This is a genomic window from Nostoc sp. MG11 (assembly GCF_014904695.1).
Lineage (GTDB): Bacteria > Cyanobacteriota > Cyanobacteriia > Cyanobacteriales > Nostocaceae > Komarekiella.
The window spans coordinates 1-44,462 of the sequence record NZ_JACXXN010000041.1; the positions used below are offsets into that span (position 1 = coordinate 1).

45 protein-coding genes and 2 pseudogenes are annotated in these 44,462 nt (G+C 41.0%); 32 read left to right on the plus strand and 15 right to left on the minus strand.

Features of this window, described 5'->3' with window-relative positions:
* From HCR01_RS30305 to HCR01_RS30325, 5 genes are all read left to right on the plus strand, one after another.
* Window positions 1–290, plus strand: a 290-nt coding sequence (locus HCR01_RS30305; RefSeq protein WP_226889730.1) for a hypothetical protein, incomplete at its 5' end; no start/stop codon positions are given.
* Between the two features lie 13 nt (window positions 291–303).
* Window positions 304–654, plus strand: a complete 351-nt coding sequence (locus HCR01_RS30310; protein ID WP_193199724.1) for a hypothetical protein — start codon at window positions 304–306, stop codon at window positions 652–654.
* Window positions 655–664: 10 nt separating this feature from the next.
* Window positions 665–898 carry a hypothetical protein gene (locus HCR01_RS30315; protein ID WP_193199725.1) on the plus strand — a complete coding sequence of 78 codons (234 nt, stop codon included), beginning with the start codon at window positions 665–667 and terminating at the stop codon, window positions 896–898.
* A complete protein-coding gene (locus tag HCR01_RS30320) occupies window positions 891–1,085 on the plus strand; it encodes a hypothetical protein (RefSeq protein ID WP_193199726.1) in 195 nt (64 codons plus the stop codon). Before HCR01_RS30315 ends, HCR01_RS30320 begins: the two co-directional genes overlap by 8 nt.
* 67 nt (window positions 1,086–1,152) lie before the next feature.
* Window positions 1,153–1,434, plus strand: a complete 282-nt coding sequence (locus HCR01_RS30325; protein ID WP_193199727.1) for a hypothetical protein — start codon at window positions 1,153–1,155, stop codon at window positions 1,432–1,434.
* An 11-nt stretch (window positions 1,435–1,445) separates the two neighbouring features.
* On the opposite strand, the gene HCR01_RS30330 is transcribed toward HCR01_RS30325, so the two are convergent.
* Window positions 1,446–1,820, minus strand: a complete 375-nt coding sequence (locus tag HCR01_RS30330) for a hypothetical protein (RefSeq protein ID WP_193199728.1) — start codon at window positions 1,818–1,820, stop codon at window positions 1,446–1,448.
* Window positions 1,817–2,149, minus strand: coding sequence for a DUF5674 family protein (locus HCR01_RS30335; protein WP_193199729.1), 333 nt, complete (start codon window positions 2,147–2,149; stop codon window positions 1,817–1,819). The genes HCR01_RS30330 and HCR01_RS30335 overlap by 4 nt, the downstream gene beginning before the upstream one ends.
* 272 nt (window positions 2,150–2,421) lie before the next feature.
* Here HCR01_RS30335 and HCR01_RS30340 point away from each other — a divergent pair, with 272 nt between their 5' ends.
* Window positions 2,422–2,736 carry a hypothetical protein gene (locus HCR01_RS30340; RefSeq protein WP_193199730.1) on the plus strand — a complete coding sequence of 105 codons (315 nt, stop codon included), beginning with the start codon at window positions 2,422–2,424 and terminating at the stop codon, window positions 2,734–2,736.
* A 385-nt stretch (window positions 2,737–3,121) separates the two neighbouring features.
* Here the strand turns inward: HCR01_RS30340 and HCR01_RS30345 are convergent, their stop codons facing one another.
* Together HCR01_RS30345 and HCR01_RS30350 are read right to left on the minus strand one after the other, a co-directional pair.
* Window positions 3,122–3,571 carry a hypothetical protein gene (locus tag HCR01_RS30345; protein WP_193199731.1) on the minus strand — a complete coding sequence of 150 codons (450 nt, stop codon included), beginning with the start codon at window positions 3,569–3,571 and terminating at the stop codon, window positions 3,122–3,124.
* 13 nt (window positions 3,572–3,584) lie between these two features.
* On the minus strand, window positions 3,585–3,794 hold the full coding sequence (locus HCR01_RS30350; RefSeq protein ID WP_413773986.1) for a hypothetical protein: 210 nt from the start codon (window positions 3,792–3,794) through the stop codon (window positions 3,585–3,587).
* Between the two features lie 127 nt (window positions 3,795–3,921).
* Between HCR01_RS30350 and HCR01_RS30355 the strand changes: the two genes are divergently transcribed.
* The 10 genes from HCR01_RS30355 (at window position 3,922) to HCR01_RS30400 (ending at window position 11,449) form a co-directional block, all read left to right on the plus strand.
* Window positions 3,922–4,434 carry a hypothetical protein gene (locus HCR01_RS30355; RefSeq protein WP_193199732.1) on the plus strand — a complete coding sequence of 171 codons (513 nt, stop codon included), beginning with the start codon at window positions 3,922–3,924 and terminating at the stop codon, window positions 4,432–4,434.
* A gap of 65 nt (window positions 4,435–4,499) precedes the next feature.
* Window positions 4,500–4,844, plus strand: coding sequence for a hypothetical protein (locus HCR01_RS30360; protein WP_193199733.1), 345 nt, complete (start codon window positions 4,500–4,502; stop codon window positions 4,842–4,844).
* On the plus strand, window positions 4,844–5,278 hold the full coding sequence (locus HCR01_RS30365; RefSeq protein ID WP_193199734.1) for a hypothetical protein: 435 nt from the start codon (window positions 4,844–4,846) through the stop codon (window positions 5,276–5,278). Before HCR01_RS30360 ends, HCR01_RS30365 begins: the two co-directional genes overlap by 1 nt.
* Before the next feature lie 66 nt (window positions 5,279–5,344).
* Window positions 5,345–5,578 (plus strand): hypothetical protein, encoded by a 234-nt coding sequence (locus HCR01_RS30370; RefSeq protein WP_226889731.1) that lies wholly within the window; start codon window positions 5,345–5,347, stop codon window positions 5,576–5,578.
* A 7-nt stretch (window positions 5,579–5,585) separates the two neighbouring features.
* On the plus strand, window positions 5,586–7,094 hold the full coding sequence (locus HCR01_RS30375) for a hypothetical protein (RefSeq protein ID WP_193199736.1): 1,509 nt from the start codon (window positions 5,586–5,588) through the stop codon (window positions 7,092–7,094).
* Window positions 7,095–7,416: 322 nt separating this feature from the next.
* Window positions 7,417–7,704 (plus strand): hypothetical protein, encoded by a 288-nt coding sequence (locus HCR01_RS30380; protein ID WP_193199737.1) that lies wholly within the window; start codon window positions 7,417–7,419, stop codon window positions 7,702–7,704.
* 15 nt (window positions 7,705–7,719) lie between these two features.
* The gene (locus tag HCR01_RS30385; RefSeq protein WP_193199738.1) at window positions 7,720–8,010 is read left to right on the plus strand and encodes a hypothetical protein; all 291 of its coding nucleotides are present in this window, start codon (window positions 7,720–7,722) and stop codon (window positions 8,008–8,010) included.
* Between the two features lie 31 nt (window positions 8,011–8,041).
* Complete coding sequence (locus HCR01_RS30390; protein ID WP_193199739.1) at window positions 8,042–8,884, plus strand: Bro-N domain-containing protein; 843 nt, start codon at window positions 8,042–8,044, stop codon at window positions 8,882–8,884.
* Window positions 8,885–9,336: 452 nt separating this feature from the next.
* Window positions 9,337–10,005, plus strand: coding sequence for a hypothetical protein (locus tag HCR01_RS30395; RefSeq protein WP_193199766.1), 669 nt, complete (start codon window positions 9,337–9,339; stop codon window positions 10,003–10,005).
* Window positions 10,006–10,435: 430 nt separating this feature from the next.
* Window positions 10,436–11,449: a response regulator gene (locus tag HCR01_RS30400; RefSeq protein WP_193199740.1), complete on the plus strand. Its 1,014-nt coding sequence runs from the start codon at window positions 10,436–10,438 to the stop codon at window positions 11,447–11,449.
* Window positions 11,450–11,595: 146 nt separating this feature from the next.
* On the opposite strand, the gene HCR01_RS30405 is transcribed toward HCR01_RS30400, so the two are convergent.
* Window positions 11,596–12,495 carry a hypothetical protein gene (locus HCR01_RS30405; RefSeq protein WP_193199741.1) on the minus strand — a complete coding sequence of 300 codons (900 nt, stop codon included), beginning with the start codon at window positions 12,493–12,495 and terminating at the stop codon, window positions 11,596–11,598.
* 1,394 nt (window positions 12,496–13,889) lie between these two features.
* Between HCR01_RS30405 and HCR01_RS30410 the strand changes: the two genes are divergently transcribed.
* Together HCR01_RS30410 and HCR01_RS30415 are read left to right on the plus strand one after the other, a co-directional pair.
* Window positions 13,890–14,111 carry a hypothetical protein gene (locus HCR01_RS30410; protein WP_193199742.1) on the plus strand — a complete coding sequence of 74 codons (222 nt, stop codon included), beginning with the start codon at window positions 13,890–13,892 and terminating at the stop codon, window positions 14,109–14,111.
* A gap of 530 nt (window positions 14,112–14,641) precedes the next feature.
* Window positions 14,642–14,794, plus strand: coding sequence for a hypothetical protein (locus tag HCR01_RS30415; RefSeq protein WP_193199743.1), 153 nt, complete (start codon window positions 14,642–14,644; stop codon window positions 14,792–14,794).
* 23 nt (window positions 14,795–14,817) lie between these two features.
* Here the strand turns inward: HCR01_RS30415 and HCR01_RS30420 are convergent.
* Window positions 14,818–15,417 (minus strand): annotated as a pseudogene (locus tag HCR01_RS30420) (ShlB/FhaC/HecB family hemolysin secretion/activation protein); the annotation flags it as partial.
* 635 nt (window positions 15,418–16,052) lie between these two features.
* Here HCR01_RS30420 and HCR01_RS30425 point away from each other — a divergent pair.
* Genes HCR01_RS30425 through HCR01_RS30435 form a run of 3 tightly spaced genes read left to right on the plus strand, consistent with a single transcriptional unit; the run spans window position 16,053 to window position 22,499 of the window.
* Window positions 16,053–17,336 carry a glycosyltransferase gene (locus HCR01_RS30425; RefSeq protein WP_193199744.1) on the plus strand — a complete coding sequence of 428 codons (1,284 nt, stop codon included), beginning with the start codon at window positions 16,053–16,055 and terminating at the stop codon, window positions 17,334–17,336.
* A gap of 32 nt (window positions 17,337–17,368) precedes the next feature.
* Complete coding sequence (locus tag HCR01_RS30430; RefSeq protein ID WP_193199745.1) at window positions 17,369–19,993, plus strand: filamentous hemagglutinin N-terminal domain-containing protein; 2,625 nt, start codon at window positions 17,369–17,371, stop codon at window positions 19,991–19,993.
* Window positions 19,983–22,499, plus strand: a complete 2,517-nt coding sequence (locus HCR01_RS30435) for a CHAT domain-containing protein (protein ID WP_226889732.1) — start codon at window positions 19,983–19,985, stop codon at window positions 22,497–22,499. The genes HCR01_RS30430 and HCR01_RS30435 overlap by 11 nt, the downstream gene beginning before the upstream one ends.
* A gap of 23 nt (window positions 22,500–22,522) precedes the next feature.
* Here the strand turns inward: HCR01_RS30435 and HCR01_RS30440 are convergent, their stop codons facing one another.
* Both HCR01_RS30440 and HCR01_RS30445 read right to left on the minus strand, forming a co-directional pair.
* On the minus strand, window positions 22,523–23,377 hold the full coding sequence (locus HCR01_RS30440; RefSeq protein WP_226889733.1) for a hypothetical protein: 855 nt from the start codon (window positions 23,375–23,377) through the stop codon (window positions 22,523–22,525).
* A gap of 230 nt (window positions 23,378–23,607) precedes the next feature.
* On the minus strand, window positions 23,608–25,470 hold the full coding sequence (locus HCR01_RS30445) for a protein kinase domain-containing protein (RefSeq protein ID WP_193199747.1): 1,863 nt from the start codon (window positions 25,468–25,470) through the stop codon (window positions 23,608–23,610).
* Between the two features lie 500 nt (window positions 25,471–25,970).
* On the opposite strand from HCR01_RS30445, the gene HCR01_RS30450 reads away from it, so the two are divergent.
* The 6 genes from HCR01_RS30450 (at window position 25,971) to HCR01_RS30475 (ending at window position 34,894) form a co-directional block, all read left to right on the plus strand.
* Window positions 25,971–27,482 carry an NB-ARC domain-containing protein gene (locus HCR01_RS30450; protein ID WP_193199748.1) on the plus strand — a complete coding sequence of 504 codons (1,512 nt, stop codon included), beginning with the start codon at window positions 25,971–25,973 and terminating at the stop codon, window positions 27,480–27,482.
* 11 nt (window positions 27,483–27,493) lie between these two features.
* Entirely contained in the window at window positions 27,494–27,805 is a 312-nt protein-coding gene (locus HCR01_RS30455; RefSeq protein ID WP_193199749.1) for a fertility inhibition FinO-like protein, read from the plus strand.
* A 519-nt stretch (window positions 27,806–28,324) separates the two neighbouring features.
* Entirely contained in the window at window positions 28,325–28,855 is a 531-nt protein-coding gene (locus HCR01_RS30460; RefSeq protein WP_226889734.1) for a hypothetical protein, read from the plus strand.
* Window positions 28,852–32,460: a DUF3854 domain-containing protein gene (locus tag HCR01_RS30465; RefSeq protein ID WP_193199751.1), complete on the plus strand. Its 3,609-nt coding sequence runs from the start codon at window positions 28,852–28,854 to the stop codon at window positions 32,458–32,460. Before HCR01_RS30460 ends, HCR01_RS30465 begins: the two co-directional genes overlap by 4 nt.
* 2 nt (window positions 32,461–32,462) lie before the next feature.
* Complete coding sequence (locus HCR01_RS30470; RefSeq protein ID WP_193199752.1) at window positions 32,463–33,899, plus strand: hypothetical protein; 1,437 nt, start codon at window positions 32,463–32,465, stop codon at window positions 33,897–33,899.
* A 140-nt stretch (window positions 33,900–34,039) separates the two neighbouring features.
* Complete coding sequence (locus HCR01_RS30475) at window positions 34,040–34,894, plus strand: tyrosine-type recombinase/integrase (RefSeq protein WP_193199753.1); 855 nt, start codon at window positions 34,040–34,042, stop codon at window positions 34,892–34,894.
* Window positions 34,895–34,923: 29 nt separating this feature from the next.
* Here the strand turns inward: HCR01_RS30475 and HCR01_RS30480 are convergent, their stop codons facing one another.
* Window positions 34,924–35,556 carry a tyrosine-type recombinase/integrase gene (locus HCR01_RS30480; RefSeq protein WP_193199754.1) on the minus strand — a complete coding sequence of 211 codons (633 nt, stop codon included), beginning with the start codon at window positions 35,554–35,556 and terminating at the stop codon, window positions 34,924–34,926.
* A gap of 101 nt (window positions 35,557–35,657) precedes the next feature.
* Between HCR01_RS30480 and HCR01_RS30485 the strand changes: the two genes are divergently transcribed.
* A complete protein-coding gene (locus HCR01_RS30485) occupies window positions 35,658–35,972 on the plus strand; it encodes a hypothetical protein (protein WP_193199755.1) in 315 nt (104 codons plus the stop codon).
* A gap of 229 nt (window positions 35,973–36,201) precedes the next feature.
* On the opposite strand, the gene HCR01_RS30490 is transcribed toward HCR01_RS30485, so the two are convergent.
* Complete coding sequence (locus HCR01_RS30490) at window positions 36,202–36,582, minus strand: hypothetical protein (RefSeq protein ID WP_193199756.1); 381 nt, start codon at window positions 36,580–36,582, stop codon at window positions 36,202–36,204.
* Window positions 36,583–36,620: 38 nt separating this feature from the next.
* Window positions 36,621–37,046 carry a hypothetical protein gene (locus tag HCR01_RS30495; RefSeq protein WP_193199757.1) on the minus strand — a complete coding sequence of 142 codons (426 nt, stop codon included), beginning with the start codon at window positions 37,044–37,046 and terminating at the stop codon, window positions 36,621–36,623.
* Window positions 37,047–37,180: 134 nt separating this feature from the next.
* On the opposite strand from HCR01_RS30495, the gene HCR01_RS30500 reads away from it, so the two are divergent.
* Window positions 37,181–37,411 carry a hypothetical protein gene (locus tag HCR01_RS30500; RefSeq protein WP_193199758.1) on the plus strand — a complete coding sequence of 77 codons (231 nt, stop codon included), beginning with the start codon at window positions 37,181–37,183 and terminating at the stop codon, window positions 37,409–37,411.
* Between the two features lie 89 nt (window positions 37,412–37,500).
* Here the strand turns inward: HCR01_RS30500 and HCR01_RS30505 are convergent, their stop codons facing one another.
* The 4 genes and pseudogenes from HCR01_RS30505 to HCR01_RS30515 all read right to left on the minus strand — a co-directional run bounded on the left by HCR01_RS30505 (window position 37,501) and on the right by HCR01_RS30515 (window position 39,798).
* On the minus strand, window positions 37,501–37,752 hold the full coding sequence (locus HCR01_RS30505) for a hypothetical protein (protein ID WP_193199759.1): 252 nt from the start codon (window positions 37,750–37,752) through the stop codon (window positions 37,501–37,503).
* 130 nt (window positions 37,753–37,882) lie between these two features.
* A pseudogene (locus HCR01_RS40920) lies at window positions 37,883–38,033 on the minus strand (HNH endonuclease); the annotation flags it as partial.
* A gap of 46 nt (window positions 38,034–38,079) precedes the next feature.
* Window positions 38,080–39,030: an RpoD/SigA family RNA polymerase sigma factor gene (locus tag HCR01_RS30510; RefSeq protein ID WP_193199760.1), complete on the minus strand. Its 951-nt coding sequence runs from the start codon at window positions 39,028–39,030 to the stop codon at window positions 38,080–38,082.
* 555 nt (window positions 39,031–39,585) lie between these two features.
* Complete coding sequence (locus HCR01_RS30515) at window positions 39,586–39,798, minus strand: hypothetical protein (protein WP_193199761.1); 213 nt, start codon at window positions 39,796–39,798, stop codon at window positions 39,586–39,588.
* Between the two features lie 612 nt (window positions 39,799–40,410).
* Between HCR01_RS30515 and HCR01_RS30520 the strand changes: the two genes are divergently transcribed.
* The 3 genes from HCR01_RS30520 to HCR01_RS30525 all read left to right on the plus strand — a co-directional run bounded on the left by HCR01_RS30520 (window position 40,411) and on the right by HCR01_RS30525 (window position 44,229).
* Window positions 40,411–40,857, plus strand: coding sequence for a hypothetical protein (locus HCR01_RS30520; protein WP_226889735.1), 447 nt, complete (start codon window positions 40,411–40,413; stop codon window positions 40,855–40,857).
* A gap of 310 nt (window positions 40,858–41,167) precedes the next feature.
* On the plus strand, window positions 41,168–41,500 hold the full coding sequence (locus tag HCR01_RS39180; RefSeq protein ID WP_226889736.1) for a hypothetical protein: 333 nt from the start codon (window positions 41,168–41,170) through the stop codon (window positions 41,498–41,500).
* Complete coding sequence (locus HCR01_RS30525) at window positions 41,494–44,229, plus strand: helicase HerA domain-containing protein (RefSeq protein ID WP_226889737.1); 2,736 nt, start codon at window positions 41,494–41,496, stop codon at window positions 44,227–44,229. Before HCR01_RS39180 ends, HCR01_RS30525 begins: the two co-directional genes overlap by 7 nt.
* The last annotated feature ends 233 nt before the right edge of the window (window positions 44,230–44,462 follow it).

The window sequence follows — 44,462 nt, forward strand, 5'->3', positions numbered from 1 at the left end:
TTCGTCGCCGGAGCAGAAGAGTTTTCAAGATGAAGAAGTTCATTGACCGCACCATAGAAACGGCAGCGATTGCCTCTTTACTGTTTACCGGATTTGCGGGAGTAGGGGCGATCGCTTGCTGGGGATTAGAAATTATCGAGTTAAATACTAATCCCAGAGTAATTTTCTCTAGCTGGCACTATCAGAAAAACGCTTGTTTGGGAGGTATGTTGGTTAGTTTTTCCACCTTCTTAGGCAGTTCTTTACTGGGGGCAAGCCTTAGTATTAGCAGGGATAATTTTCATAAATAATTAGGAGAAACCCGTGCCAAACAAATATCTCAACATTTGTGCTATCGGGCTGGGAATAACAACAGCATTCATTGGAGGCACACTTATATTCAAAGGGACTAGTGAGGCAAGTGTCAAAAGTTTTTTGGCTGGTTCGTGCTTGATTCTGGGAGGGACAGGGATAGCTTCAGCCAGTTTGTATCAAGTCAAAGTCGAGTCAGACATCGAAAAGATTTTATCAGAAAGACGCAAAGCAATGCCAAAAGCTTGTAGGGGTTGCCGGAACTTTCATGGGATTAAATACCAAGGAGTGATGCTGGTTTGCGCGATACATCCTCATGGTGTAGAGAGTGATACCTGCCTAGATTTCGAGAAATTTAGTTAACAAAATAGTTATGGAAATCATACTAACTACATCTGAAATACGGGCAATTCTCCAGGGTTGTCAGCAGACTTTGCGGCTTGTTCAAAGTACTACAGATTATCGACTGATTCAGTCTTCTCCTTACTTTTCAACATCAAACGATGTCTACATCGGTGATGCTGTGAATGTTTTAGGGGAGCTGGTGGAGGCGATTGACGAAGTAGAACAGATCACTCAATACAAGGAAGGAATTATAAATGACTGAACCAAAAACGCTTATCAAAGGAAAGCTGTACGAGTTTCGTGGGGTGCAACTCCGATACAGCCATCAGTCCCAATGTGCTGTGCAAGCCCGATATGTATTCACCAACTCCAAGAGACAGCATCGGGAGTTGGGAGCGCAAATTATCAGACGGGAATTACACAGTATCGAAGAGTTTGCAGAGAATTAACGAACCGGAAGGAAGCAAATACCTTGCCAATCGAGGTATTAACCTAAACATACAAAGGAGTTACAACATGCGGTTATCTGTAGACAACGATTTTCAGCACAGAGAGTCGTCCTTGACCAAAGCATTGCGGCAGATTCAGCAGTTGAAATCCAAGGTTGCTGAGTTAGAGCAGCAACATCAAGATTATGTGCGATCGCAGCAGAATCTTATAGAGGCGATCGCTGAAATTTGTATGTCTTCGATGCAGGAGGTTGAGGCCCTCCGCATTCTGATATACAAGGGTGAGGCGGAATGTCGGCGGTATTTGCGCTCGTTGTTAGTGCAAAGAAGATTGGCGAATAAAAAGTAAAACTGTGAAAATTAAGCGCTCAGTGATTCTGGCTGTGTATCGGCTATTTCCAAAACCCGGCGTAACCAATCTTGAGTCTGTCCCTGTGCAACCCGCTTTTGTTCGGTATCAGACCAAATTTTGTCCCAATGAAATAGCCAATGAGTTAAAACCCGACCTAAATCAACCAACTCGGAGGCTCGATCAATGTCGTCAGCTTTCACCATGTCGGGAACAGTCCACTCAAGAAAGTACCGACTTTCTTTTACCAGAGGCATCATCAAATCCTGGGATGATGTCTCAGTCCACAAAGACTGAATTTGCTCTAGGTGTGCAGCTAAATGATGCAGGCGAGTAGAAACATCATCTTGCGTAAAATTTTGTTGTTCTGGTGTCACTTCGATCATACATTTCCCAGGAACTCGACAATAATTTGGGCTACTCTTTCTCTAATAATAGGGTCTAAAATCTCCATTGACTTATTTTGCCGAGGTCGGAGATTGACGATTGATTCAAAAATCATCCTTCCAGTTAAAGGCATGAAGCTAGCACACCAGATATTTTCTTGCCGACTACCATCATTCAGCAAGGCTTGTTCGCAATCATAGTGCAAATCACCACCACCAGCCAACACCCAACGCTCAATATCGACTGCGGTTTTAATGTAGAACTTGTGCTGTTGGAACATAAGTTCAATTTGTTTAGGGGTAGCGCGATCACGTAATAACAGAATCATTCAAATCACAAACTCTATCAAAGGAAAGTATTCCAATTAGGAAAGGGCATCAATTAATCATTGCAAGCACTACTGGGATATTAGCAGCAGTTGCAGTGGGATATTTCGGAGTGCAAAAGTTTAGCAGGGATACGACGCCGTTGGTGGAGGAATGGTAGGACTGGGCGCAGTCGCTCAATTAACTCAAATCCAATCCAAGTCCCGTAAGAAACCACAAGTTTCTCACGAAAATAGATAAACAATTGATTGCAATCAACTTTGTAGAGCTACAAATGGAAAATTTGAAAATCACTAGTGTTATTCCTAGCTACTGGACAGTGCCGAAATATTCGTTGGGGCAACGCATAAAACAAGGAATGATCGTCGGCATTCAATATTGCTTGCCTGATAATCTACTGGCTGAATCCAGTGATGGCTCATGGCAGTACATAGTACAAGTTAGTACCAATAATAAAGATAAACAAGTAGAGGATTTGCAAGAGCATGAAGTGCAACCACTTGCCCCACAAGAATTACGTAGGCTTCTGACGGCAGAAATTGAAGCTCACCAACGAAAGATGGTAGTGCTGACACAACAGTTGCCCTGAAATAAATAAGGCAGAAGTTGGGGATTTTTCTAATTCGTCTTTAACCCTTCCGCTTTTAGCTGTGACACCTCAATAGCCTGTCAGGACTAAGTTACAGTGTTTTTGAACTAGCTGTTTTTAACCTTCAAAACGAAAAGCGGAAGGGAAAGCGGAAGGGTTGGGCTTTTTAGACACCTGAAAGCTTTATCAAATAAGGTTTTGTATTTTTAAAGACTGTGACACCAGAAACGACTAGGTTTCAAGAAAAGCGGAAGGGTGTCACAACGAAATAATAATGGTTTGAGACACTTGAGTGATGACACGGAACGATTGTTTTGTGACATCACGATTAGAAGGCAAAAAAAGAGGGGCAATTGCCCCTCATTGTTCGTTTTTTTTGTAGCGTTCAAGCTGTAGCCCATCGAATCCATTGCTCAACTTCTGGGCGAGTTAAACGTTTTTCCACTTGAAAAGTAACTTGCTGTTTTTGTGCCCATCGGTAGAGAGTTCGTAAAGCTACTTGCTTGCCAGTAACTCTCAAGATGATCTCTGGTAAATCTCTTCCTTTAGCGTTGGTGAAACGAGCATCATAAATAGCTTCAGCAAGATGTAATTCTGCTAGTGGGTTTTCTTTGAGTTTGAACTTAATTTGAAGCAGAGTAATTTTTTGACAAGGCTGAAGTTTTTTCATGTAAGCCAAAGTCAAAAGCCATAGTGCTTTTTGAGTGTCAATTTCACGAGAATACGGCAGAACTTGGCATAGTCGAAGCCATTTACGCCAAGTACGATCTGTGATTGAACGGCAATAGACCTTTTCGCAAGACAGCTTTAACCAATCCAAGGGGTATTTATCCATAATTCATCTGTCCCTACTCTTTAGCAGCAGCCCTCCTATATAAAGATGCAAAAGCTGGAGACTCTTGCTCTCGCTCAAGTATTTGGCGCAACAAAGTGGCCATAGGAATTTCTTTCCAATCAGAAACTTCTTTGTATTGGTCATAAGCTTTTCTACAAAGAGTGATAGTGATTTGGTAACGGTCAGTCATGTCTGTGACTTGTTCTATATGTGGATTCATCACATTATCATCCCAAAATCATTGCATTTGTGAAAGAAGTTTATCTAATTATAGGTTAAATTCATCGCAATTTAATTGCAATTGTGATTAGATTGCGTTAGCTTTGAATGTATCACCTCCAGGAGATTATATGGACAAAATTGAACAACTTTTACAGTCTTACAACATTGAAGTCAGCGAAGAAGAGGTTGCTAAACTCTGCGTTGAAGTTGGTGTAGACATTAACCAATTGAGTGACTCTGATGCACAAGTAATAGCACAGCACATTCTTGAGCAGCGTTCATCCTCTGGGAAGTTAGCCACCAATGGCAAGTCCAAGAGTACGGGAGGCGGCAAACTGGGCAAGAATTCCCCCCGCCGTAAAACCACACCACCATTGCAAGAAGCGATCACTAAGGCATCCCAGGTTTCTAACCAAGAAATCCAATCTTTGGAGAATGTTCTAAACGTAGGTATTGATGCTTACACAACTGACAAAGCCGATCAACTATTAGCATCAATCCGCAATGCACCCAAGGAAGTGGTGAGTAAATTTGTTGAGAAGGCGATGGAGGAGGAAGCGGATGTAGATTCCTTTCGTGCAGTCGGTGAACAACTCGTTACGGGTATTTTCGGCATTAGCCCAACAAATGCAGCCGAGTAAGTTGATTCAAGCGGCGGCTGGATTAAACCTGCTGTTGCTGACATTATTGATGGGAGCAGTAATTTATGCAGGCATCAGCCAGACAGCAGTTAATAGAAAGCCTCAACAGACAGTTGAAGACCGAACCGATCAATATTCAACTGAAGTCAGATGGAGAACTGAATCTAAGAGGGGTATCCCTGCAAAACCTGAGTAATGAAGAGTGGTTGATTCTGCAACAACTGATTGATGAATCAAGAGTGCGCTCGCGGGACACGAAAAAGCTTGAGGAGATGATGCAACGGGGCATGGAAGCTCAAGGATTGATTGCTGCTTGCTTAGTGTTCATGCTTCTAATTTTAGGATTTTTCAGTCTGACAAGGTTTGTAAATTACCAAATTCAACAGTTTCAAACAATGGAGGTTAGGTAATGTTAGGGAAATGGTTGCCTAGTTTGTTTGGCAGTAGTAATCAGTTATCAACCGAACTGAAAGTTGGGGATGCCACCCAGATAGAGGGAGATGTCCCTTCAACTATTCGCTCTCGATATAGTTTACCAGCATACACTACAGCCCAACAGGTATTGAACGAGGCAGAAGTAGCTGGTACTCTCAAAGCCCAACAATGGTTGCATACAAAGATGTCCCGCCACAGACTCAAGCAGTTGCAGTCTTTGGCAACAATGTACGATAACCAATTGAAGTATAGCCAAGAAGCAATGAAGGTAGAAGAACAATTGCAGCGTACCAAAGCGATGCACGGTGAGGCAGTTATCCGTCATGCCTTCGGCTCGACTGAACAGCATCGACAACTTAATGGCTACGAGCAGGCATTTAACGAAGTAGGCGATAGCTTTAAGTTTTAGGGGTCAAGTGAAATGAAGTTCAAGCTCTCATATGTTGGGTACATCGTCTGTGGGGTAGGGCTGTCAATGTTATTAGGATTTTTAGGAGCCGCCAGTCCTATTAGTCAGTATATAGTTTGGATTATCGGCATGGTCTGCATTGTGTGCTTGGCAGATGGATTTCTCAATTTTGCGGACTTCACAAGAAAAGGACATGCTTTTAACCGTAAGACATTAATCAGTGCAATGATGCCAGGATTAATGTTTGCGTTGATGTTTTTAACTTTAGTTGCCGCTGGTGTTTCATTGGGGATGAGGTAGCAGATAAATGGTATTTCAACTGGAGCGATTGGTTACAAGTCGCGTTGTGAGTGTCGAGAGAGCCACATTGTTCTCCTTGGGGGCCAGTGCAGTGATGTGTCTGTCGGCTCCTTTTTTCTTGAATACTGACCGAGCGATGACTGGGATGTTGCTTGGTGCTGGTACTATTAGTGCGGGGTTGTTTGGAGTCTCAGCTCAAATTGCTGAGGGTAAGCAAAAAATCCACGCCTCTCTTGAAGAGGCCGACCTGAAGGCACTCAAGCAAGAGTTACAAGGTAAAGCTCTGTCTCATCATGTCAAAAGTGCGATCGCCTCGAAAAGAGACATTGCGGCTTTTATCAACGGGCTGCCAGAACATGAAAGACCCAGATGGATTCAGGAATATGGAATGCAAGGCTTAGTGGCATTACCTGAACCACCAGCACGACAAGTGCCCCCACGTCCTGGCATCCCTAACCCAGAAATTGCTGACATTGATGAAGAATTAGTGCAGTCTATAATCAATCCTGGGGCATTGCAAGTCTTGCAGACAATTGCAGCTAATTATCCTTCATACATCAGACTAGATGCTGAATGGTTAAACCAAGTGTGTGATGCTGCGGCGAACCACGACATGACTAAACGCAGCAATCACCATTTCTATATTAGTGGGGGTACACAGTCGGGTAAGTCCACTCTTGCAGGGGTTATTGTTAACAAGATTGCGAGCAAGTCTCAAACTCCAGCAATTGTCCTCGGTAGTGATCCCAAAGATGAAGTGACACGCTGGTTGTGTAAGTTTACCAAGAAGTTTGATGGCATGGCAAAATTAGTCGATTGGAGAACTTTTGCTACAAATCAAATTGAGCAGCAAAAAGCCAGAGTCGCCAAAGTGGGTGGTGATTGTCAGGGTGTGCCCGAATTATTTCTTTTACAAGATGAAGTCGATAGTGTTTATGGCGGTGGTAAAGGACTACCGGGAATGGTTGATGCTGACACAGCCAAAGACTTACAAGGGTTTTGGAACTATGTCATCAAATTCACCGCTGGACTCAAAGGCCACGGAATTTTTATGGGGCAATCTCCATTGTCTAGTGAAACTGGATTTAGCCGTCCATCGCTGAAAAATGTATGTTTTATGGCCACAGGACAAACATCGTCTTACATCCTGGAGCATCCCCAAGACTTTGTAAATGTCAAAAAAGAGATTCTTGAAGTTCTACGACAAACATGTGAACTATTAGAGAAAGCGGGTGTTCGTTACGCTTTGGTGATTCCGACTCGTGGTAATCCCTTTGTTGCTCTGATTCCAGAATTTGATATCCAGGGTATGGAACAAAAGCAAGACAAACAATCAAGCGATTCTACAAGTGCATCTACTGATTGGTATGAAGAGATCAAAAAATGGGCAAACGAGTTGGGAAGACGACCAAAATATCAAGAACTCAAGCAGAAGTATCAGGAACTAACAGGACAGGTATTAAACGAAAAGGGTATTACTCTACTGCTAGAAAACTTGGGCTATCCAGAGGATTAAACTGGGATGCTCGCTATGGTGATCTCAAGATGTATCGAAAACAGGTAGCTCTAGCTCATCGAGAACACAAGCAAGCTCAGAATAGATGTTGTTGCTGTTTAACAATAAGAGCAACACAAATGCACCATACAGAATACGGGACAACAGAGCAAATAGGAATTAATTGGTTTCCCCTTTGTAAAAACTGTCATCATGAAATTGCACATTCAACAGCCAATTGGATTAAGAGTAGAGTTAATCCAGTTTGGAGCAATCGAAATACGCAAGAGTTTACGAAACGCTTACAACTTGGATATCAACTATTGTATGCAGGGATTGACTTTTGATTAAACTATTAATTAAGTTTTTACCTGATTTTATTCTCGATTTTGTTAATGCAGAGACTTTAGCAGAGATGGACAAGCGAAAATTGATTGTTTGGGCTGAGAAAATTCCTGTTATTTCTCCAGAATCTGAAAACTCTGCATTCAATCTGTCTTCTCGCTTTACTGAAGTCACGCCAGAAAATATGCCAGAGGTTTTTAAAGCGAGCGCTCAGATTTACACTAATCACGGTAATTGTTTGGCTTTCACTTATTTGATGAATTGGCCGCAGAATATTTTGGATTAATCGGAGTTGAAGAAAATGTATAACGAATACGACGAATTAAGTTTTGGCCAGCAACTACAACTGACAGAATCACAGATTAGACGCCGACATCAGCAACGAATGTTTATACAAACAAATGCCGAATTATTACAGCAAGAGTTAGATCTGGAAACTCAGTTGATGGAGGAAAATCCTGAACTGTCTCAAGCAATTTATGACTTCAACTCGTTAGAGATTCAGTCACAGCATCAGGGATTAAAGAGCGCTCTTGAGGGAGAGTGCGCGCCCAAAAAGAGTAATGTATGGAGTAGATTTTTCCGGGTTTGAGTGGTTCAGGTGAAAAATAAGAGGTAAATCTATGTCTAACTTATCAGTGTTTGTGTTTGAATCTCAACAAGTTCGATTCGTCGGCACACCAGACAAACCAGAATGGGTTGCTGCGGATGTCTGTACGATTCTGGAAATTCAAAATGTCTCACAAGCTTTAGCTTCTTTTGATGCGGATGAGAGGGGTCTATGTAATGTATATACCCCTGGTGATGACAATTCTCAAGGGCAAGAAATGCTTACTGTTAGCGAAGCTGGGCTTTACAGACTGATTTTCAAATCTCGCAAACCAGTTGCAAAGCGGTTCCAACGGTGGGTCTTTCACCAAGTCCTGCCATCGCTGCGCCGTACTGGCAAGTACGAAATGCCCAACTCTGACCAACAGCAGAACACCAAACCCACCCTTGATGAACTGGTGAATTTTGGGCAAAAAGTACTTGCGCTTACTAGGCTTAGTGCAGAACTACAGACAATCACTATCCTTCGAGGTGTACAGGCGTTGTGTCCCGAAATTTCTCCGATGACTAAAGAATTAGTAGGGGCAATTCAGGAAATCTCAGCGACTCCCGACCGACACTTGCCTCCAACTGAGCTTGGCAAAATTTACGCTGAACGTAACGGACTACCTAAGCCTGTGAGGCCAGAAGTGGTCAATCGCGTTCTGGAGTCGGCTGGTTTACAACGCAAGGAAGTTCTAATTAAAACTGATACTACAGGCAAACAGAAGCGGAAAAACATTTGGCATTTGACGAACGAAGGTAAGCAGTGGGGTACTGTAGTTTTCGATAAAGCGCGTACTCACGATAAAACTGTAGAGCATGTTCGCTGGTTGACCGATGTTTTAGAAGTGATTGACTTGAGCGTGGTAATTTAAAATGAGCTTACTGTTTTGGAGGTTAAATGTTTGATTGGGTTTAACCTCTTTTTCCAATCAATTAAGGAAAGTCCGCGTTTGCGGACTACCCGTAGCTAAAACCGTATCACCTTAGTCAGTGACAATCATGTAAATACAAAATGCATTTACATGACATATTTATGTTTATAAACTTACTTCTTAAATACAAGCTTTTTCGGCAATCTATTAGACATAACTGCTGGAATTATATCTGGAAAAAGAACTGCATAAAAAAGTCCGCAAGAGCAGACTGTGTTTGGTAGAGTATTCCGTTGGATCTACTGCCTAAATCTTCCATCTAAGTTTTTGCACATATTTATTTTTAATGATTCTATTTGAAAAAGCAAGCTTTTCGGCTTAGATAATTAGACGTAATTCCGGGAATTATATCTGCTAAAAGACGAAAACTCAAATTCCAATCAGGAGAAACAATGGATACCTTGAAAGATTTCCTTTTCTTAAAGGCGAACGTTGCCGCAGAATTCAACCCCTTTGATGAGAGAGAGTACTTAGTCATTCAAACCTACCCGCGCGATCAAAGCTTGAGAGTTAGCAAACGAAGTTTTGATTATGAATCGGCTAAGAGCTACGAAATTATTGTAAATATGGCTCATGACTGCTCATCTTTCGGATTAAGAATCTTTCACAACTCCAAACTGTGGACAGTAGATTTCGAGGGTAATCCTGAAAGTATTTCTCTTGAGCAGGATTGGAAGATTGCTGAAAAATACTTTCAGCCCTGTTGCACTAATGATGTTGAATGTGAAGTGAATATCTGCCAATGCAGCTATCCCTACTTCTCTACACTAAGGGTTGATATTAGCGATACTGGCGAATACAGCAGTCATTTGCGACTTGAAACTTGTTTAGTTGATGATAATTCGAGGGAGATAGACCACTGCCCGAATTGCAATTGTGCGTTGATTGTGGAAGAGGATGAAGACGAGGATGAGGATGATTTAGACGAGACTGAATCAACACCATTAGCTTGCATTGGTTGCGACAATTATCATGGGCAATACTATGGTGGGAATATGTTAGTCTGCGGGATTCACGCGCGAGGATGGGATGGCGAGAACTGCCCGGATTATCAACAATAGTATGTTTGTTCCCACAAGTGTGGACAGTTGGACTACACGCGGTGGTGTAACTTCGTTATCTGCACAAATCTCTTTAACAACGCCACTTTTTATGGTTAATATCAGGTTGATAAACATCAATTTTCATTGGAACCGTAATTAAAAAGCTCATCGTTATTTCATGACAACTTCTTAGATGTGTTTGTCCTGCTGCTCAGACAAAACACGCCCTATATTTCTGCAACCGTAAAATTACTGGAAATCTTGCTTAATCAATCTAGTAACTGTATTGTTAAGAGGGGCTGATTACCAAGAATTTTTGGGCATAAATCCTATTAGTGATCTATGCCTAATTATTGCTTTTCAAATCACAAGTTATTTGTCGATATTAACGCCCTAGTGTGCTGCTCTGTCCTGGAGTCAAGGATTTAACTCCGAATCAGCAAGCATCATGACAGCCCCTATTCAAGAAAATCAATTATTAGCTCTGATCGTTGATGATGAACCATTTTTCCGCACAGTGCTGCGACTTTTCTTAGAGCAGGATGGATATCGAGTCGCGGAGGCTGAAAATGGCATAGAGGCAATAAATGTTTTTGAGCAACTCCACCCTGACATCATACTCCTTGATATCTCAATGCCAGATATGGATGGCGTCGAGTGTTGCCACAAGTTACATTCATCAGATCAGGGTCAGCACACTCCCATTTTGATGCTTACATCTGTTGAAGATGAACGCTCGATTAACCATGCATTTGCAGTCGGTGCAACTGACTATGTTACCAAACCCGTTCTATTGCCCATTCTGCGCCAACGTCTAAAACGCTTGATTGAACAATCTCAGTTACAACAAAAACTCCTTGCTGCAAATCAGCAGTTGCAACTTTTGGTTAATCTTGATGAGTTAACTCAACTAGCCAATCGTCGGCGATTTGAGGAATACCTCTCCCTTGAGTGGCAGCGCCAAACACGCTCACAACAGCCTTTATCCTTGATTCTGTGCGATGTTGATTTCTTTAAGTCTTACAACGATACTTATGGTCATCTCGCAGGCGATGGCACTCTAGTCAAAATTGCTAGAGCTATCAAAGATGCTCTCAAGCGGACTGCGGATTTAGTTGCCCGTTATGGCGGGGAAGAATTTGCTGTTGTTTTACCTGATACAGACGCACTTGGGGCTATTCATATTGCTAAAACAATCTGCTGTGCTGTCCGCACATTGGCAATTCCTCATCGCAATTCACTACTTTGTTCTCATATAACTCTGAGTGCTGGGTCAACTACAGTAGTTCCTCAGCCTAATTCTGACTTCCAACAAATAATTGCCACGGCAGATAGAGCATTGTATCAAGCAAAAGCAGCAGGACGCGATCGCTTTATCCATAGCAGCTTGGATTCGTCTTTTGCTAACCCAACTTGCTATTTATTCGGGAGCAGTGCCCCTAAGCGTTGTGGATTTTGCTAATTGTTAGCCCTTTTGAGAGATTTTTCCAGAAAAATTATTCCAGCGTCGGGCGTGCTAGTAGAAATCTCTCTTCTCTAATGAATTCTATTAAAGAAGTCTTGACTTGCGTCTATGTCCAAGTTTTTAATCTTGCTTGGACTTTTAAGCTATGAATATCGAATTTGTAGTATTAACCGATTTGAGGTGACAGGGGGTTTCACTTTGTGAAAGCAAGAAGGGTCTTGAACGAAGCCAAATCCTTTTTTCCCAGTAATAACTATTTGATTTTCTTTGCCGTAATAATTAAATATGGCATTGTCAGGTTGGCAATTAGAAGTCAACAACATCTGTAATGGCTTTTGCTGGTGAGAGTACCTAATCATTACGTGGGGACCAGAATCTATATCTACGTCTGTAATGTAGAAATACGCTGTCATAAAGTTATAACCAGCAATATCATAATGAAAATTAGTTGGTGGGTAACTTTTCTTGATTTCTGCTTCTGGCAGGGATGAAGCAAAACTCCAGGTTAAATGCTGCGTTATCAGCGTTGGCCAATAGGTAAGATATTTCCGAACTATTTTTAACAGCAAGGGGTCGTGGACAATTTGCGCGATAACTTGACAATCTTTAACATTATTTACCAGCCCCCGCATTACATGCCGCCCACCTTGTAAACAACCATTTTTAACAGCTTTTGCCAGAAATTCCTCGTGAAAACCAGGTTCTATACAAGGTGTTCGACTAGCAAAGTCAGAGATTTCTTTTACCATATTAGCTGACAATTGCAGACCAAATCCGACTCCGCAATCTTGCATGGCAATTACGGTTTTTTTTACACTAATACCTGTAAATATCGATTTATCTTGGATTTCTAAACGATTTCTGTAAACAGTGCGATTCAAACTTTGTATTTTGTTTTGGGCAAGACTGTATACTTTGCGAACACCATAAAATCTACTTAAGCGTTCTAAATACTGTCCTCCTACTCTCTTATAAAAGTCATTTTTTAGACTACGCTTTCGCCGTTTATTTTGCAGTAATAATCTTTTCCAAAAATTGGTCACGGGGGTCTTCCACGAAAAGAAATCAGCAGCCTTATTACGATATGCACGTTGTCCCCTCAATTAATAAACTTGATTGAAGGCTGCCTGATTTTTTAGGGAACAATGCGTCATACTTTGTCTTTCCAAAAAAAAACTTAATCTTTGTAGGTACTAAACAGTATAATTATTTGCTACGGTTTGTCCAAAAAAGCGAAATCTACGACAAGTACTTGTAAATGCTATGCGACAACTTCAGACAAGTTTTTATTTGAAACAATATATGCCTCAGATGTCTCAGGGAGCAGAGGTAATTTCACATTTATAAATGAAACACTACCTGGAATATTACCGTACCAAAGAATTCACAAGTATTGCCTTATCAAGGCTTTGGCATACCGAGAAGGTCGGGCAATAGTAACCTCTATGTTAGGGAAATCACACAATAAAAACGATGTTAGAATTTTTTTGGACTGTAACTTTCCAGGTCGTGATCAACTTTGCTATACAGCAAAAAGTTTGGTAACAACATCGTAGTTGCTTCATTCGCTTTTGGAAATATGCTTTAAGGTAGATAATAAATCATTCCGTGGTTGGATGCCATAAGTCACATAAAAACACTTCTTATCGAGTCAACCCAATTCACAATTGCGAATTGGTTTGACGAACCTTGCTGGGTATTAACGGCTTTTGATATTTTATTGAAGTTAGAAATCAATTAGTTTTAAAGTTAATAAGTACAAGGAATAAGAATTTCTTGAGAAAAAAGTCCGTTCATGGCAACGGACTTAGCAATTTTGGGAGTAATATCGTTTTCTCGCTGAGAAATATATAAATACATTTAATGCATTTATCTCCCATCTTCATTTTTAATAACTACTTTTTTAAATACAATCGCTTTTAATTAATTCCATTGACCAAACTTCTGGAATTAAGTCTTTTACTCTCAAATTTGACTTCGCAAGAAATTAGAGTAGAGTTCAGGTAGGAGTTAAGTTCTGAAATTATAATAGTTAAGTAACTGGCATTTGCTGATAAAAGCAATCATCTCCTCGTTTACAACTCACCTTACTCAAAATCTCCATTTCCTGCTTTCATAATTATTCATGCTCTCTTGAAATTATTAAATAACCCTTGTTAGCAAAGGGTCTTTATTTTTCATTCACCTTCAGAGGTAATTTACTCTCAATCTTATGGCTTATTCAACTCTCAGCCTTAAGACTGACCTTGTTAGTTAAATTCTTTTTGTCAACTGAAGTTAGGATTAAACTAAAAATCTCAAATAGACATAACTTATTTCTTTGTGGCTATTTCAACCAACTTTTAATCTTGATTTTTCTAATTCTCTTCAATAAAAATTGCATTAACAGCTAAGGAAAACTTAACTGCTTGCAAAACTATTCTTTCAGGAGTTAGTCATGGCTAATATCACTCTTTCTGAATTAAAACTTACTGGTTCTCAATTGTTTCAAGATTCCGAAAGCTTTCTTAATGACCTGAGCGATACTGCTTCAATCTCTGGTGGTTATGATAACTTCAGCGATTTTACTGGATTTGACAAGCTAATTGAAGGCTATGTCAACGTATATGCCATCGGTCATGTTACTTATTTAGCTAAATCATTTAGCTCTAACTACTAATCTTTTTGTAGTTTAGAAACAAAGTATCTAGCTCTCTTGAGATGAAAGGGAAAAAGCAATTTCATATTCACGTATGAAGTCTTTAAATTACTAAATTCTCAGGAGAAGCTACTTGAGTTCTCAAAAGTTTCTCTTTGTGAAAATAAAGCCACAAGAGTCAGCAACAAATCTTGTTTCATATCTCTTGCGCCAGTAATATACCTTTGCTACTATTTGCCTTGTCATATGCTTTGGATATGCAGCCAGGACAGAATCCTGGCTCTTCACTTCTGTTATATATTAAAAAATAGTAAACAATATCTATCTTTTAGTAGAAAGCTCGTTTTTACTGCTTTAGCAAGAGCATAAATGGCTTTTCTCAAAGCTTTATGTGCCAAAAAATACAAAAGTTATTGAGCAGAGCTTTCATCCTATTTAGGCTAGACTGATAATTTCACCTAATAGTCTAATTGTTATTAGCATCTTATCCATAATCATCGTTGATAATAGAATATATACTTAGCAAAAACTTGAGCACTATTTAGATATAAATGGTTAATCAACAATCTCAAGATACCTCCTGGATTCCTTGCCTTAGCTGCTGGGGTGATGGACGCTTAATTGTTTCTGATAACGAACGTGGTGGATATAAGTGGCAACCTTGCGCTCAGTGCAACTCTAAGGGAAAAATCCTTAAACAATGAATAACTGCGGACAATAGTAAACATCAAAAAGCATTATAGATTACAGAAAAATATACGCCATTCTCCTGCCAAGTTCTTCTGTCCGAATCCACATCTACCAACGGAATTCCCCAGTCAACACGAGCCGTAAAACGTTCGCCTCCTCGCCACTGCAACCCCAAACCAACAGAAGCCAGGGTATTCGAGTCAGGGTTCTCTGTACCAGAATTCCACCCAATCCCGAAATCTGCAAAGGGAATCACTTGCAACGTACCACCAGCCCGGAGAATGGGTACTTGTATTTCAGCTGAAGCAAACACGCCATTATCAGCCAGCAGGAAATCCTGGCGATAACCCCGTACGCTCTCCTGCCCACCAACGCTAAATTGCTCGAAAGGCACGAGTGTAGTAGTCGCCAGTTGCGTGTTCAGACGGAGTAACGCTATGGTTTCAGGAGCCAGCAGGCGTACCCACTGCGCTTGTCCTTGCCACGAGAAAAATCGGCTGTCAGGAGCATTTTCGCTAATCGTGGCATCGAATGCACCAATGCCGAGACTGAACTGCGATCGCGTAACTTTCTGGTAAGAGTGCGATCGCACTGCAAATACTTCACGGTTACTGCAATTAATCCATTCTTGAAAAAATTACAACGCGGATACTTAGTGCTAAATATTTTGATAATTAAAATCGAAATTGATAAAATCTTTATATCATCAAACATTACTTTTTCAGACTATATTAAAACTTTTTATTAGTATTAATTATTTATCATTTGCATAGAGAGAAAACAGGTTATGAGGTACGACCTTTGTACCCATTCCAGCACGGCTAATTAGAAAAGTGAACTTACTTCGGTTCGATGATTGTTTGACGATATTTAATATGAATGGTTATCTTAAGCTGAAGTCTGAATCACGCAAATCAAAGCATATCAAGCTATTTAGACTACTTGCTTAAACTTTTCATACGGGCAACATAGTTTCAAAATCATTTTATTGGTAGAGGCTAAAAATGCTTTTTATCAAGCAGACAAGCATTACAGCAATGGGGATTTTTACTTTCAAGAGTATTGATATGCTGCTTATTGCTGTATACTTATTGAAATTTGTTTAAAAGCACCCACATTTACACAACTATGGCATTATCCTGAATTATTTATATCTTTTATATTCAAGAATAATTTTGCTCACAACGTTTTCCAGTGTCGTGTACTTTTATCAATACTGGCTTTAGTCAAGTCAAAGCATCATTGAAGTAAAATTGTAAAGAGTTTATAATCATGACTCATTTTGGCATCATCTGTCCACCTGGCCCTGGGCATCTTAACCCGATGACAGCTTTAGGAAGAGAATTGCAACGGCGTGGTCATCGAGTCACAATTTTAGGAATACTTGACGCTCAAGCTTATGCCGAAGCAGCTGGATTAGAGTTCTGGGCAATTGTAGAATCTGAATTCCCACTAGGCTCAATAGCAAAAATGCTAAACCAGATTGGGAAAATGAATGGGCTGGCTGCACTTCGTTACTCTCTCAATGCCTATAAAGAGTCCGCTGCTGTGATCCTCAGAGAAACTCCAACAGCGCTCCGCAGGTCTGGCATAGAAGCATTGTTGCTAGACGAAACTCAATCAGAGGGAAGCACTGTAGCAGAGTTTTTACAAATTCCTTTTATTACAGTCAGTTGTGCTTTAACGCTTTATCCAGAGGACAGCATTCCCCCATTTTTTACAACATGGAGTTTTAACCATGCATGGTGGGCGGTTCTACGCAATAAATTGGTAATGTCTTTACTTCGTTGGTTCGCGCAACCCATCCAGGAAGTGGTAAACAACTATCGCCAACAATGGAACTTACCCCTTCGATCCAATTCTTACGAGTTTTACTCCAAGTTAGCTATTATTAGCCAACAACCTGCTGAGTTTGAATTTCCCCGACGAAAATTGCCGCCGCATCTACATTTCACTGGGCCATTGTATGATGATGCAGGACGTCAAGATATTGATTTTCCGTATGAAAAGTTGAATGGAAAACCCTTGATCTATGCTTCATTAGGCACTGTACAAAATCGATTACAATACGTTTTTCGCACTATTGCTCAAGCGTGCGAAGGATTGGAGTACCAGTTAGTAATTTCACTGGGAGGCGCACTTGATCCAGAAACATTGCTCAATTTACCTGGAGAACCTTTGGTTGTTAAGTATGCACCTCAGATGGAATTGCTGAGAAAAGCAAGTCTTACAATTACTCATGCAGGTATGAATACGACCTTAGAATCTTTAAGCAATGGTGTCCCCATGATTGCCATCCCCATTGCAAATGACCAGCCTGGTGTAGCAGCACGTATAGCATGGACTGGCGTTGGTGAATTTGTACCTGTGGCTAACGTAAGTGTTTCTAAACTGCGAACAGCCATAAAGCAAGTTCTGACACAAGACTCTTATAGGCAGAATGCACTGAGATTACAAGCAGCTATCCATCGTTCTGGAGGAGTTAATTATGCTGCTGATATCGTCGAAAAAGCTGTAGCTACAGGAAAACCAGTTCTTTCTTCTGTCGAAGTTTAATAATATCACTCTTAAGTCTGAGAGACTAAACAATGTTAAAAAAGAAGGCACAACGTAAAATTAAACAGTGGATAAGTAGCTGTTGTTTTGTTAGTTTTACCACATTATATTACTTGCCATTTTCAACTCCAATTGTTGCACAGATTGTTCCCGATGCTACTCTCCGTAACAATTCTCGCGTTACAAGTCAAGAGAATACCAATATTATCAATGAGGGAACTAGAGCAGGAAATAATCTATTCCACAGTTTTAAAGACTTTTCCTTGCCTACTGGTAGTACCGCTTACTTCAACAATGGCACAAATATTCAGAACATTATCAGCAGGGTTACGGGTAAATCCATTTCAGAAATAGATGGTCTAATTCGAGCGAATGGTACAGCTAACTTATTTTTAATTAATCCAAATGGAATTATACTTGGTCAAAATGCCCGGTTGGATATTGGTGGTTCTTTTTTAGCCAGTACTGCTAGTGCTATTATTTTTGCTGATGGTACTTCTTTTAATGCTAAAAATCCTCAATTGGATACATTACTGAGCGTTAATGTTCCTTTGGGATTACAGTTTGGAAAAAATCCACGTTCAATTAATTTAGAAGGCACTGGTCACACTCAGTTTGTTTTTAGTAATCAAGTTGGAGCTTCTATTACCTTTATAGGGCCAGGAGAAAGCAAAAGTGGGTTACGTTTAAAACCAGGTAAAACCTTTGCCTTAATAGGAGGTGATGTCTTATTGAATGGTGGTATAGTAACAGTCCCTTCTGGTGGAATTGAAGTAGGCAGTGTTGATGAGGGTGTAGTTAGACTAATACCTAGTCTTTCAGGGTGGGGTTTCTCTTATGAAGGAGTAAACAGCCTTAAGGATATTAGACTTGCTAGACAGTCTTTGTTAGATGCTAGCGGATTTAAGTTAGGAGATATTCATATTCAAGGCAGAAATATCAATTTCACAGACGGTTCGCTAGCTTTAATTGCAAATTCTTCTGGCTCTCTTAACCCAGGAGCGATACGTATAGATGCGTCTAATACTCTTGACTTAACAGGGATAACATCTTTTAATGCTACATTGCCTTTCCTGTCTCCAATAAGACTTAATCGGGGCATTGTTACTGCAACTAAATTTGGTAAAGGAGCTGATATTGTTATCTTCTCTGATAAACTAATTGGTCGAGACTCTACAGTAATTAATCCTCTAACTTTTGGCTCTGGTAGTAGTGGAAATCTAATTATAAACTCTTCTAAATCTGTTGAAATCCTCGGTCAAGCAGCTAATGAAACTTCTAAAATAAGTTCTGTTTTTCAAACTGCAACCTATGGCTCTGGTCAAGCAGGTGATGTTAGTTTATCGACCGAAAAACTCTTTATTAAAGATGGAGGTGCTTTACAATCTTTAACTGCCAGTAATGGAAGAGGAGGTCATTTAAATGTAAATGCTCTTGAAACTATAAAACTTTCAGGAGGAAACACTGGTTTCATATTATCTCCTTCTGGAACAGAAACTATTCCTTTTTTCACAGGAAGTAGTATAGCTTCGCTATCTATTTCTTCTGGCAATGCTGGCAAAATAGATATTAAAACAAGACAATTACTTGTCGAAAATGGAGCTGGAATAGCGGCATCTGGACTACAAAGTGGTAACTCTAGCACCATAAGTATTGACGCTTCTGAATCTGTTGAGGTTATTGGAGTAAGTTCGGTTAATCCTTCTTTAAACCCCACTAGAATTACCTCTTCTGTAGGTACTGGAGATCCTTTTATAACTTATCTATATAATCTCAAGCAACCGCCAAACGCCTCATCTGGAAGCGTTTTTATTAATACAAGAAGTTTAGATGTTACAGGTGGCGCTCAAGTTGAAGTTAGAAACAACGGTTCTGGCGATGCAGGGAAGCTTCAAATTAATGCCAATACAATCAACATTACAAACAAAGGAGGTATCACTGCAACCACTGCCGTTGGACAGGGTGGCGATATTGATATCAAGTCAAAAATCGTTCAATTAAACAACGGCAATATCTCTGCAACTGCTGGAGAGCAAGGCACTAATGGGGATGGTGGAAACATCACCATTGATACATCTGCTTTGTTTAGCCTAGGAAATAGCGCTATCACAGCTAACGCTTTTGGAGGACGTGGAGGTAATATTCTAATCAATGCTGATGCATACTTTTTCTCCCAAAGTGTCCAAGTTGAAGCCAGTTCCCAGTTTGGAATCAATGGACAGGTTCAAGTCAACGGACTCTCCCTTGAAAGTCGCAGCATCAAACCAACACCAGAAGTTGTTCGAGCAATTCCTGAAATAGTCTCTGCATGTCAAGGACGATCAGGTGTAGCAGCAAGCGAATTAGTAATTAGCAGCAGAGGCGGTTTTGCATCTAGTTCCGAAGAAATGCCGTATGCCATTTTTGAGCGGCAGAATAACTCTATCTCAATCAAGAACAATGATTTAGAGCAACCTCAGCCATCAACAGTTGCACTTTCTCCAGAAATTGTAGAGGCTAACGGCTGGAAAATAGACTCGAATGGAGCACTTGTATTGACAGCAGAAGCCGATACAGCCACCCCAGTTGCTTCGTCATTGTCTGCCTCAGCCTGTCGTCAAGAACGTTATACCTCAGAAATATCACCAACCATTAAAACAGTTCATAATGATGATTAAACCACAACATTGGCTCAGGTACTCGTTGTTAGGAATTATCGGTTTGTCAGTAGTTGCAAGCCAACCTGACGTAACCTTTGCCCAAACTTTAGACAAAAGGGCACAACAATATAATCAGGCACAACTATTGACCCAAGAAGGTTACAAGCAATTAAATCTCGGTCAGGCGAGCAACGCTTTAGAGACTTGGAAAAAAGCTACGACTATTTACCGTAAATTAGATGATCAAGAGGAGATTACTGGAAGTTTAATCGATGAAAGTATTGCTTTACAAGCTTTAGGCGCGAATCTTCGTGCATGTCATACGCTTGTTGAAGCATTAAAGTTAGATAAAAATGTTGGGATTTGTGCTACCAATGCGGCACGATCCACTGAATCTGTGACAAAACTTCTCTATGGGGCGATTAGTAAGCAAAAACCAATACCAGTTTACTTGCTGGGATGGCGTAATTTAGCAGAAGTCTTGCGTCAAATAGGTAAGTTAGAAGATTCCAAAATAGTTTTGAAAAAAGCGCTCTCACTTGCTAAACAAACGCCTTCATCTAATATTAGTGGTATCTTGCTATCTTTAGGTAACTCTGAGAAAGCTATTTACAAGCAAGCGCGAAACAGATATTCACAGACAGAAGAACCAGTTTTCAAAAAAGAAATTATTAGTATAATTCAGCACCAGGCACTTAACTCACTTGATATTTATCAACAGGTAAATACTTTGTCGAATGCTCCAGCAGGAGTAAAACTACAAGCTCAATTGCACCATTTGAACTTACTATTAGATTTTCATGAATGGTTAACAGTAGAATCTAATTCAGGTAAAACACAATTAGCTGATATTCGTACTAAAATTACTCATCAAATTCAGCCAGCAGTGGCTCTAATATTAAATAACTCTTCGGCGTTCTCTCAGTTACCAGTTAGCCATTCTATTTATGCCAAACTAAATTTTGCTAAAAGTTTGAATAAGATTGAAACCAAACAATTGCATTCAATTGCTATTGAGTATGCTGAAAAAGCATTGCAGACAGCTAGAAGTCTCAATAACCCGCGATTAAAGTCAGATAGCTTCGGCACTTTAGGCAAGTTAAAACCAGAGCAATCACAAGTGTATCTTGAGGCAGCTTTAAGCCAAGCTCAGTTAAGCCAATCACCAGATCTTGCGTATCAATGGCAGCAGCAATTAGGGAATTTGTACAAAAAACAAGGGAAATACGATGCAGCCCTTCAGGCATATAGTGCAGCAATTGATAACCTGACTCAAGTGCGTGATACTCTTTTGCCAAGCAATACAGATTTGCAATTCTCCTTCCAAGAAAAGGTAGAGCCTGTATATCGGGAGTATATGCGATTGCTCTTGGCATCTCCTAACCCTAATTTAAAAAGAGTAATCCAGACGAACGAACGTTTGCAAATAGCTCAGTTAGAAAACTTTCTTCAATGTGGCAAGCTTGACATCATTCCTTTAAATGAAGTTAAAAACTTGCCTAGCGCTCCAACAGTAGTTCACATTATTGACTTGAATAACAGTGTAGAGGTAATTGTCCAGTCCCCTAATGGCTCCCTTCACCGCCATTCTGTTGACTCCAAGCTAGTTAAAGCTAGTGTCGATAATCTACTAGAAAACTTGCAATCTTCTAGGCTAGGTTCTATTAATAAAAATTTAATTATTTCGCCTTCTCAATCACTTTATAACTTGCTAATTGCACCCATCAAGACATACCTACCCCCATCAGGAACGTTAGTGTTAACTTTAGATACATCTTTCCAAAGCTTGCCAATAGGTTTGCTTCATGACAGCAAAGATTATTTACTCCAGCACTACAGCATTGCTCAAACTTTAGGTTCCAGGATTAGACCACCTAAATTTTTACCCAAGGAACAGTTAAGGGCTTTAATTGCTGGACTCTCTGAAGTTAGTCCCAGCTTTTACGCTCTAAATGCCCCCGAAGGCTTGAAAGCGTTGCTAGGAGTAGAAGAGGAGGTAGAAGATGTTAAAAAACAAACTACTTCTTCAAAAGTCTTGCTAAATGATAAGTTTACCAGTCAGGCACTTGAGCAACAATTAAGCAGCTCTGATTTTTCCGTTGTTCATCTAACTACTCATGCTCAATTTAGTTCTGACCCTCAGAGAACAATGTTTTTTGCTTGGAACAAACCAATTAGTGTATTAGAGTTTGATAGCTTGCTAAAATTAAACGCTCAAGCCAATGAAGGAGGAATTGAGCTATTAGTTTTAAGTGCCTGTCAAACTGCCAAGGGTAATAAGAAATCAGCATTAGGAATAGCTGGTGTGGCAGCACAAGCAGGTGCCAGAAGTACAGTGGCAACTTTATGGAAGGTAGATGCTGACTCTACTGCTTTACTCATGGAAGATTTTTACAAGAACTTGAAAAATGGTATTCCCAAAGCAGAGGCATTGCGTAAAGCACAATTAAATTTAATGTCAAATTCTAAGTACAGCCACCCTTATTTTTGGTCTTCTTTTTTGCTCGTTGGCGGATGGTTGTGAAATTCTACCAACTTTAGTCCTTGTTAGACTTTAGCTAATTCATCTGAATTGCCAGTGCGTTTCGCTAATTCATCTGCTACCTTATATTCACGAAGCGCTTCATTTGGCAACCATGCCTCTAGATATCGATCTGCCAGTACTCTGTAGAGAGTTGGGTTTTGACTCCCTGCTGCTACTCTTGCTTTTAGTGTCTCAATCGTCTCATTCAAAAGACTTTTGGACATATATATAGCATGTAGATCCAGGATAGCTACTTCGTCTGGAGGCAAGTTTAATTCTTTGATTTGCTTTACCTTCTGTACAATTTCTTGTTGATCTTTTTCTGGCAAAACATTAATTATTAAGGGATCGAAAGCAATTAGAGAACCTCCTAAGTTGGCAATGACAGTAATTTTGTAGGCGTTGCCAAGTTGCAATTCTTTTTGCTCCTTCGGGTATGGTAGTGTAGTCACTTTATTATCTACTGTTGCTTCCCAATAAAATTCATAACCGCTTACGATTACTGTGTAGTTAGTAGCGTTAGAAACAGCACTCCAAGATATTTGAGGTCGAGTACTTAACATTGAACTGCCATAGGGACTTATTAGAATTGGTGCTTCTTTCTCTTCACCCGCCCCTTTAGGGTTATAACAACGACTCGGATTCAATCCTGTGCATAACTCGGTTATCTCTTGCGGCGGTGTACACGTGTCTGGCTCCTTTAACACAGTACTCTGCTTGAGGTACACAAAATTTCCATTTAAGTAGCACAAAACCTTGACTGTAGCTCCCTTAGCTGGATTAATCCGATCGCCTGGACACACTCGGCTTCCACTTGGCAAGTAGAGATCCCCTGCGCTAGAGACTCGACCTATAAAGTTGTTACACTCACTCTTCACTACTGCTACTGATTGAGTCTTAATTTCTGCGCTGCTAATATCTGATAAAAGTAATATTGATGGTAATATCGATACGAGCGCTATAATTTGAAGCTTGGAAACTTTTTTCTTCTTATGGTTGAGTAAAGACTGCATTAAAAGTTTTTACGTACTTAGTTGCCTGTTATTAGCATACACAAGTTTGATAACAAAACAAAGAGCTAGAGTCTATACTTTCGCCAAAATGCACTCTATTGAGAGATTTTTGGCTTGTTGGTGAGGCGATCTAGTAATTCCTGTCTCCACTTGAAAACATCTTGCTGAGCAGTCCTAGCAAGCATACAGATTTCCCACGAAAGTCTGGCATCCTCAATTTTACCTAGAGCCTCTTGTACCTGAGCCAGCAAGCAGACAGCATCTATTCTCTTACTGTCTAAATCACTTGCCTTTTGCAAATATTTCTCTGCCTCGCTATACTGATTTTGCATGAACTTTGCCCAACCCAAATTTTTATATAAAGCAGCTTGTAGTTTTGGGTCTTTAGTTAAGCGCAATCCTTCAAGCGCCAATGCAGTAGCCTGAGTATAGTCTTCTTTGAGATTACTGAGGCGCGACAAATCATTGATCGCAGGCACAGCTTTCTTATTAATTTTAATTGCTCTTTCATATTGTTCTTTAGCTAAACCCTCTTTCCCTTCTTCATCATAAAAACTTCCTAATCTATAATGCCCCTCCCAATCATTTGGCTTTAATTTCAAAATATGCTGATAATTATCAAGAGCGCAACTAATTTCTCCTAATTGCCAACAAACTACAGCTAGGCTATTATAAGCATTTATATCCTTGTTGTTATACTTTAGGGCTAATTCATAATATTTTTTAGCTAGTTTGAAGTCGTTAAAATAACGAGCAGCTTGCTCTAAGTAGAACTGAGAAATAGAAAGTTTAAGTTGGAGATTATATTCTATAGCTTGGTTAAAATAGTTTTGTGCAGTTTCCGAATCATTTGCTGCCTCTGACTTTTTACCCTGTGCTACTAAATGATTAGCCATGACGGGTAAAAGTATTTTAAAACCTCCAAAACCTATTAAAGTAAAAAACACAAGTGCTGCACTAATTATGAAGGCTTTAGATCTAGTTATTTTATGAACTTTACTTTGTAGAGGAAGTTTGTTTAACCGTTGTAGAATTACTTCAGTACTTTGCGGACGCTGCCCTGGTAAGGGAGCCATGAAATCATCAAGAAGATCCGCAAAGGGTTTATCAATCTGCGATGCATGTTTTCTCCAGATTAGTTTTCCTGTGTTTTCATCCGTTGGTAGGTCACTCAGAGGAGTTGCAGTAACTAGATTTACAAAAGTACAACCCAAAGCATAGAAATCCGATTGGGGTACTGCCCTACCATTGATTTGTTCTGTTGGAGTGTAACAAGGCGTAATGACGGACGTAATTTCATATATTCCTTCCCTGCCTGCGCTAGTTCCCCCGCTTCCACTAACTTTTGCCAAGTAAGTGTCAGTCACTCGCCTTGCAGTACCAAAATCAACTAATGCCAGTTGACCATTTGGCTGGAGAACTATATTAGAAGGCTTGATATCTCTATGAAAAAAATTAGAACGGTGTACTGTATCAAGGATTTCAACTAACTGCTTAAGCCATTCTAATGCTAGAGATTGTGAAATTTTCCCATTAAATTCTATCCATTGCTCCAAGTTTTGTCCCTCAAATTTATCCATAACTAAGCAACGCAGCGTTAAGGGACTATTTTTAGGAACAAAAGTAAAAAAATCATCTAAAGTACTTTCAGGAATATTTGGATGCTGAATTAGTTGTAAAGTAAGAGATTCTTGCTCAATTAATTTAACTAATTTAGGCGATTTCCATTTCAGAACTTTCATTACTCGTTGCTTACGCACAGGGTTCCAGCGAGTACCAGCATCATCTACTTCAAAAACTTCAAAATAATTAAACGGATCATCAGTAAGCGGCCTCAGTGGTTTGACTAGACTGATGCGGTCGTTAATCAGCAGTGAAGTGCCACAAGAGAGGCAGTGTTCTATGTCGTCAGGATTTTGACGGTGATCACAAAGGGGATTAATACAATAAGACGACATATAAAAAAAAGTTATATATAAATATTGGTTACTTATTGATAGATAAGTATCAATTATTTAACCATAGCTTTCTATAAAATTATGGGCAATTAAATAACTAAATCGTAGGTATCTAAGTAAATTAATAACGTTCCAAACTTATACCAAACCCTATTCTACATATCTATCACTAATCTAGTCCTTGTTATCCAACGACTGGTGGTAAGCAAAAAAAATCAAAATTATTAAGTAATATTTCTAGAAACTTTGTATAGTTATTTACTTATATTTTGTGTTTACCCACAATAATAATGTTACTTCAACAAAAGAATCGTCATTGTGCTTTCATTTATCTATAAGTAACACTATTAGAAATTTATATTGATACTTATTTCAATTATGCGATTAAAAATGAAAAAATCTAGTAATATTAAGTGTAATGCAAGATACTCTCTAGATTAACTTGAATCTATGGAACTTCCCTTACGGGACTTCACTATCTCAACAGGACAAGTATAATCATGGATTTTGGTGACTTACGGGAACTGAAAGTTTCAGACCCTTCTTTTTCATCCATCATCACAACAGTAGAAGAACTTCCAGGGCAAAGATTTTCAGAAACAATTACTTTTGAAGAAGCTTTGATAGCAGTGAATGATTTAGTGTTTGCCAAGCTGGCTAGACATCTATCTGAAGCTGAGATCATTGTCATGAAAGGAGCCTGGAATAATCGTGAGTTCGTAGAGATAGCAGAAAACTCACCTTACAGCGTTAATTACTTGCAGCGACGTTTAGCTCCTCAGTTGTGGGATTTGCTCTCCGAAATAATTGGAGATGGTCAACGAGTGGGAAAAAGGAAACTTCGGTTTTTTTTGGAACAAGTAGCTAAAAAGTATCCTGCTCAGTCTACTTCAAATGGAGAGCAAGTCCCTTTTGACACTGGCTTTATGCAGAACATTAAGGGTCAACCGCCTAATGTATCTACTTTTTATGGACGTACACAGGAACTGGCTCATTTAAAAGAATTAATAGTAAAGCAGCGCTGCATATCACTAGTAGGTGTGGCAGGAATTGGAAAAAGTGCATTAGCGGCAAAACTATTAGCAGAACTTAGTATAGAATCTCAACCTAGATTTGATTGTTTAATTTGGAAATCAGTTAGTCATGCACCACGAGTTCAAGACTTAGTAGCAGATTTGATTGAGTTAATTGATCCCTTAGAGCCATCCTCAAATTTACCTGAATATACGCAAGCAATGATTTCGGTGTTGGTGAAGCAACTGCAATCACGTAGATATTTGCTCGTATTAGATGAGACTGACGCATTGTTTCAAAGAAATAAATTGGAGCAGAGGCTAGAGTACAAAATACTCTTTCGTCGATTAGTGGAGGAGCAACACCAAAGCTGCTTACTTCTAACCAATCGAATCTTCCCTGAAGAGTTCAGTACTTTAATAAAGGCTAAACGTCCAATTGAGTATCTTAGAATTGAAGGTTTAGATTCAGAAGCAGCAATGCAGCTTTTATTGGCTAAAGGACTAACGAATAAAGAGAAGTGTCAAAAATTAATCCATACCTATTGTGGCAATCCTTTGGAATTAGAGACAGTAGTGGAGAAAATTCACCACTACTTCGCTAGTAGTACTGAAAAATTTTTCAAAAAGTATACGACGTTTATTAGCAGCGAGTTTCAAGCAATGCTTGACGAAATGTTTGGTGAAATATTGAGTGAAACTCAGAGGCAGATCATGATTTATTTGGCAGAGAAAATAGCTTTCAATTTAAAACCAGTTAGTTTTGAACAACTATTAAGTGATATAAGTCAAAGGCAGAAAACACCTGTATCTACTTCAGAGGTAATTAAAGCATTGGAACAACTGGAAAGACAGTCATTAATTGAAAGTAGTAAAGACTTAGTTACCAAAGAAATTAGTTTTACTCTACAACCAGTGATTAAAAAATATATTACAACAGATCCGATGGGGCTAGTCCATACATCTGATACTTCATCAGAATTAGCGATCGCATCTTAACAGAGGTACTTATGATTACAGGCAAAATAGAAATCACAATTAAAATCAACGAACTACCACAATCCAAGACAGTAGAAAATGGTTGGCAACAATTTGACGTTGACTGTGACGGACGCATCATAACAGCCACAGTTAAGCCAAAAATCTGGAAAAAACTGACCGATGCTGCTAGTGATTACCCGCAGTGGATAGCAGCTATTGCTGGTAAACTTGGTCAGCAGATAGAAAACGGGTTCGTGTTAGAGGAACCTAATATACAAGTTTTTGAACGCAAGACAAAAGCAGAGGCAACAGCTACGGCTGGTACGACTGGTGCTGCGTGAGAAAAAGCGATTACCCAACTAGGGTAAGCTGAAACAAACACTGGTAAATATGGAGGAGTCAAACACAAAAAACCAGAATTTCGCTAGATACGGAAAGACCACAAGTTATGTAAGATCAAGCTGATAGTTGCGTAAAGGAGATGGAGGTGAAGAATTTACAACAATACCCGCATTTAACGCACAAAGCGCCACTAAGGAGTTGCGCTTTGTGCGTGCTTTAAATTTCATATCGCTCTAGAGCGGGGTTGATCTCAAAGGAACAAAATAAGTGGCCGTTCGAGTTTGGCGACAAAGACGACTACTAAAATTGTCCGAGAGTTTTTACCGCGCTGCCAACTCCTATTATAGGAGTTGCCGCCTGGAAAGTCCATTCCTTGCGGTATGTTTTGGCTATCGAAATTCATGTATTTTGTGTAAAGTTAAGTTTGATGAAGAAAAAACCCGAATTTTGTAGCAAAAAGCAGTAGCAGCGCAAATAACCCCCTCTAGCTTGTACACCAAGTTTTAGAGGTGAATAACGTGATAAATGGCAAATGCCCAGCAAAAATCGGGGTTAAGCTGTCGGGGGTAGTCTCGGTTTCGCGCACCCCACACCTTAATTTCGACGCGCTACAGAAGTGGATTATTAGCTCTTTCAAGGAAACTCGCTTTAAAAATGTCTTGCAAAGAGCGAGAGTACTACCGCAGACAAGCTGGTTCTGGCATCACTTGAACCACACGCAGCTGTCGGAGGCGGCGATCGCAATCATTGCTAGTAATACGAATGATTACAAACAAATCTTAATAAAACAGAATCAGTTAGCCCAGGCGGTACAAGAGTTAGCTCCTCAATCGGAGCTATTATTGCTGATTTCTAGTGACCAAAACTTTGTGTTTGGTACAGTGTTGTCAACTCTTGAGAGTTTCAGCACCCATATTCTCTTTAGACAGAAGAAGGAACAAAACTCTTTAGGCTGGGGAATTAAAGAAGCGGCCAATAGTAACTCTCTTGAAGAATTGGCAATTACCAACAATTATAGGCGCTCCCTAACGGGCGGGGGCATCAGATGAAAGCAGCGACAACTGAATATCCAAACAATCTCACGGCTGCCGAATACCATGAGCTAGCTGTTGGTAGTGCAATTCATCCGGCGCTGATCGAGAGCAACTTCTTCCACATTGAGGGAGAAGCGGTTTATGATTTCCTGTTCATCTCCCCCCTGCTCCCCCGAAAAAATGCAGGTCGAGTCACGGACGCATACTTGAAACTGTACCAGCATTTGCTGTTGGGAGGGACATGGATTCAATCCCTCGACCCGTTCAAAAATTGGCAACCAATGGAGTGGGGACGGATTAAGCCGAACTTCCCCCGCATTGATTGGCAGAAAGGTAAGCCTGTTAAATACGAGTCCCCTCCTAAAGTAGCCAACCGTGTCACATATTTTGATGTCAATAACCCCGTCTGGGATTTGGTCGCAAAACGGTATTGCATTAAACGATATCATTCACTTTTAGCGTTGCGCCTGCTGGATCGACTCAATCCGCTGATCTTCTGGGAGTGGGTCATCGCTCAAAGAGAAATCCCGATAATACTTTGCGAAGGTGAGAAGAAAGCCGCTTGCTTACTCAGTCTAGGGTTTGTGGCGATCGCACTTCCTGGGATTTGGAACGGGCGAGTTGGTAAGCTGGATTTTGATGAACGGTTGCATCCTGACTTAGTACCATTGGCTCAGGCGGGACGCAAGTTCATTATATTATTTGACTACGAAACTTCTTCCAATACCCGTTGGTCGGTGTTTCAAGCCACTGTTCGCACTGGTAGAGCAATCGAGTCAGCTGGTGGGGAATGCGAAGTGGCATTACTGCCAGGGCCAGAGAAAGGCGTTGATGATTTTGTGGTAGCGCGAAATAAAGATGCCAATGCCCTGCTGACGGAGATCGTTGATGATGCCAAATCACTTAAAGATTATCAGCGTTCGTATCGAGCCAAAAAATGGGGACTTAGCAAGTACAAACCCGATGTTTGCGTTAACGTCAAATATCTCTCCCAAGCGCTATCCCTTCCTGACCTAGAGGAAAAATGCTCTAATGTGCCTGAACTTTATGAGATTGCACAAGAAAAATTGTTTACACCTTCTGTTAGCCCTACGGGCTGGAAAAAGGGTCAAGGGTCAAGGAGAGCAGGGGAGGCAAGGGAGGCAAAAGAGGAAAGAGAATTATTGTTCAGCAATTCTTCTCCCCCTGCTCCCCCTGCTCCCCCTGCTAAGAGAGCATTCTGCTTTCCTAAATCAGGACTTGTGGTTTTGTGGAGTGACATGGGTACTGGTAAAACTGAACTAATGCGCTGGTGGCGTGACCAAAACCCAAATGCCAGATTTCTTAACAATGGGCATCGCGTTAATCTGCTGAAAAATCTTGCCGAACGCTTGGGGACTGCCATGTATTCAGAACTGGGTTACGTGGGGTTAGCCAAAGCCACAGCTCTGAGCATTACTATTGATAGCTTGCACAAACTAAATACCCAAGCTTTAAACTACGGCTGCATATTTATTGATGAGGCTTGCCAGTATCTCACGCACCTACTACACAGTAATACTTGCAAATCACATCGGGCAGCAATCTTGGAAGTGCTGGAATATATAGTATACAATGCGCCACTGGTGGTCATCGCTGATGCACACATGGATGATTTGACAGTGGATTTCTTTCGGGCTATGCGACCAAAAGACGAAATTCCGTACATCGTCAAAAACGAGTGGCGCAATGGCTCACGCACAATTTACTGGTACGAGGGAGATAACTCTTCGGCACTGGTTGCCCAAATCTCGGCGGCGCTCATGGCAGGACAGAAAATCATGGTGGTTTCTGACTCCAAGCGTTTCATCAAGAAACTTGAAAAATCGCTCTCCTTCAAGTACGAAGAATCTGAGGAAAAGGGTGTAAGGGGGTATGGGTGTAAGGGTGTAAGGGAGGAAAATTCTCTTTGCGATAAAACTTCAGCACCAGACTCCAAATCACTTACACCCCTACACCCCCACACCCCTACACCCACAAAATGGCGAATTTGGTCTGTGCATTCCGATAATTCTGGCAGTGAGGAGAATATCGCTTTCATCAAAGATATTACCAACGCCGTTAAAAACTTGGATGCCTTGCTGACTTCCCCCAGCCTGGGAACTGGTGTAGATATCTCCCAATATCATTTTGATTTGGTGTTTGGTGTTTTTCACGGCGTTTCCCAAACTGCAACCGAATGCGCTCAACAGCTCTACCGTTATCGCCCCAAAGTCCCGTTTCACGTTTGGGTGGCCCCCAAGCCACCGTTCGGTTACAAAGATACCAACGCCACGAAAATCAAACAGCGATTGCTCCAAACCAACGAGATGACTGCTTTTCTGTTGCGAATTGACCGCAAAACAGGAGCACGGGGAGCAGAGAAAGATTGGGCGCTAGAGGCTTACTGTCAAATTCAAGCTAACCGTAACTATTCTCTCAATAATCTGCGGGATGACCTGCGATCGCTCCTTACAGAGATGGGCAATACATTTATATGTGTGGGCAGTGATGATGATCATGAATCCCTAGAATCTCTAAAAGTTGCAGCATCGGCTTTGGACATTGCCCATTATTCAGCTGTTGCCAAGGCTAACAATATTACTTTGAGTGAATACCGCGCCCGTCAGAGCAAAGATTACCTGACACCCCAGGAGGTTTTTGAATGTGAAAAGTTTCGCATATCTGATTCTTATGGCATGGAAGTTACACCGTCACTGGTTGAATTAGATGACGGCGGTCGGTTAATTAGAGCGATCGCTTCTCTGGAAGCCATATTATCCGAACCTGATGAATCAATTGTTGATCCCAAGACTGGGCAGCAATACCCCGCACCACCAACAATTGTCACCCAAAAAGACCGCAGCCAACGGGATAATTTACCTTTTAGCTTCGACTGGGGCAATTATTCAGCTAAGTGGTTGGCACGGTTCAACTTGGGTTTGCATCACCTTCTCAAGCGATTGGTAGCAGGCGAGGAAGTTAACGCTAGTGACAGTGACTTACTAAATATGAAGGCGATCGCTGTTGATTGTGCTGCTCACATTAAAGCAATTCTTGGGTTTACTATCCCAAGTGAGTGTGAACCGATATGGTTACTGGCCACAATGCTTGAGCAGCTGGGACTCAAGTTAGCTTGCCGCAAGCAGGGGCCACGCAGTCAACAAGTGAAAATTTATTCACTTGCTGTGGAAGAATTGGAATTTGCTCGTACAGTAATAGCTCATCGCCAAAACAAACGGGAGCAAAAAGCCCAAATGAGCAATTCGCAATTTCTTGAAGTTAATTGTAAATTGCGAATTGCGAACTGCGAATTGGTATCCACCCCCCCCCATAATGCTATAGGGAACCCCCTATCGGGGGGGGTGGATACTACCGATTTGGAGCCACTCCCAAGCGAGCGTACACCCATTCATATCTGTGCCCAAATGCTCAGAGATAGCATCAGGCATGGGGTGGACGCGATTAAAGGCATACTTCAGCGATGGTGTTCCGATTTGCGCTGGCAGGCGGTGCTGGAATTGGAGGCTCTAGCGGCGAATGAAGTGCGGCAAGTGGAGCAGGTAGTACCGGATTTTTACGCCTTACTAACAGAAGAGGCGTTGCCGATGGAGGGTTCATAACTATGCTGATATTAAATAGAGAAGAACCAACAACAGCACTCGACTACGATCTGATCAACAGCAGCATCAAACAAACCTTCACTATCATAGACCGATTCGAGTCCCAGGCAGTAGATGAAATTCTCGTGATGCGAGATCAACAGGTATTTAAGGACGCTGGGTATAACAGCTTTGAAGAATATTGCCAAGCAGAATTATCTGCCTGGGGTGGCTATCGGCGGATCAATCAGCTGCTAGGAGCGCATAAGGTTATTGAAGCAGCTGGTGAATTTGGCGAACACATCAAAAATGAGCGGCAAGCCCGTCCGTTAGTTCGGCTAGCCAAAGAGCCAGAAAAACTAAAATCTGCTGTAGAGTTGGCTTTGTCAGAGAACCCCTCCCCAAGTGAATCAGATTTTGCAGCTGCGGCGAAGATTATCCTTCCCAAACGCCCACGCAAAAAGGCATCAGTAGAGGAACCATTGGTTCCTTATGGTGACGCAAATGCGTCATTGACGAGTGAGCGCAAATATCCAAAAGAATATGCAGATGCGATCACGGCGCTCAAAGAACAACACAGGCAAGAGATGGAGCGCCTAGAGCAAGAATTGAGAATTGGCTTGCAAGCAGAGGCAAGGGACAGAGTAGAAAAACAACTAACAGAACAACTCTCATCATCTCAAAAACTGTACCAAGAGCAGAAAGAAGAGATTATTCAGTTACGGCAGCACATTCAAGAAATTGAAGCGCTAAAGCAACTGGAAGTGGAGAATCAGCGATTACTTTCTCGCATTAAAGAGTTGGAACACGCAGTTGAACAACGTCCTACCCAACAGTGGGACAATACGATGACGACCCAGGCGACCAAAGTACTGAATAAGCAGGTCAAACTTGCGCTGGAGAAAACTATTGATCTGCGATCGCTTGCAGTTGAGCCGCCACTCGACAATGCCCAAGAATGTCTGCGGCTCATGGGTATGGCACTGAAGCAGATCGCCAGCGCTATGAATAATACCCAAGCGATGGAAGCTGCGGCGATAATCTTGGGCAGTAGTCCCACACCATCCGCGATCGCCCTTCGAGCGGAGCAATTGCAGCTGCTGCCCCAGGCGATTAGTGAGATTAGAACAGTGCTGTCAAAACCTGGATGCAGATGGCAGGACTATTGGGCAGTCGCAGAGAAATATCAGTCGATTGAAAAAGACTACCTCGCTGAACTTACCAAGTCGGAAACAGAGTTAATTACTGCACTTCAGAACGCATCTAGTAAACCGGACACCATTGGCGTTGGTTCTATTGTTGCCCATGCTGATCCTTACCGGACTTTGTATATGGAGAGGGGTGAAGTCGTGGAGGATTTAGGAGATAAAGTGATAGTTGCTTGGGATAGTTGGCGCAATGAGTCGAAGAAAACGGACAGATATTTCAAGTCCGAGCTGCGATTTTGGCTCCTTGAGTAACAAAGAGTCACTTTTAAGTCAGTCTGTTGACCTGTAGCGCTCTGCGACAACTCGGTGGCTCTAGGTGCTTTTTGCCCGAAAACCGAAAACTGTCCCCACAGTCGGGTTTAATGAAGGTGGATTCAACATAAGAGTAAGCTATGTTGAATGATTCCTCCACGCTAACGAACACCGAACTCGTTGACCTGTGGCTGTATGGGAAGTCAAAAAATACCCAGCAGAGCTACAGTCGATTGACGCGCAGTTTTTTGAACCACATTGGCGATAAGTCTTTGAGGGAAGTTACTCTTATGGATTTGCAAACGTGGGAAATAACTCTTTCGGGAAGTGACAATTCCAAGCGGACAGCAGTAGGAGCGATTAAGAGTTTATTTTCCTTTGCTAAAGAGTTAGGTGTGATATCAGCCAACATGGGAACACTAGTTAAATCACCGAAAGTAAAAAACCGATTGGCAGAAAGAATTCTCACGGAAGAGGAAGTAAGGGGGATAATGGATGCTGCCCAAGGGGGACGCGATCGGGTGCTCATTCGCTTACTTTACTTCGCTGGGTTACGAGTCAGTGAACTTTGTGAACTGAAGTGGCGTGATCTCAAAGGCCGTAAGGATGGTGGACAAATAACGGTATTTGGCAAAGGCGATAAAACTAGAGTAGTGCTAGTCGGCACTAGTGTTTGGCGCGAGGTTCAAGGATTAAAGGGAAAAGCCAAAAAAGATGACCCAGTGTTTGTTTCTGGTAAAGGCGGTCATTTGAGCCGAAGTATGGTTTTTCATATCGTCAGAAATGCGGCAAAGCGTGCAGGTCTAGAATCAAATGTTAGTCCACATTGGCTGAGGCACTCTCATGCAAGTCATAGTCTTGATAGAGGAGCGCCGATTCACTTATTGCAAAAAACTTTAGGGCACAGTTCAGTAGCCATTACTGAGATGTACCTGCACGCTCGACCGACTGAAAGTAGCGGACTGTATTTACCAGATGAAGAAGATGATAGCTGATTGCAAAAAGCTAGGGCTTGAGCGGTGGATTAGACGTTCAAGTTTTTAGAACGTAATAAGTCGCTTTTCCCGGTATAACTTTCTGGAGATAAGATTGCTAGTGAGGACACTGCTAAGAGTAATTGTGCCGGACGAACTTCTAGGTATGTCTGAAGTTCCTCTAAACTACGATGTCCCGAAACTTCCGCGATAACTCGCAACGGGATTTGACTATCACTCATGGAGGTAAGTGCGGTACGGCGAAAACTATGGGTACTTACTCCTTCTATCCCTAGATTAGCACAAGCTTCCCTGAGTATTTTTGCTGCTGAATCCGAGGTGATATGTCCGCGCCCATGTCTCCCAGGAAACAAATATACTTCCCCAGCTTGAGGATAGTAATCTATCAGCAGACTTTGCAAATCTTCAATGATGGGAATGCTACGGGTTGCCAACTTACCCTTAGTGTTGGCCTTGCGAATCGTAAGATGCGATCGCACCCTTCCCCCCTTATCATATATATCGTCACTGAGCAGGGTCACAACTTCGTTGATCCGAGCCGCAGTAAACAGGGCAGTAGCAAAGATGGTGCGATCGCGGGTCGTTTTCAGTCCGTCGGTAAATAGCAACTGTATCTCTTCATGGCTGAGAATTTTCGCTTTCCCGTGGCGATCTCGCTTCATCTACCATACACCGTGATTTTCACCGCATTTTCAGTTTACGCGGGACGGCTGAAAATCGCTAATAATACAAAAATACTATTAATCTCATTTGGTAACAAAATATGACGGAAAGAGGCGAGATTTACAATCATAACGGCAAGGCAACAGCAGCAAATTTGTCATCGCGGGATTTAGCGTCAAAATTTGCTCATGCGATCGGTGAGTTCAACTGGCGGACAGATTACTTGAAGTTTTGTCAACTCTTAGAACTTGAACCGGGAGATTATGCTGATGAGCAGTATCGCCATTTCCAGCAATTGGCGGAATCGCTGACGAGATTTAATGCTGAATCACCCGCGTTGATGATTGACCAAAACAATTGTCAATTCGCAATTCGCAATTCGCAGTTAAATACAAGAAATCGTTTAATTGCTTAATTGTTAATTAGCGGGTTTCAAACCCCCACTGATTTTAATTGCGAATTGCGAATTGGAAATTGCGAATTGGCTTGATGCGGGGTTAGGCAGGGAATAACGCACTAATCATGGTACTGTCTAGGTAACTATCTTCCGTCCTGGCGCTCACTCGGTCGCGGGCAGTTCAAGTTTACCTAGACATTACCTAGATATGAGCCAAACAGGGAAAAACAAGATACGATTGCGTCTTTTAACTGTGACCGTTTCGGTAATCGTAATCAGGCTCGTTTTGATGCTGTAGTTGAACAAGAACGTGATGACAGACATCGGTGAATTTAATATTTTCTGCGATTAAATCGGCTTGGATATCTGGATCAATATCGCATTTGAGTTGAGACAAGATTTGCTCATTGGCGTCGCTAAGTGCGGTTAATACTTCGTTAAGAGAAGATATCGCATCCTCAAGGGGAGCTAAGCTTTCTGCTGAAAGTCTTTGAGATGCTAATATTCTATCAATATCAGATGAATTTTGAACCAGGCGTAAAGTTCTTTTGCATCCTGTGAGTACATCCCAAGTTCGACTGTAGTCCAGGAAAAGCTGTTGTATCTGCTCGTTGGTAAGTGCGTTCATAGCTTTAGTGGTAAAGTGCTCTTGGTTGTTACAGTTTTCTAGCCTTGACCAAATCCTAAAACAGGCTTATTAGTCTCCCCTGACAAATGCTTTTTGAGTGTATAAGGACAATCAGGAGCCTTAATTGCATGGGCGTAAGGCAATTTATAAGATGCCCAAAGTTGCCAGTGCAAAACATTAACACCAATTGCACTGTTTCCACCAATCACGACCCGGCAGTCTTGGTCTGGAGTCCCAACAGTTGCAGAGCTTAAAGCCAATAGTGCCTCTATCTTGAGATTGTTGGGTATGCCCATAGGTAGTTTGATGAGCCATTGTTTGATTTGGGGCGATCTCAGCCAGTCAATAATCTGTTCACTAGTTGGTTGTAGCCTAGTCGCTAATAGTGCCGTCTTTGCTGATTCAGCATTTAAGAATGTTTCTCTGGCAGAAGAATTGCGTGATTTACTATTTTTCTTTGGCATAAACTTAAAATTTTATTAATAACTATTTATATTATATTATTAATTACCAGTGAATGAAGATTTTACTAAGTAAATATTAGTCATTTGCTTTAATTTTAGATAGCTAATTAAAAATCAGTTCTAAGTAGTAAAATATGGCTATTCTTATTACGGAGTTAAAAATTGGACAACCAGTAAAGTACTTGATAGGTACAAGAAATGGGATGAGCGCAAAGGTAACTGATATCAGCAAATCATCCCTAAGTATTAAGAATACTTACATTGTGACGTTAACTTTCGACGATGATTCGCTGTCGCCGCACCTCAAAACGCAACCATTAACCGCATACGACGGGAAGTTAGAAGGATGCGAAATCGAGTTTTAAATATGAATGTGCGATCGCCTACGGCGGGCGGTTACGCCATCACTCCTGACCAAAGACGCTTTTGATTTGTTGAGGATCGTAACGAAAGTTTACCCTACTTTGCCCTCGTCACTCCGATAAGTCATAGCTCTTGGTTTCCTTTTCTTGAGAGGGACTGTTGATTTCTTGGGTGCTTGAGGACGACGGCATTGCTCACAGTAGAGCGGTCGCGGGCCAAAAGTCTCGCGTTGGGTTGGTTGCGAACATTCCTGACAAACAAAGTTGAAAACGCGCGTGTGAATCTCTCGCTTGTGCGCTCTGACGGTGTACTCTCGGACTTCGATAATCTTGCTGCTTGGCATCGTATATCTGGGTGTTCTTCTCTCTATAAATATAGTCTTTAACTTCTAACTACCTATAAGCTTTGTTTGATATTGCGTTGGCAGTCAAGTACAGACAGAACTATTCTGGCAGATTGGCATTGAATATTGTTTATCTCGACTCTAGAAACAGAGACAACTGCACTGGTGAAACATTGCCTCGTCCGAATCGATGGTAATCAAGATGGCAGCTACTACAGAGGCAGGCATCAGTTCTCTAGGCGGTTATCTGAGGGATCAAAATTCAAGTCGTGTATCTGAAGTTTTATGAACTCGGTGTTGAGATCAAGTTAGACGCACTAAAACGCACTAATTAACAAGATATTCTTTTACATTATCTTGATGACGACGGAGAATAGTCATTGCTTGCTGTTCAATTTTACCAACTCTTTCTCGACTCAGTTTAAGACGTTTTGCAATTTGACTTAAAGAAAGTGGGCGATCATCCTCTAATCCGAAGCGTAGAGTCAACACTTCTCGTTGTTTGGGATTGAGCAACGCTAATAACTTGCTTAAGTCCTGATACAAAAGCTCTTGATTAATTTGCTCCGAGGGAGAGTTATTAGGTATGGGTAGGATATTGATTAGTTCAGTTTCTCGTTCGTCTCCGACTTTCATTTCTAAAGAAACTGGATGTTTCGAGACATTCAGAGATTCCTGAATCAAAGAAGGCTTGAGTTTTAGAGACTCCGCAATCTCTGTCACGGTGGGACGACGACCTAGTGATTGAGATAGTTCTCGCTCTTGGTTCTTGATTTTATTAAGTCTTTCATTGAGATGGATGGGCAAACGAATAACGCGAGATTTTTCTGCTATAGCTCTTGTGATGGCTTGAGTGATCCACCAATAAGCGTAAGTCGATAGTTTATAACCACGATTGGGATCAAACTTTTCAATACTGCGCTGTAAACCAAGTGCCCCTTCTTGGATCAAGTCGGGAAACTCTAGATTGCGGTTCTGGTATTTTTTAGCGATCGCAACCACCAGTCGCAAATTAGCTGTCACCATCTTCTGTTTAGCTCGTTGTCCTTGGCGAAGAATTGAACTCACTTCGGCTTCAGTTTTCTCAAGTGAAGCAGCTAATTCCAAGTTGGTCGGTTCTCGGTTTAGTTGTTGTGTGAAGCTCACGCGTTCTTGTTCAAGCTTGAGCATCAACTGCACCTGCCTTGCATAAGCAATCTCTTGAGAGGGAGACAGCAGAGGATAACGACCGATTTCCTGGAGGTAGGAATGAACTAGATCAGGAGTTGCACTAGCCATACTTTAATTAATCGTGATAACTTTTAAGCTTTTGGCTATCAAATATTGGTACAAACCAATGTTTGATAAATTAGTTAAACACCAATAATTCAACTACTAGAATATTTGATATTGGTGTTGCCCACTATATACATATTACTTGAAACTGCTAATTAAGTAAATGTAAAAAGCTTTGCTTTGAGATTGAAGTCTCTTTTATAATCAAACAGAAACCGCTACGCTACATTGAAATTGAAGTCTGAAAGCTAGCCAAGTATCTTTTCTATAAGTGAGAGAAACCGCTACGCTTTATCGAGATTGAAGTCTAAAACTAGATAAGTAATCTCTCTTATTTGAGCAAGAGAAATCGCTACATTTCATTGAGCTTGAGCTAGTAAGTCAAAGGTCAGAAGGACGAATTTGGTAGGGGATTCAGACCGTAAGCTCCACGAGAAGTCGCCAGAAAGAAAAAGCAAGAGTGGAGAAGGGTTTTCCTTCTCCCTCAACTTCCCCAGCAGCAAGAGCTTCCCTTGCCCTCGTTTTCGGTCACTCGACATCTATGTACGTAGTTATAGATTAGTTTGAAGCTCGGCACTTAGCAATAACTTCCATCGCTTGCTTTTGATGGTCAGGGATAGCTTGAATGGCAGATATTAAAAACTCCCTCATAATCTGAGTTTGGCTCTTTCCGACTGCTTGGGAATAGAGTTTGATAGCAGTGATAAATTCTGATTCTATCCTAACAGTGACATTTGTCAAAGTTGATTTATATACTCTTTTGCGACCCATTAATCTTCTCCTGATTTAGTTAATATCGCAATAACTATCATTTGTGATTGACTTAATATTTAAATCCTATCATATTTTCTATTAATATTTGGTTTAAACACCTGATTTGCTGAGCCAAATGTGCATAAAATATCTTTCATGACTTTTGATAATTTCTATGAACCATCGAAAAAAGAGAAAACTTCCACTCCCGATATATTTGGATGAATTTGAGCGACAAAAGTTGGAAACGATAGCAGAATCCTGGGGTGTGAACTTGTCTAACACTGTCAAACGGCTAATCAGAGAGAAGCTAATTAAGTAATTTCAGTTAATTAGGAAATTTTTGATGATAGTTAATAACTTAATGCGAAATAAATTTAGAGAATATTTACGAGGAATTCCACAATCTAATACTGTTGTGATAACATTGGGCTGTTACTAACGGTTTTGCTAAATTCTGATAAAAAAGTTCAGAAGCTAGCAAAGGTCATTAGGTAAAAAACAAAACTGTTGATTGTACAAAAGCAATGCTAGTTTGTCAGCATCAGAACTGAAACAGTTCCTTTTGTGAGTTCCATCTTGAACATTCACATAGTTCCCTGATTTAGCATGAAAAGAGGAGCAATTGTTTTGGCATATAATCAAGTATCTAATAACCATCTTGTACAAAAAAAACCGATTCAGATTTTCACCAAGATTTTAGGTAGGTGGGGGCGTAAATACCAACATCATATTTATGCTATTGGTACTACCATGATTGTTTCAGGGCAAGCAATACCAGCCCATGCGTTCGGGCTATTTGACCCGACTCAAATAGCTCTGACGTGTATGTTTGGTGGTGCTGCGGCCCAAGGTAATGCCTTGATGAACGCCCTGCCAGCAGTAATCAATGCAGCAATCACCGTTATGCTGTTTGTTTATTTTGTGGCTAGTGGTGTGAAGGTAGCTAACGCAATCGGGGATGGACAAGAAATTACCCAGGTTATTCAACAACCTGTCGGCGTCTTCTTCGTAACCCTAGTCCTGTTTATTGCTCAACAAATTCTGTTTGCAGACATTACGGCTGCTTGTACTTGAACCACGTATACAGGACAAACCAATTCGCAATTCGCAATGGGCTAACGCCCCGCTCCGCTAACGCAATTCGCAATGGGCTTCTCTACGAGACGCTGCGCGTAGCTTGCTTCCCCATAGGGGTACGTTCCGCTTCGCTAATGCAATTAAATCAGTGGAAGCTTGAAGGCAATTCGCAATTATAAAGAGCGCAATTCGCAGTTAAAAACAATTGTGATCTTCTCTACGAGACGCTGCGCGAACGCAGGGATAGCTACGTAGGAGCGTCCGCCGCGAATTGCGAATTGCGAATTAGTTTGACCTTATTTTTAATATGAAAAACAAAAAAGATTTAATTCACGTCAATCAATCAATTGGTAAAGCCGCACCAATTGGCGTGTTTACAGGTTTTCAATTTGCGGCCGCGTTTATCTGCTTTGGGATTGGTTTTTTTGTAGCATTCCTGTTTGGGGCAGGAATGATTTGGAGTATTTTAGCTGGGATATGGCTAGCGATAACTATATTATTTTTATCTGGTAAAAACCCTCACCTATTTTGGTCTAGGGTTTTTCCTGTAACTCCTTTGTGGGTACGCGGTTACGTGAAGTATGACTCTGCTCAAAATAAGAAAAAAGCTGGTTCTCGAAAGGCTCCCAAGTCATGGTAAAGAGCGTAGGCAACAAGAATAAAAAGTTAAGTCCGTTTGAAGATGCGTTAGACTTGACGACGCTTGTCAGGCTGAAAAAATCAGGTTACGTAATTGGAGCTTATTTACTTAGCAAAAAACAAGTTGGCGACACCAACAACACTTTACAGTTAGTTTTTGGCTACACTTGCACAGGAATTCATCCCTCATTTAATTCCTCTAAGCAAGTAGAAGCGATTGCTGAAGCTTTTGAAAATGGTTGCAAGGAAATATCAATTGGTGAAAGAGTTACTTTCCGCTGGAGTTCATTTTGTAGTGATAGTGACATTGAAGAACGTCACCAGCAGCGTCTAGCCAGTCCAGTTTCTGATGAAAGTGAGTTTTTAGATTATGCTCAACTAGCCAGAACTCAAGAGTTAATTCGCAATAAACAACGCAAGACTATTACCTTAAATATTTATACTACTTTTACTGTTAAGCCTGGAGGAACTGAGCCAGGTGATCCTATAGATAGGGCTATTACTAAACTCTCTAACTTTCTTCAGCGCAAGTTTACCCCGACAGGTGCGAGTGAGCTTACTAATAAGGTACTAACACAGATTTTAGAGAAAGCAATTAACGCTTCTTTGAGGTATCAACAAATATTATCTAGTATGAAACTGCATCCCTTGCCAAAGAATGAGAAGCAACTTTGGAAAGAATTATCTAATCATATTAGTTCAACACCGACCAAGGTTCCCCACACTTTAATTTTTGATGAGCAAGGATTAAGGGAAGAGTTTAATGAGTCTTTTACCTACTCTAGTAGATATATTGATCAAACTCATGCCGTTTCTGTTCTACTGAACAATGGTGTTCCTTATGCAGATCGCAAGTGGGTATGCCTACTGACTCGCGATGGTAGTAAGAAATATGTTGGTGTGATGACACTTGCTCAAAAGCCGGAAATCTTCCAGTCTGTTAGAGATCAAATCTGCTTTTTGTGGAACGTTTTTTCTCGTGACGTTATTCACGATATCGAAGTAATTACAGAAATTAGTCCGGCTGATCCAAAGATAGTCAGAGTTGCCCAGCAACTAATTACTAAGCGATCGCACAACACCGCTCGCTCCAACAGTAAAACCATTGACGTGCTGTCACAAATTAATGTTGAGCGCTCTGTAGATGCTCAAAAGCAACTTTATACAGGTGACGTTCCAGAACATTTAGCGCTGATTATACTAGTTTACCGTGATAGCCCTGAAGAAATTGATGAAGCTTGCAGGTTAATCTCTGGTTACATTAACCAGCCCACTGAATTATCACGTGAAACCCAATACAGTTGGTTGATCTGGCTAGAAACTTTGTTATTAAAGCAAAAACCACAACTGACTAGTCCATACAATCGTCGTACAACTTTTTTCACTAGCGAGATTATTGCAATGGCTAATATTGTTCAAAGTGCTACAGCCGATGGTCAAGGGTTTGAGTTAATTGCTGATGAAGGACACTCTCCAGTAAATATTGATTTCTCAAAAACTAAAAACCTAATGGTTATTGGTACGACTGGCAGTGGAAAATCAGTTTTAGTTGCTTCCATAATTGCAGAGTGTTTAGGCTTGGCGATGTCCGTCACGATGATTGACTTGCCCAATGATGATGGCTCAGGAACTTTTGGAGATTTTACACCCTACTATGGAGGTTTTTACTTTGATATTTCTAAACAATCTAATAATCTTGTTCAGCCTTTAGACTTATCAAAACTTCCTGAAGAACAAAGGGAAGATCGCGTTAAAGCCCATCGCAGTGACGTCAATTTGATACTTTTGCAGCTAGTGTTAGGGTCGCAACAGTTTGACGGTTTTCTTGCTCAAACTATTGAGTCTCTAATCCCTCTTGGCACAAAAGCTTTCTACGAAGATTCTGACATTCAACGTCGGTTTACAGAAGCAAGGGAAGATAGACTGGGTTCTACTGCTTGGGCTAACACACCAACGCTGGTAGATATGGAAAAGTTTTTTGTCCCAGAGCGCATTGATTTAGGATATGAAGACGAAAATATAGATCAAGCGCTCAAGTATATTCGCTTGCGACTCCAGTACTGGAAAGCTAGCTCAATTGGTGATGCCATTTGCAAGCCCTCTACTTTTGAAACTGATTCAAAACTTATCACCTTTGCTCTAACTAATTTGCAATCGAATAAGGAATCTGAGGTGTTTGCAATGTCTGCATACATCGCAGCTTCCAGGCAGTCCTTATCCTGTCCGAACAGTGTTTTCTTCATGGATGAAGCAAGCGTACTATTGCGGTTCCCCGCATTCTCTCGCTTAGTCGGTCGCAAGTGTGCTACCGCTCGGAAGTCTGGATGTCGTATTATTTTAGCGGCTCAAGATGTAATTTCCATAGCTAAATCAGAGGCAGGGGAGCAAATATTACAAAATATGCCCTTGAGGTTGATAGGCAAAATAGTTTCTGGTGCAGCTAACAGCTTTCATGAACACCTGGGTATTCCAACTGAAATCATTGAAGAAAATGAAACTTTTGTACCAGATATCCAACAGCTATATACTCTTTGGCTATTTGATTACAACAAAACTTACATCAAGTGTCGCTACTATCCTTCATATCCTTTACTCGCTTTAGTTGTTAATAGCCGGGAGGAACAAGCCGCACGAGATCGCTTTAAGTTGCAGTATCCCGATAAGTTTGATTGGCTGTTAGAGTTTTCTAAACATTATGTCTCATCTATAAAACAGGGTAAACCACTATGATATTTAAACGTCTTTCACGTTTGGAAGTTATTTTATTGAGTTTAATTTCTTGCTTCGTGATTGCTGGTATATTTCATTTATACAGCCAATATACAGAGAAATCAGCGAAAAAGAAACAAGCTGACTTTGTAGATTTAACGTAAGGATTCAGGTGGCAGAGTATTGACAAGAGGACACTTCAGGGGGAGTATCACAAATATGAACCAAAACCTGCCTCAAGATATAGACCGAGA

Bases quoted from the DNA above. Each gene is read 5' to 3' on its own strand.
- HCR01_RS30315 (WP_193199725.1), top strand. From the start codon at position 665: ATGGAAATCATACTAACTACATCTGAAATACGGGCAATTCTCCAGGGT.
- HCR01_RS30320 (WP_193199726.1), top strand. From the start codon at position 891: ATGACTGAACCAAAAACGCTTATCAAAGGAAAGCTGTACGAGTTTCGT.
- HCR01_RS30325 (WP_193199727.1), top strand. From the start codon at position 1,153: ATGCGGTTATCTGTAGACAACGATTTTCAGCACAGAGAGTCGTCCTTG.
- HCR01_RS30330 (WP_193199728.1), bottom strand. From the start codon at position 1,820: ATGATCGAAGTGACACCAGAACAACAAAATTTTACGCAAGATGATGTT.
- HCR01_RS30335 (WP_193199729.1), bottom strand. From the start codon at position 2,149: ATGATTCTGTTATTACGTGATCGCGCTACCCCTAAACAAATTGAACTT.
- HCR01_RS30340 (WP_193199730.1), top strand. From the start codon at position 2,422: ATGGAAAATTTGAAAATCACTAGTGTTATTCCTAGCTACTGGACAGTG.
- HCR01_RS30345 (WP_193199731.1), bottom strand. From the start codon at position 3,571: ATGGATAAATACCCCTTGGATTGGTTAAAGCTGTCTTGCGAAAAGGTC.
- HCR01_RS30355 (WP_193199732.1), top strand. From the start codon at position 3,922: ATGGACAAAATTGAACAACTTTTACAGTCTTACAACATTGAAGTCAGC.
- HCR01_RS30360 (WP_193199733.1), top strand. From the start codon at position 4,500: ATGCAGGCATCAGCCAGACAGCAGTTAATAGAAAGCCTCAACAGACAG.
- HCR01_RS30365 (WP_193199734.1), top strand. From the start codon at position 4,844: ATGTTAGGGAAATGGTTGCCTAGTTTGTTTGGCAGTAGTAATCAGTTA.
- HCR01_RS30370 (WP_226889731.1), top strand. From the start codon at position 5,345: ATGTTATTAGGATTTTTAGGAGCCGCCAGTCCTATTAGTCAGTATATA.
- HCR01_RS30375 (WP_193199736.1), top strand. From the start codon at position 5,586: ATGGTATTTCAACTGGAGCGATTGGTTACAAGTCGCGTTGTGAGTGTC.
- HCR01_RS30385 (WP_193199738.1), top strand. From the start codon at position 7,720: ATGTATAACGAATACGACGAATTAAGTTTTGGCCAGCAACTACAACTG.
- HCR01_RS30390 (WP_193199739.1), top strand. From the start codon at position 8,042: ATGTCTAACTTATCAGTGTTTGTGTTTGAATCTCAACAAGTTCGATTC.
- HCR01_RS30395 (WP_193199766.1), top strand. From the start codon at position 9,337: ATGGATACCTTGAAAGATTTCCTTTTCTTAAAGGCGAACGTTGCCGCA.
- HCR01_RS30400 (WP_193199740.1), top strand. From the start codon at position 10,436: ATGACAGCCCCTATTCAAGAAAATCAATTATTAGCTCTGATCGTTGAT.
- HCR01_RS30410 (WP_193199742.1), top strand. From the start codon at position 13,890: ATGGCTAATATCACTCTTTCTGAATTAAAACTTACTGGTTCTCAATTG.
- HCR01_RS30415 (WP_193199743.1), top strand. From the start codon at position 14,642: ATGGTTAATCAACAATCTCAAGATACCTCCTGGATTCCTTGCCTTAGC.
- HCR01_RS30425 (WP_193199744.1), top strand. From the start codon at position 16,053: ATGACTCATTTTGGCATCATCTGTCCACCTGGCCCTGGGCATCTTAAC.
- HCR01_RS30430 (WP_193199745.1), top strand. From the start codon at position 17,369: ATGTTAAAAAAGAAGGCACAACGTAAAATTAAACAGTGGATAAGTAGC.
- HCR01_RS30435 (WP_226889732.1), top strand. From the start codon at position 19,983: ATGATGATTAAACCACAACATTGGCTCAGGTACTCGTTGTTAGGAATT.
- HCR01_RS30445 (WP_193199747.1), bottom strand. From the start codon at position 25,470: ATGTCGTCTTATTGTATTAATCCCCTTTGTGATCACCGTCAAAATCCT.
- HCR01_RS30450 (WP_193199748.1), top strand. From the start codon at position 25,971: ATGGATTTTGGTGACTTACGGGAACTGAAAGTTTCAGACCCTTCTTTT.
- HCR01_RS30455 (WP_193199749.1), top strand. From the start codon at position 27,494: ATGATTACAGGCAAAATAGAAATCACAATTAAAATCAACGAACTACCA.
- HCR01_RS30465 (WP_193199751.1), top strand. From the start codon at position 28,852: ATGAAAGCAGCGACAACTGAATATCCAAACAATCTCACGGCTGCCGAA.
- HCR01_RS30470 (WP_193199752.1), top strand. From the start codon at position 32,463: ATGCTGATATTAAATAGAGAAGAACCAACAACAGCACTCGACTACGAT.
- HCR01_RS30475 (WP_193199753.1), top strand. From the start codon at position 34,040: ATGTTGAATGATTCCTCCACGCTAACGAACACCGAACTCGTTGACCTG.
- HCR01_RS30480 (WP_193199754.1), bottom strand. From the start codon at position 35,556: ATGAAGCGAGATCGCCACGGGAAAGCGAAAATTCTCAGCCATGAAGAG.
- HCR01_RS30485 (WP_193199755.1), top strand. From the start codon at position 35,658: ATGACGGAAAGAGGCGAGATTTACAATCATAACGGCAAGGCAACAGCA.
- HCR01_RS30490 (WP_193199756.1), bottom strand. From the start codon at position 36,582: ATGAACGCACTTACCAACGAGCAGATACAACAGCTTTTCCTGGACTAC.
- HCR01_RS30495 (WP_193199757.1), bottom strand. From the start codon at position 37,046: ATGCCAAAGAAAAATAGTAAATCACGCAATTCTTCTGCCAGAGAAACA.
- HCR01_RS30500 (WP_193199758.1), top strand. From the start codon at position 37,181: ATGGCTATTCTTATTACGGAGTTAAAAATTGGACAACCAGTAAAGTAC.
- HCR01_RS30505 (WP_193199759.1), bottom strand. From the start codon at position 37,752: ATGCCAAGCAGCAAGATTATCGAAGTCCGAGAGTACACCGTCAGAGCG.
- HCR01_RS30510 (WP_193199760.1), bottom strand. From the start codon at position 39,030: ATGGCTAGTGCAACTCCTGATCTAGTTCATTCCTACCTCCAGGAAATC.
- HCR01_RS30515 (WP_193199761.1), bottom strand. From the start codon at position 39,798: ATGGGTCGCAAAAGAGTATATAAATCAACTTTGACAAATGTCACTGTT.
- HCR01_RS39180 (WP_226889736.1), top strand. From the start codon at position 41,168: ATGAAAAACAAAAAAGATTTAATTCACGTCAATCAATCAATTGGTAAA.
- HCR01_RS30525 (WP_226889737.1), top strand. From the start codon at position 41,494: ATGGTAAAGAGCGTAGGCAACAAGAATAAAAAGTTAAGTCCGTTTGAA.